This window comes from Halomonas colorata (genome assembly GCF_014897985.1).
Taxonomy (GTDB): domain Bacteria; phylum Pseudomonadota; class Gammaproteobacteria; order Pseudomonadales; family Halomonadaceae; genus Vreelandella; species Vreelandella colorata.
This window is the reverse complement of sequence record NZ_JABUZA010000035.1, coordinates 1-49,397: the sequence shown is the minus strand read 5'-3', so window position 1 is coordinate 49,397 and position 49,397 is coordinate 1. Positions and strand designations below refer to the sequence as shown.

Annotated in this window: 37 protein-coding genes, 4 tRNA genes and 1 pseudogene; 13 read left to right on the top strand and 29 right to left on the bottom strand. The window is 53.8% G+C overall.

Annotated elements, in window-relative coordinates; translation table 11 throughout:
• Positions 1-2: 2 nt before the first annotated feature.
• The 3 genes from INT33_RS15720 to INT33_RS15710 form a co-directional block, all read right to left on the bottom strand.
• Positions 3-76: transfer RNA gene (locus INT33_RS15720), tRNA-Asp, on the bottom strand.
• Between the two features lie 60 nt (positions 77-136).
• Positions 137-212: transfer RNA gene (locus INT33_RS15715), tRNA-Val, on the bottom strand.
• A gap of 88 nt (positions 213-300) precedes the next feature.
• On the bottom strand, positions 301-1,011 hold the full coding sequence (locus tag INT33_RS15710; RefSeq protein WP_193092353.1) for an alpha/beta fold hydrolase: 711 nt from the start codon (positions 1,009-1,011) through the stop codon (positions 301-303).
• A gap of 314 nt (positions 1,012-1,325) precedes the next feature.
• Here INT33_RS15710 and INT33_RS15705 point away from each other — a divergent pair, with 314 nt between their 5' ends.
• The 4 genes from INT33_RS15705 (at position 1,326) to fnr (ending at position 6,204) form a co-directional block, all read left to right on the top strand.
• A complete protein-coding gene (locus INT33_RS15705) occupies positions 1,326-3,131 on the top strand; it encodes a heavy metal translocating P-type ATPase metal-binding domain-containing protein (protein WP_193092351.1) in 1,806 nt (601 codons plus the stop codon).
• Positions 3,128-3,883 carry a sulfite exporter TauE/SafE family protein gene (locus INT33_RS15700; protein ID WP_193092350.1) on the top strand — a complete coding sequence of 252 codons (756 nt, stop codon included), beginning with the start codon at positions 3,128-3,130 and terminating at the stop codon, positions 3,881-3,883. Before INT33_RS15705 ends, INT33_RS15700 begins: the two co-directional genes overlap by 4 nt.
• A 78-nt stretch (positions 3,884-3,961) precedes the next feature.
• Entirely contained in the window at positions 3,962-5,389 is a 1,428-nt protein-coding gene (hemN, locus tag INT33_RS15695; protein ID WP_193092349.1) for an oxygen-independent coproporphyrinogen III oxidase, read from the top strand.
• A gap of 62 nt (positions 5,390-5,451) precedes the next feature.
• Entirely contained in the window at positions 5,452-6,204 is a 753-nt protein-coding gene (gene fnr / locus INT33_RS15690) for a fumarate/nitrate reduction transcriptional regulator Fnr (protein WP_192539155.1), read from the top strand.
• Here fnr and ttcA read toward each other — a convergent pair.
• From ttcA to INT33_RS15675, 3 genes are all read right to left on the bottom strand, one after another.
• Positions 6,191-7,102, bottom strand: a complete 912-nt coding sequence (ttcA, locus tag INT33_RS15685; protein WP_193092348.1) for a tRNA 2-thiocytidine(32) synthetase TtcA — start codon at positions 7,100-7,102, stop codon at positions 6,191-6,193. The two genes, fnr and ttcA, sit on opposite strands and share 14 nt — an antisense overlap.
• 108 nt (positions 7,103-7,210) lie before the next feature.
• Entirely contained in the window at positions 7,211-7,864 is a 654-nt protein-coding gene (locus INT33_RS15680) for a 3'-5' exonuclease family protein (protein ID WP_318782775.1), read from the bottom strand.
• A complete protein-coding gene (locus INT33_RS15675) occupies positions 7,861-9,672 on the bottom strand; it encodes a DUF294 nucleotidyltransferase-like domain-containing protein (RefSeq protein ID WP_193092347.1) in 1,812 nt (603 codons plus the stop codon). Before INT33_RS15675 ends, INT33_RS15680 begins: the two co-directional genes overlap by 4 nt.
• 683 nt (positions 9,673-10,355) lie before the next feature.
• On the opposite strand from INT33_RS15675, the gene INT33_RS15670 reads away from it, so the two are divergent.
• From INT33_RS15670 to INT33_RS15655, 4 genes are all read left to right on the top strand, one after another.
• Positions 10,356-10,616 (top strand): DUF4212 domain-containing protein, encoded by a 261-nt coding sequence (locus INT33_RS15670; protein ID WP_018916307.1) that lies wholly within the window; start codon positions 10,356-10,358, stop codon positions 10,614-10,616.
• Positions 10,617-10,622: 6 nt separating this feature from the next.
• On the top strand, positions 10,623-12,404 hold the full coding sequence (locus tag INT33_RS15665) for a sodium:solute symporter family protein (RefSeq protein WP_193092346.1): 1,782 nt from the start codon (positions 10,623-10,625) through the stop codon (positions 12,402-12,404).
• Between the two features lie 103 nt (positions 12,405-12,507).
• A complete protein-coding gene (locus INT33_RS15660) occupies positions 12,508-13,029 on the top strand; it encodes a hypothetical protein (RefSeq protein ID WP_193092345.1) in 522 nt (173 codons plus the stop codon).
• 89 nt (positions 13,030-13,118) lie between these two features.
• Positions 13,119-17,060, top strand: a complete 3,942-nt coding sequence (locus INT33_RS15655; RefSeq protein ID WP_193092344.1) for a hybrid sensor histidine kinase/response regulator — start codon at positions 13,119-13,121, stop codon at positions 17,058-17,060.
• Between the two features lie 218 nt (positions 17,061-17,278).
• Here the strand turns inward: INT33_RS15655 and INT33_RS15650 are convergent, their stop codons facing one another.
• From INT33_RS15650 to INT33_RS15640, 3 genes are all read right to left on the bottom strand, one after another.
• Complete coding sequence (locus tag INT33_RS15650) at positions 17,279-17,941, bottom strand: LuxR C-terminal-related transcriptional regulator (protein ID WP_193092343.1); 663 nt, start codon at positions 17,939-17,941, stop codon at positions 17,279-17,281.
• Between the two features lie 272 nt (positions 17,942-18,213).
• Entirely contained in the window at positions 18,214-20,163 is a 1,950-nt protein-coding gene (gene acs / locus INT33_RS15645) for an acetate--CoA ligase (RefSeq protein ID WP_192539149.1), read from the bottom strand.
• Positions 20,164-20,332: 169 nt separating this feature from the next.
• Complete coding sequence (locus INT33_RS15640; protein ID WP_193092342.1) at positions 20,333-20,914, bottom strand: SprT family zinc-dependent metalloprotease; 582 nt, start codon at positions 20,912-20,914, stop codon at positions 20,333-20,335.
• Between the two features lie 69 nt (positions 20,915-20,983).
• On the opposite strand from INT33_RS15640, the gene INT33_RS15635 reads away from it, so the two are divergent.
• Positions 20,984-21,652 carry a YecA/YgfB family protein gene (locus INT33_RS15635; RefSeq protein ID WP_192539147.1) on the top strand — a complete coding sequence of 223 codons (669 nt, stop codon included), beginning with the start codon at positions 20,984-20,986 and terminating at the stop codon, positions 21,650-21,652.
• Between the two features lie 25 nt (positions 21,653-21,677).
• Here the strand turns inward: INT33_RS15635 and INT33_RS15630 are convergent, their stop codons facing one another.
• The 7 genes from INT33_RS15630 to ampD form a co-directional block, all read right to left on the bottom strand.
• Positions 21,678-22,805: a phospholipase D-like domain-containing protein gene (locus INT33_RS15630; RefSeq protein WP_193092341.1), complete on the bottom strand. Its 1,128-nt coding sequence runs from the start codon at positions 22,803-22,805 to the stop codon at positions 21,678-21,680.
• Between the two features lie 47 nt (positions 22,806-22,852).
• Positions 22,853-23,560 carry a class I SAM-dependent methyltransferase gene (locus tag INT33_RS15625; RefSeq protein ID WP_192539145.1) on the bottom strand — a complete coding sequence of 236 codons (708 nt, stop codon included), beginning with the start codon at positions 23,558-23,560 and terminating at the stop codon, positions 22,853-22,855.
• The gene (tsaB, locus tag INT33_RS15620; protein ID WP_193092340.1) at positions 23,557-24,255 is read right to left on the bottom strand and encodes a tRNA (adenosine(37)-N6)-threonylcarbamoyltransferase complex dimerization subunit type 1 TsaB; all 699 of its coding nucleotides are present in this window, start codon (positions 24,253-24,255) and stop codon (positions 23,557-23,559) included. The genes INT33_RS15625 and tsaB overlap by 4 nt, the downstream gene beginning before the upstream one ends.
• Positions 24,256-24,379: 124 nt before the next feature.
• Positions 24,380-25,033 carry an adenylate kinase gene (gene adk, locus INT33_RS15615; protein ID WP_018916296.1) on the bottom strand — a complete coding sequence of 218 codons (654 nt, stop codon included), beginning with the start codon at positions 25,031-25,033 and terminating at the stop codon, positions 24,380-24,382.
• Positions 25,034-25,331: 298 nt separating this feature from the next.
• On the bottom strand, positions 25,332-27,395 hold the full coding sequence (gene aceF, locus INT33_RS15610; protein ID WP_193092339.1) for a pyruvate dehydrogenase complex dihydrolipoyllysine-residue acetyltransferase: 2,064 nt from the start codon (positions 27,393-27,395) through the stop codon (positions 25,332-25,334).
• A 59-nt stretch (positions 27,396-27,454) separates the two neighbouring features.
• Positions 27,455-30,130, bottom strand: a complete 2,676-nt coding sequence (aceE, locus tag INT33_RS15605; protein WP_193092338.1) for a pyruvate dehydrogenase (acetyl-transferring), homodimeric type — start codon at positions 30,128-30,130, stop codon at positions 27,455-27,457.
• Positions 30,131-30,512: 382 nt separating this feature from the next.
• Entirely contained in the window at positions 30,513-31,097 is a 585-nt protein-coding gene (ampD, locus tag INT33_RS15600) for a 1,6-anhydro-N-acetylmuramyl-L-alanine amidase AmpD (protein WP_192539160.1), read from the bottom strand.
• 96 nt (positions 31,098-31,193) lie between these two features.
• On the opposite strand from ampD, the gene nadC reads away from it, so the two are divergent.
• On the top strand, positions 31,194-32,048 hold the full coding sequence (gene nadC, locus INT33_RS15595) for a carboxylating nicotinate-nucleotide diphosphorylase (RefSeq protein ID WP_193092337.1): 855 nt from the start codon (positions 31,194-31,196) through the stop codon (positions 32,046-32,048).
• A gap of 6 nt (positions 32,049-32,054) precedes the next feature.
• Here the strand turns inward: nadC and INT33_RS15590 are convergent, their stop codons facing one another.
• Positions 32,055-32,585, bottom strand: a complete 531-nt coding sequence (locus INT33_RS15590; RefSeq protein WP_018916291.1) for a GNAT family N-acetyltransferase — start codon at positions 32,583-32,585, stop codon at positions 32,055-32,057.
• Positions 32,586-32,732: 147 nt separating this feature from the next.
• Here INT33_RS15590 and tsaA point away from each other — a divergent pair, with 147 nt between their 5' ends.
• Positions 32,733-33,452 (top strand): tRNA (N6-threonylcarbamoyladenosine(37)-N6)-methyltransferase TrmO, encoded by a 720-nt coding sequence (gene tsaA, locus INT33_RS15585; RefSeq protein ID WP_193092336.1) that lies wholly within the window; start codon positions 32,733-32,735, stop codon positions 33,450-33,452.
• Positions 33,453-33,473: 21 nt separating this feature from the next.
• On the opposite strand, the gene purC is transcribed toward tsaA, so the two are convergent.
• The 3 genes from purC to dapA all read right to left on the bottom strand — a co-directional run bounded on the left by purC (position 33,474) and on the right by dapA (position 36,182).
• The gene (purC, locus tag INT33_RS15580; protein ID WP_192539573.1) at positions 33,474-34,190 is read right to left on the bottom strand and encodes a phosphoribosylaminoimidazolesuccinocarboxamide synthase; all 717 of its coding nucleotides are present in this window, start codon (positions 34,188-34,190) and stop codon (positions 33,474-33,476) included.
• 30 nt (positions 34,191-34,220) lie between these two features.
• Positions 34,221-35,204: an outer membrane protein assembly factor BamC gene (gene bamC, locus INT33_RS15575; protein WP_193092335.1), complete on the bottom strand. Its 984-nt coding sequence runs from the start codon at positions 35,202-35,204 to the stop codon at positions 34,221-34,223.
• Positions 35,205-35,297: 93 nt separating this feature from the next.
• Complete coding sequence (dapA, locus tag INT33_RS15570; RefSeq protein WP_018916287.1) at positions 35,298-36,182, bottom strand: 4-hydroxy-tetrahydrodipicolinate synthase; 885 nt, start codon at positions 36,180-36,182, stop codon at positions 35,298-35,300.
• A 250-nt stretch (positions 36,183-36,432) separates the two neighbouring features.
• On the opposite strand from dapA, the gene INT33_RS15565 reads away from it, so the two are divergent.
• Entirely contained in the window at positions 36,433-36,912 is a 480-nt protein-coding gene (locus INT33_RS15565; RefSeq protein WP_193092334.1) for a peroxiredoxin, read from the top strand.
• A 128-nt stretch (positions 36,913-37,040) separates the two neighbouring features.
• Here INT33_RS15565 and INT33_RS15560 read toward each other — a convergent pair whose 3' ends face one another.
• Both INT33_RS15560 and INT33_RS15555 read right to left on the bottom strand, forming a co-directional pair.
• Positions 37,041-38,138 (bottom strand): AI-2E family transporter, encoded by a 1,098-nt coding sequence (locus INT33_RS15560; RefSeq protein WP_192539569.1) that lies wholly within the window; start codon positions 38,136-38,138, stop codon positions 37,041-37,043.
• The gene (locus tag INT33_RS15555) at positions 38,135-38,398 is read right to left on the bottom strand and encodes a sulfurtransferase TusA family protein (protein WP_192539568.1); all 264 of its coding nucleotides are present in this window, start codon (positions 38,396-38,398) and stop codon (positions 38,135-38,137) included. Before INT33_RS15555 ends, INT33_RS15560 begins: the two co-directional genes overlap by 4 nt.
• Positions 38,399-38,552: 154 nt before the next feature.
• Here INT33_RS15555 and INT33_RS15550 point away from each other — a divergent pair, with 154 nt between their 5' ends.
• Positions 38,553-40,013, top strand: a complete 1,461-nt coding sequence (locus INT33_RS15550; RefSeq protein WP_193092333.1) for a M48 family metalloprotease — start codon at positions 38,553-38,555, stop codon at positions 40,011-40,013.
• A 94-nt stretch (positions 40,014-40,107) separates the two neighbouring features.
• Here the strand turns inward: INT33_RS15550 and nadA are convergent, their stop codons facing one another.
• The 7 genes and pseudogenes from nadA to INT33_RS15515 all read right to left on the bottom strand — a co-directional run.
• Positions 40,108-41,136 (bottom strand): quinolinate synthase NadA, encoded by a 1,029-nt coding sequence (nadA, locus tag INT33_RS15545; RefSeq protein WP_193092332.1) that lies wholly within the window; start codon positions 41,134-41,136, stop codon positions 40,108-40,110.
• A gap of 355 nt (positions 41,137-41,491) precedes the next feature.
• Positions 41,492-41,567 (bottom strand) — tRNA-Lys (locus INT33_RS15540).
• Between the two features lie 76 nt (positions 41,568-41,643).
• Positions 41,644-41,719: transfer RNA gene (locus tag INT33_RS15535), tRNA-Lys, on the bottom strand.
• A gap of 53 nt (positions 41,720-41,772) precedes the next feature.
• Entirely contained in the window at positions 41,773-43,011 is a 1,239-nt protein-coding gene (locus INT33_RS15530) for an HlyD family type I secretion periplasmic adaptor subunit (RefSeq protein WP_192539565.1), read from the bottom strand.
• 70 nt (positions 43,012-43,081) lie between these two features.
• Positions 43,082-45,322: a type I secretion system permease/ATPase gene (locus tag INT33_RS15525; protein WP_193092331.1), complete on the bottom strand. Its 2,241-nt coding sequence runs from the start codon at positions 45,320-45,322 to the stop codon at positions 43,082-43,084.
• Positions 45,319-46,749 (bottom strand): TolC family outer membrane protein, encoded by a 1,431-nt coding sequence (locus INT33_RS15520; protein ID WP_226940227.1) that lies wholly within the window; start codon positions 46,747-46,749, stop codon positions 45,319-45,321. The genes INT33_RS15525 and INT33_RS15520 overlap by 4 nt, the downstream gene beginning before the upstream one ends.
• Positions 46,750-47,804: 1,055 nt before the next feature.
• Positions 47,805-49,397, bottom strand: a pseudogene (locus INT33_RS15515) (hypothetical protein); the annotation flags it as partial.

The following is a 49,397-nucleotide window of genomic DNA, read 5'->3' as shown; positions in this document are numbered from 1 at the left end:
GGCGGACCGGACGAGACTCGAACTCGCGACCTCCGGCGTGACAGGCCGGCATTCTAACCAACTGAACTACCGGTCCGCTGTTGCATCATGCTGATGTTACTTTGGTACTGCTTTACGTTTCCAGGCCATCTTTCGATGGTGGGTGGTACTGGGTTCGAACCAGTGACCCCCAGCTTGTAAGGCTGGTGCTCTCCCAACTGAGCTAACCACCCGCTGGTCACGTGGCGCTGCATTCTACAGAAGCCTACCTGAATGTCAACACGTTATGTTTAAACTTTGTGATTTAAACCAGCGCGTTGCTCACATTCCCGAAGGCGTTCCATGAGCGCGGACGAAGGATGCCGCAAGTGTGGCCGCTTCGTCAATCAAAAACTCATGTTTTAATCCAGATGCACGGCGCGGCTTGAAATCATGATCGCCATCGGTAAGCCATTCAAGCTGGGTTTGCGCCGTTAACGAGTAGCCTGAGACCTCCTCGCGCGTACCAAAAGGGTCACGCTCGCCCTGCAAAATTAGCAGTGGGCAATGAATATCCGCCCAGTGGCTCAAACGCAGCTTGCCAGGCGCTTTAGGCGGATGAAACGGGTAACCCGCCACAATCACTCCAGGGCAAACTTGCTGGCTTGCGGACTCCGTACTTGTGGACCCTGAACTTGCAAACGCCGTACTTGCAAATGCCGTACTTGCAAACATAGTCGCAATACGTCCGCCCATTGATTTTCCGCCCACCCATAGCGGCTGGTCAGCCAATGGCCCAAGCAGCTTGTACCAGGCCGCAAAATGCTCAAGCGTTTTTGTCACAGGCGGCGGCGGGCGGCGCTTGCCCTGCGCCATCATTTGCTGCATGTACGGAAAATCAATCGCGAAGACCTGAATGCCCTGGGCGGCAAGCGCATTGATCATATGCTGCATAAATCCCGATTGATGCCCTGCGCCAGCACCATGCGCCCATAAAAGCCGCCCGATATGCGCCTGCCCGGTGACGGAAAGTGGCCCAAACCCCTCAACCATAAAACAAGACGCTTCCTCCCGCGCCAGCGCAGCAGGCAACTGGTCAAGTTGAATAGGAACATAGTCTGCGTAAGCGTTCGGCACGACCGCTCTCTCCTTCACGTTAGGGTTGGTGCAAAAAAATCATCAAGCGATAGGCAGGCATGACGACGAAACTCGCGCCCTTCCCATCAATGCTGCTAACCTTTTCACACGTTAGCTATTAGGGCCTGTGGATAGATTGCCCATCGGTTAAGCAGCGCTCATTGTAAGGAAACATAATTGCTGGATAACGCGTTAACGATGCGCTTAGCTCAAGAGCCGTCAGCCAAGTCATGACAGCGCCTGCGGCCCCCTCTTGCTACCATTGCGGCAGCCACGTACCCGCCGATGCGCCTTGGCAAATTGTGCTGGATGAAACGGGGCACCCTTTATGCTGCCCAGGCTGCGAAGCCGTGGCGCACGCCATTGTACAGGGTGGCCTGGAAAGCTATTACCGCCAGCGTACCGACCTGCCCGGCAAACCCGTTAATGAGGCGCTTAACAGCGATGCCTGGGCGCACTTTGATAGCCCTGAACGTCAGGCAACGTTTGTGACGTCAGAAAGTGATACTGAGCAGCTAAGCGCGACCCTCGCGGTCGAAGGCATTACCTGCAACGCCTGTGCCTGGCTTATCGAGCATCGCCTAAATGCCCTTGAGGGTATCACCGCAAGCGCGGTGGATTTATCCCATCATCGCCTGCGCGTTAGTTGGCACGCCAACCAGCTTAAACTCTCTCAACTACTGGCCGAGCTTGCCACTATCGGCTACAGCGCTCTGCCGTTTGAGCCCGACCCCACCCAAGAGCACCTGCGGCATAAAAAGCGTGTAAATGCTTGGCGGCTGGGAATCTCGGGGGCAAACCTTATCGGCATCACTCTGCTAGCGTTTTTTTTAAACGGTGCAGCATTAGAAAACGTTAACCCGCATGCTTATACGCTGTTTCACTGGCTGCCCCTTGGTCTAGCCACCGCCTTGATGCTATTCGCCACACCGCCTTTTTTCAGGCGTGCGCTTGTCGATATACGGCGCGGCCTGCTCGGCCCGGCGGTGCCTATCAGTTTAGCCTTGAGCATCGCTTACCTGGCCAGCGGCTACGCAACGCTGCTTCATACTGGGGAGCACTACGCAGGTTTTATTACCCTGCTGACAACGCTCTTGCTGCTGGGCGGCTACGTTAAATCATCCCTAGGCCTGGGGCATGTTCAAAATACGCTCAAAGACGCCCTTCCTGCGTCGGCCACTCGGCTTTACCACGATGGCTGCGAGAAAATCCTGCCAATAGGGGAACTCGCTCCAGGCGATCACGTTGTAGTTAAACCGGGTCAGCGACTTCCTGCTGACGGCACGATTGAGCAAGGGACATCGAGCCTGGATGAATCGGTATTGAGCGGCGAGCAGCTTCCCATAACGCGCCAAGTAGGCGATCACGTGCTGGCTGGCTGTCGAAACCTGGAAAATTCGCTGGTCATCAAGGCAATCCTGGTAGGCGCTGATACTCGCACCGCGCATATTAGCGCCCAGGTTAAAGCTGCCTGGGGCGAGCAATCCTTGGCGGCGATCAACGCGCAAAACATGCACCGCTGGGTGAGTCGTTTACTCATAGCGAGCTTAAGCGTTACAGCTATTGGCGGATGGCTTGGGAAAGCCGAGGTGCTGGATACCCTGCTCTCTATGCTGGTAGTGAGTAGTTTCTGTGCGTTGGCGATGGCGCATCCTGCGATCTTAGTAGCCAGCTACCAGCAGTTGCGCAAGCGCGGCGTGGTAATACAGACGCCTTCCGCTCTGATGACATTGTCGCAAACAGCGCATGTCTGTGAGTCTTTAGCTTCCCACCCTGACGTGGTCATTTTTAGCCCTCGCAAGGCCTGTGCCGGCGAGACTCTTGCCATTGCCCGCGCCATGCAGCGCTGCATACGCCAAACCAGCGGCTTGGCCGTAGGCATAAGCCTGATATTATTTACCCTGGCAGCGCTGGTGGGCTTTTTATCTCCGCTGGGAGCCGTCTTGGGTGTTGTGATTAGCGTTCTCGCTGTCGTCGCCAATACGCTATGTTTTTCGCGCAGCCTTTCTCTTTCAGCCGCAAAAGGCATGTTATGAACCCGACCGGGCTTGATTTTCCACCGCTTATCGCCGCGTTTGTGTTTGGTTTGATGGGCGGCGCGCACTGCATTGGTATGTGCGGGGGAATCATGAGCGCGTTGACCTTTGCCGTACCGCCCAGCATGCGCCGCCCAGCACGTATGGGCGGCCTGCTGTTGAGCTACAACCTGGGCCGCATTACAAGCTATATGGCTGCAGGCGCCTTAGTGGCCGCTCTCGGCACGCTGATTTCGCTTTCTCCTTTAGCCCGGCAGGTATTGCAGGGGCTGGCGGCGTTAATGCTGATTTTAATGGCGCTTTACATCGCCAACTGGTGGAAGGGACTTTTGCGTGTTGAAGCCGTAGGAAAGCATTTATGGCGCTACCTTGAACCCGTTGGGCGGCGCTTGATGCCGGTAGTCCATTTTCCCCAAGCGTTTGCGCTAGGCGCTATATGGGGTTGGCTGCCGTGTGGGTTAGTTTACTCAATGCTAGCGTGGAGCCTGGCAATCGCCCAGCCACTTCAAGGTGCGCTGTTGATGGGGGCCTTTGGTCTGGGCACCCTGCCCGCGCTACTGGCCACTGGGCTAGCGGCTCACAAACTTAGCCACCTTATCCGCCACCCGGCGACCCGAACCCTAGCAGCGCTGACCATTATTACCTTTGCCTTATGGCAGCTATGGACGCTCAATGCTCACCTAGGTGGTCACGACCACGCGCCCTCACACTCCGACTCCCAACCTCATTCCCACTCGCACACCAATCATTGACGTAGCTCAACACTTTCTGGCAGTAACGACGGTAAGCTATAGGTAGAGTTTTATTTCTAAGCTACCGGAGGCGTTTCCATGTCCGTTCATGCCACTGCGGCCTCCCTGCCCGTTACACCTGCCGGATTGCCTAGCGCCCATTGGGATGAAGCGTTACTACGCCGCTATGATAAAAGCGGCCCTCGATACACGTCCTATCCAACCGCGCTGGCTTTTCATGAAGGTTTTACAGCGGATAACGTGATTCAAGCGCTTGAGCAGAGCAACGCCAGCCGGCGGCCACTTTCACTGTACGTTCATGTGCCGTTTTGTCGCAAAATTTGCTTTTACTGCGCATGCAATAAAATCGCCACTAAAAACACCGCGCTGGCAGAGCCTTACCTTTCGCGCCTGGACCGTGAAATGGTCCTCACCGCGCGCCACCTGGATACTTCACGACCCGTTAAACAGCTGCACTGGGGTGGCGGAACGCCGACGTTTCTTTCGCTGGCACAGATGGGCGATCTGATCGACCGCCTGGATGCCCGGTTCGGGCTTTCAAACGCCCCTGACCGCGATTATGCAATCGAAATTGATCCGCGTGAGGCCGATGTCTTTACCCTGCGCCATTTGCAGTCATTGGGCTTTAACCGCCTAAGCCTGGGCGTGCAGGATCTGGATCCGCGCGTTCAAAAAGCGATCAATCGTCACCAGCCGCGCGTACTTACCGAAACGCTGATGGATGAAGCGCACCGCTTGGGGTTTCGTTCGCTCAATCTCGACTTAATCTATGGCCTGCCCTTTCAGACCGAAAAGAGTTTTGCCGAGACGTTAGCGCAAGTGATTGAGCTGAGTCCGGCGCGCTTATCGGTGTTTAACTACGCGCATCTACCCACGAGGTTTAAGCCCCAGCGGCGCATTAATGTTGACGACCTGCCGGGCGCTGATGAAAAGCTTTCGATCTTGCGTACCACCATCGAGATGCTAACGGCCGCTGGTTACGTGCATATCGGCATGGATCATTTTGCCAAGCCTGAAGACAGCCTGGCGCTTGCCCAGGCCAACGGGACGCTGCAGCGTAATTTCCAAGGCTATTCAAGCCATGCTAAATGCGATTTGATTGGGCTCGGGGTATCGGCTATTTCACATATAGGCGATAGCTACGCGCAAAACCCAGTCGACTTAGCCAGCTATGAAAACGCCTTGGACCAAGGTCGACTAGCGACCGTGAAAGGCCTAAGATTAAGTAAGGATGATCTAATAAGGGCCGATGTTATCGAACGCTTAATGTGCGATATGCGCCTGGATTTAGCCGCCATTAGCCAACGCTGGCAGATTGATGCTGCCGATTATTTTTCACTTGCGTTAGAACAGCTACACCCTGCTGAGCAGGATGGGTTAATCATCCGCCAGGGTGATACGCTTAACGCAACGCCAATGGGTCGTTTGCTGGTTCGTCAATTAGCCATGGCGTTTGATGCCTGTTTGCCAGAGCAGTCAGGCCAGCGCTATTCGAAAATGGTCTAGCGGGCTGAGCGCGCGTAGCCAACACCCTTTGAGCAAAAAAGACGGAACCTGGGAGAGACTCAATGCCACCACCTGCAAGCCAACGACGTGCGCTTCTGCAAGAGGCACGTTGCCAGACCTGCAGCCTAAGCTCGCTGTGTCTGCCGCTCGCGCTTGAGCTTGAAGATATGGGGCAGTTTGACGCCATTATCCGGCGCCGGGCTCCGCTTAAAAAAGGCGAGCCGCTTTTTCGCCAAGGTGACCGCTTTACCAGTGTCTACGCGGTACGCTCGGGCAGCTTGAAGCAGGTGACCAGCGAGGGTAACGGTAACGACCAGCTTACCAATTTCTTTCTGCCAAGCGAGCTGGTAGGCCTGGACGGCATCGATGAAGAGCACTATCCCGGCAGCGTGATTGCGCTGGAAACCACGACCATTTGCGAGATCCCGTTTGATCGTCTGGATTCACTTTCCGAGGAACTCCCTGAGCTGCGCGGCCAGCTGTATCGCAGTATGAGTAAGGAGCTTCGCGATGACCGGCGCATGATGCGGCTTTTATCGCGCAAGACCGCCGACCAACGGCTGGCAAGCTTCTTACTGACGCTGTCGGAACGCTTTCGACGTCGGGGCTACTCGCCTTACAGCTTTCGGCTATCCATGGCCCGGGCCGACATAGGCAACTATCTGGGATTGGCCGTCGAGACAGTCAGCCGTATTTTAAGCCGCTTTCAGCAGCACAAAGTGGTGGCCGTCTCTGGGCGAGAGGTCAATATCCTCGATATGCAGCGCTTGATTACGCTTAGCGAAGAGGATGATCAAACGATCAATTCACATTAAACGTTTGAATGCGGCTAGCCATTAGCGCCTCCTGCTTGGCTTCAAGCCCTTGGAAATCAAATAACTCACGGTCGGCCAGCTGTGAAGGGGCAACGTTGGTGACCGCCTTGAACATGCTTTCCAGGCGGCCGGGGTGCTTCTTGTCCCACTCGGCAAGCATTTCCTTGACGACCTGACGTTGCATATTGGGCTGCGAACCACACAGGTTGCAGGGAATGATGGGAAATGCCATCAGTCGGGAAAACTCCGCAATATCGGCTTCTTTGCAGTAGGCCAACGGACGAATCACGATATTTTTACCGTCATCGGAGAGCAGTTTGGGCGGCATCGACTTCAATGTGCCGCCAAAAAACATATTCAGAAATAACGTTTCCAGAATATCTTCACGGTGATGGCCCAGCGCAATTTTATTCGCCCCAATCTCTTCAGCAAACCCGTAAAGCGATCCGCGCCGTAAGCGTGAACACAGCGCGCAGGTCGTCTTGCCTTCGGGGGTTTTCTCCTTCACCACCGAGTACGTGTCGCGCTCCAATATGTGGTATTCCACGCCGAGCTTATCCAGATAGCGTGGCAACACATGCTCAGGGAAACCGGGCTGCTTTTGGTCCATATTGACCGCCACCAGCGAGAAATTTACCGGCGCATTGCGCTGCAGGCTGCGCAGAATTTCCAGCATGGTGTAGCTGTCTTTACCACCTGACAGGCAGACCATCACGCGGTCACCCTCATTAATCATTTGGTAATCAATGATGGCATTACCCACTTCACGCCGCAGCCGCTTTTGCAACTTATTGAATTCACGCTTTTGTTTGGCGTCATCAGGCTCGGGCTGGCCCGATAGGTCGCACGCCTGCGCAGCGGTCGACGTGGCGGGGTCAAAATGATCGAGGTGTTGCATGATATAAGCACTGCCAATGGTAGAAGGAGCAGCGGCTATTCTAACAAGACTCCCGCCCTTCGCCCAACTGGCAAAATCACGTTATCTGCATACTAGAAGCTGACCAGATTACGTCATATCACGCTGTAAGCGCATATACAGCAGAGCGCTGGCGGTGGCTTTGCCCAATAAACCGCTTGTCGAGGTAGCAGGAACTTGCCAACATGCTAGCGCTTCGGAAAACTGGCTAGGTGACTCGACCAGCGGATGTAGGCGACGCAGCTGACGCTGATGCAGTTTGGCCACATCAATCTGAGCATTGGGCAGCCCAAACCCCAGGTGGATTCTAAATGCGCTGTTAAGGGCGGCCAACTGCTGATCCAGCTGCCAGCCAATCAGCGGCCGATTGCCAATAAATTCGGCCAGCGCGCGTAGCGTATCGGTACTTGGCGATAATGCCGTCTCGGTATTATAAAGCTTTCGATGACGACGCAGCGTCGTCTTGTCAGCGGCCTGCAGGTCGGCAAGCGTTGCCACCCAGGCGCTGCTGGTATGAATTTGTTGTTGATTCAATACCACAGCGGCAAAGCTTAAAACGGGGGTTTCTCCTGGCGTCACCTGACAGGCCAACGCCACCAGCTCTTCACCCATATAGGGTTGGAATAACCAGGCGTAGGGAGAGTTGGCATAGCGGCGACGTTCACGTTCACGCTTGAATAACGCCCGCAACGAGCGCCCCACCAGCGTGAGGTATTTGTCGATTCCCTGCATAGCGCGGCTCATGAGTACTCTAAGTGGTAACGGTGGGAGAGGCGCTGTTTGAAATCTTTAACGATATGCAGCGACTCACGCAACACATCTCTTTCCAGCGATGATAGCTCTTGCACCACAACGCGGTTGGAGTGGCCGCTAACCTTCTGCTCACTAAGCTGCTGCTTGAGACGCAGCTCGGTAAATAGCGCCAGCGCTTCGCCCAGGTCATCGGCCACCCGGTGTTCAAGGCGGCCATCATCAGCCAGCGCCTCCAGCCGCCCCTGGGTCGAGGTCACATTAATACGTCGTTCCAGCGCCATGGTGCGCACACCATGTACAATCGGAAAGATGCCGCCTTTCTTGATATCGATGCCGTGCTGAGGCTTTTTAAGTGAGCCAAACAGAGTCAGGGGCGTTGCAAAGCGCAGCGCCGGCCGAGCAAAGTAGGACAGCAGAATCTCATCTCCCGCACAGCGTTCAAACAAGGTCTCGCGCACGCTTTCCAGCAAGCGTGGATTTCCCGCGACCGAATGGGCATCCAGCATAATGGCAAGCTTCATCAGGCTATCGCCATCGCGCTCGCGCGCCCATTTGGCGATACGTTTTTTCCATTGTGAGACGCTGGCAACCCACTGCGGATTAGATACCATAATATTGCCGGGGCAAGGCGGGTAGCCCAACGTTATCAGGGTATCGGTAAGGCGCTGCATATCACCTGCCACACCGGGCCACTGGGCATCGTCATCTAAAATCAGTCCGTTATCCTGATCCGTTTTAAGAATCTGCTCCCCGCGCCCTTCACTGCCCATCACCATTAGGCAGCTGTCGTGATGGTGCTGCTCATTAATGATAAATTCCCAGGCCTTGCTCATTATCCGGCCATTAAGCGCTGCCAGAAGATCCATCGCAAAACGCAGCTTGACACCTTGCGCCATTAGCGCCCGAACCAGCTCTGGAGTGCGTTGGCTTGCCATCGACAACGACTGTAAATCGTTGGCCTGCTCCACCTGTAGGCTCACCACGTAGCTTCGGCTGGAGAAAAAGCTCAGGACATCGGTGATTTCAACCACGCCCTTGAGCACCGACTGCTCCATCACGACAACCCGGGTAACTTTATGCCGGGTCATTAACACCAATGCTTCAAAGAGATACTGTTCAGGGGTCACCGTCACCAATGAAAAGTGGGCAATCTGATCCAATGACGTTGCCTGCGTGCAGCCTTTTAGCACTAGCGCATTGAGCAAGTCGGTTTTGGTAACCATGCCCAGTTTGTCTTGAGTTTTGACCAGCAGGCTATCGGCATGGCTGTCATTGAGCTTTTTTACCGCCCCGGCGATATCGGTTGAGGCATCCATCAATAGGGGCTCACGCATACACTCACCGACCTTGGCTAACATGAAGCCCGCCATGGTCACGCCTCCGTCGGCGCGCTTTTCGGTTAATAGGCGTGCCTTATGGGCAAGCGACTGCCTAAAGAACTGCTCAAAGGATGGGTACTGCCGACACAGCTGCATAAACAGAGCGCTGGGCATGAGATAACACAAGCATTCATGTTCGGCCTGGAAGCGATAGCGGCTTTTTCCATTTAAAATACTGATGGCGCCGAATAGATCACCTGCCGTGTAGTGCCCAATAACGGTGCTGGCAGCGGGTAAGGTGGGGTCAATCTCAGCGACGTCACCTCTATGTACCAGAAATACGTACTCGCCCGTAGCGCCCATTTCTAAAATAATTTCATCACGATCAAAATAAGCAAGATCCATACCTCGGCGAACGAAGTCACGCCCTTCATCATCGAGTAGCGTAAACGGCAGTTGGGACAGCTCAACATCAACCATCAGGCCTGACCTCACACAACAAAAGCTCATACAGCAAGCTGGCAGAAGTACACCAACGATGATGGCATTGAGATAGCCATTGCAGCAGGCAACCTCAAAACCCGTATGTCGCTTGTTATTATTAGACGGTGAACATAAATACCGTACTCAGCAAACAGCTTTATAAAAACATGCTACTTAGTGGTTAAAACCACCCTTTCGCTATATACCTTTAGCTATTATTCCAACGTCGACTCGACGTTGGTTCTAACGACTAAAGTAGTGCTTTTTTAAGCATATAACTATCAATATCAAACCATCTATTCAAAGTAGCAAACATTATCTTTTAGCCAAACACTAGACCATTGTCCAAGGACAGAGTAGCTTACCGCCAAAGCATCATAAAAATTTTTATTTTCATCGACTTAAAAACTAGGAAACCACCTTAAAAGCAGTAGTGATACCAAAGTCTGGGATTTATTTTTTAGCGATTATTGTCCAGTATTAACCATGTATCATTCAGGGTAATTGCATATGGCTAATTAAAACTTACCCAAACACTAAGAGATCAACTAGCTTAAACAGCAACAGACTAAAAATGACAACTAAGAAGCAAGTGATTTTGGTGTGCCATTACCCTGATGCGCCAAACGCTATTCCTAGTGAACTTTCCAATCCTTAAAAAACAAGTGGAGAGCAACACAATGGCAGACGACAAATCTAATGCTGCTGAATACTGGAAAGCCAACGTCCGCTTAATCTTCGGGTGCCTGATTGTTTGGGCATTCGTTTCTTATGGATGTGCAATTCTGTTTCGTCCTTTGTTGGCGGGCATTCCAGTCGGGGGGACAGACCTGGGCTTCTGGTTTGCTCAGCAAGGCTCCATTCTTACCTTCATTGTGCTTATCTTCTTCTATGCCTGGAGAATGAATAAGCTCGATAAAAAATATGGTCTTGAGGAGTAAGCCAGTATGAGCCAGTTTGCAATTAACTTACTGTTCGTTGGCGCCTCCTTCGCCCTGTATATCGGTATCGCGATTTGGGCGCGTGCGGGATCCACGAAGGACTTCTACGTTGCCGGTGGCGGCGTTCATCCGATTACCAACGGCATGGCAACAGCCGCAGACTGGATGTCGGCAGCCTCGTTTATTTCCATGGCGGGTCTTCTGGCCTCCGGTGGCTATGCTAACTCCACGTTCCTGATGGGCTGGACCGGCGGCTACGTTATTCTAGCCATGTTGCTGGCCCCGTATCTGCGTAAGTTTGGCAAGTTCACCGTGCCTGACTTTATTGGCGACCGCTTCTACAGCAATACCGCCCGTTTAGTCGCCATTGTGTGCTTAATTGTAGCGTCAGTGACTTACGTTATCGGTCAAATGACCGGTGCGGGCGTTGCCTTCTCGCGCTTTTTGGAAGTCAGCAACACCTGGGGCATCTGGCTCGCCGCGCTGATCGTTTTCCTGTATGCCGTTTTCGGCGGCATGAAAGGGATCACTTACACTCAGGTCGCTCAGTACATCGTTCTGATCGTGGCCTACACCATTCCTGCGGTGTTTATTGCCTTCCAGCTTACCGGCAACCCAGTCCCCATGTTCGGCATGTTCAGCACACATACCGAATCGGGTATTCCCCTACTGCAGAAGCTCGATGACGTGGTAAGCGCACTAGGCTTTCAGGACTACACCGCCGATGTAGACAATAAACTGAATATGGTGCTGTTCACGCTTTCACTGATGGTAGGTACCGCAGGCCTTCCTCACGTTATTATCCGCTTCTTCACCGTACCCAAGGTAGCTGATGCACGCTGGTCAGCAGGCTGGGCGCTGGTATTTATCGCCCTGCTCTACCTGACGGCGCCGGCGGTGGGCTCCATGGCACGCCTTAACCTGATGACCACGGTTTACCCTGAAATGGCTGGTCAGGTTGAAAACTATGACGAAGCCGCACAAAATCCCATTCTCTACGAAGAGCGTCCGGAGTGGTTCCGCACCTGGGAAGATACTGGGCTAATCACCTTCAATGATGTTAACAACGATGGTCGTATTCAGTTCTATAACGATGCAACTGATTACACTGATCGTGGCTGGGAAGGCAACGAGCTGACGGTTAACAACGATATTCTGGTACTTGCTAACCCGGAAATCGCTAACCTGCCAGGCTGGGTCATCGGTTTAATCGCGGCTGGCGGTATTGCTGCGGCCCTTTCAACGGCGGCTGGTCTTCTGCTCGCGATCTCCTCGGCAATCAGTCATGACTTGATCAAGACCATGATCAATCCGAAGATTTCCGAAAAAGGAGAGATGCTCGCAGCCCGGATCTCCATGGGTGGCGCCATCCTGCTGGCCACTTACCTGGGCTTGAACCCACCCGGTTTTGCGGCTCAAACGGTAGCATTGGCCTTCGGTATTGCCGGTGCCTCGCTGTTCCCGGCGTTGATGATGGGTATTTTCTCGACCCGCATGAACAACATGGGCGCGATTGCCGGTATGCTGGCAGGCCTGATCTGTACGCTGCTGTATATCTTCACCTATCTGGGCTGGTTCTTTATCCCAGGCACCAACACGTTGGCCAATACTCCGGATAACTGGATTCTGGGGATCTCACCACTCTCCTTCGGTGCGGTAGGTGCGATGATCAACTTCGCAGTTGCCTTTGCAGTCTCCAGCGTGACAGCCGCACCGCCGCGGGAAATTCAGGAGCTGGTGGAAAGCGTTCGCTATCCAAAAGGTGCTGGTGCAGCGGTCGATCATTAAGCCATAATCATTTCCTCGGCTTGTCGCAACAGACTGCTTTGGAATCAAAAGTGACCATCGGGCCTCCTAAGGGAGGCCCGATGACTTTCAGAAAGGATATTTTATGATATGGCACTTGATCGCCGCAGTATTTGCCGGGCTTGCCGCCGCCGGCATTGGGCTGATCCTTAGAACTCTTAGCCGCAAACGGCTACCCAAATGGATTGTGCCGGTATGCGGTGGACTAGGCATGCTGGGCTATCAAATCCAGGTGGAGTATTCATGGTTTGAACACAAGCAGGCACAGCTGCCTGACACCGCCATTGTCATTTCAAGCGATACTTCAAGCGCCGTATGGCGTCCCTGGACGTTTGCTTTTCCCATGACCACCAAGTTTAGCGTTGTCGATAGCGACAATATCGTTGCCCGTGAGATTGATGAAACGCCGGTGGTGGAATTTATTCTGTATCAGTTCGAGCGCCACCATACCGATATCCTCATCACCCAACCCTACATTCTAAACTGCGACAGCCGCGAGCTGATACCACTAAATAACGCCACCGGAGAAGCACAGCTGAGCGAGCTTCGCCGACTGCGCGAAACATCGCCGCTATTAACCACCGTGTGCGGACTCGCTAGCGCCTAAGCGAGACGTAAGTGTTCGTCTTCGCCTAGAATGAGGCTCTTTGTACGCGCTGCTCGCTGGGCGAGATAAACGTTGGTGGGGGAATAGGCATGTTTCACGGTGGGCTACTGGTCGCAGTATCACTGCTTTATATTGCGATTCTATTCGGTATTGCCTGGTACGGTGACCGCCGTGCACGTACCCACGGCGCCAGCCGTCGGCGCCCCCTGATCTATAGCCTGGCGCTGGCAATTTACTGCACCTCCTGGACGTTTTACGGGGCGGTGGGCCAGGCAGCTACAGCAGGCTGGTCTTTTGCGAGTATTTTTGTTGGCCCTATTCTGACGTTTTTGCTCTTTTGGCCAGTGCTGGCCAAGATGATCCGCGTCGCCAAGCACCAAAACGTCACCTCCATTGCGGATTTTATCGCCTCGCGCTACGGCAAAACCCAGTCGCTTGCGGCGTTTGCAAGCTTAGTAGCGCTAGTCGGTACCCTTCCCTACATCGCGCTTCAGCTTAAAGCCGTATCGACCACGTTTAGTGTGCTGACCGAAGCCAATGATGCCGTCGGTGCGCCGCTGTTTGGCGACACAGCGTTTTACGTTGCCATCGTGATGGTGGTTTTTGCGATTTTATTTGGTACTCGCCACACCGATGCGACCGAACACCACGAAGGCCTGATTCATGCCGTCGCGTTTGAATCGATCGTCAAGCTGTTAGCTTTTTTGGTGCTAGGGGCTTATGTTACCTGGGGCATGTTCGGCGGTTTGGGCGAGTTGATGAGCCATGCCGACAGCCAGCTTGAACTTCAGCGCCAGTTGGCGAATCAGGATTTTGGACACGGCTTCTGGGCACAGACACTGCTCGCCATGCTGGCCATTTTATGTCTTCCCCGGCAGTTTCATGTCGCCGTGGTTGAGAACATTCACCCTGACGATGCCACCAAAGCCCGCTGGCTGTTCCCGCTTTATCTGTTTGCCATCGCCTTTTTCGTCGTGCCGCTGGCAGCAGCCGGGCTGTTACTCTTTTCAGAAACCGGCGTGGAACCCGATACCTACGTATTGGCGCTTTCCATGCAGTCCGGCCATCAATGGCTAACCCTGCTGACCTTTATTGGTGGATTTTCGGCTGCGACCGGCATGGTGATCGTGGCGGCGGTCGCCGTATCCATCATGATCTCCAATGAAATCGTGATTCCCGCGCTGTTCCGGCTGCGCTGGTTTGATACCAAAGCGCGCGACTATGGGCGCTTGGTACTGCGCACGCGCCGCATCACGATTGCCGTCGTCTTGGCGATGGCCTACGGCTTCTACCGGCTGATTGCCGAGTTCACCTCGCTTGCCTCTATCGGCATGCTTTCGTTTGCTGCCGCCGCTCAGTTTGCACCCGCGGTTATTGGCGGCCTTTACTGGAAACGCGGTAACCGCCTAGGCGTTATTGTAGGCATGAACGCGGGCTTTGCCATTTGGGCCTATAGCCTGTTGATGCCCGCAATGATCAATGCTGGCGTACTGCCTCAAGAGTGGCTAGCTGGCGGGCCGACAGGTATTCACTGGCTCTCCCCGACGGGGCTTTTTGGCCTGAACCTGGGCGACAGCTTTACCCACGGCGTGATGCTATCGCTGGGCATTAACCTGTTCTGCTATATCTTTATTTCCCAGGTGACCTCGCAGCGTGTAGTGGAGCGTATTCAGGCCTCGCTATTTGTCGACAGCGTTGAAACCCGCCAAACCTCGGTTAACCGCCCTTGGACCGGTGCCACAACGGTGGGCGATCTTAAAGTATTGTGTGAACGCTTTCTGGGCGCCGGGCAAGTCGATCGGGCATTTGAGGATTACGCCCGCCGGACCGGCAAGCCGCTGGACAACAGCACCCGAGCCTCCATTGATATTATTCAGTTTACCGAGCGTTTCCTTGCCTCGGTACTTGGCGCCTCATCGGCGCGTATTGTGGTCAACTCTGCTCTTCAAGGGCGCGGTATCGGCATTTCCGATGTTATCTCGATTGTCGATGAAGCATCCCAGGTACTGGAATTTAACCGTGCCCTGCTGCAGGCCACGATAGAGAACATCAACCAGGGCATCAGCGTTGTCGACCAAAACTTGCGCCTGGTGGTCTGGAACCAGCGCTATCTTGAGCTGTTTCGCTTCCCCGATCACCTTATCCGCGTGGGCGCGCCGATTGATCGTATCTTCCGCTACAACGCGCATAATGGCGAGTATGGCCCCGGCGATCCGGAAGAACATGTTCAGCTGCTGCTGGACAACATTCGCGATGGCCACCCCCATCGCTATGTTCGCTACCGCCAGGATGGCAGCGTACTGGAGGTACAGGGTAACCCTATGCCCGGCGGCGGGTTTGTTTACACTTATCAGGATATTACCCAGCAAAAACGCATTGAAGAAGCGCTAATTCGCTCGGAAAACAATATCCGTATTTACACCGATAACGTCCCTGCGCTGATCGCCTATTTTGATAAAGAGTGCCGCTACCTATTTACCAACCGCGCCTATGAGCAGGCATTCGGCATTGATCGTAATGCGGTCATTGGCCGACGCTTTGAAGACGTGCTCTCGCTAAAACAGGCGGAAGAACGCAGCCCTTGGGTCGAACGTGCGCTGGCCGGGGAGCGGGTGAGTTTTGAGGTCGCCATGCGCGTCAATGATGCCATGCGTTATATGCTGGTGACGTATACGCCTCACTTTGGCGATAGCCAATCGATTCTCGGCTTTTTTGCGCTGTATCAGGATATTACCGAGCGACGCCGGGCGGAAATTGCCCTTAAAGAAACTAACGAAACGCTTGAAGAGCGCGTTCGTGAGCGTACCCAGGCGCTGTCCGAGGCTAACGCCGCGCTGCGTCAGGAGAACCGCGTACGGGCCGAGGCTGAGCAAGCCTTGCGCCAAGCCAAACAGCTAGCCGAAGACGCCAACGCCTCCAAAACCCGCTTTTTGGCTGCCGCGAGCCACGATTTGCTACAGCCGTTAAACGCCGCACGGCTGTTTACCTCGGCTTTGATGCAAAACGTGACCGCCCCCGATACTCAGCGCACCATCGGACATATCGATAATTCGCTGCAGGCCGCTGAAGAGCTTCTCGGCACGCTGCTGGATATCTCCAAACTGGATGCCGGCGCCCTGACACCTCGCCGCAACCACTTTGCCCTGGCGGATATTTTCCGGCCGCTGCGCGCTGAATTTGAGGTGATGGCCGACAACCGCGGCCTTGACCTGGAGGTAGTGCCTACCCACCAGTGGGTCGACTCTGACCCGCAGATGCTTCGCCGGATTGTGCAGAACTTTTTATCCAACGCCATCCGCTACACCCAGGATGGCCGCGTGCTGCTAGGCTGCCGCCGTCAAAGTGACCGGCTGGTGATCGAAGTATGGGACAGCGGCCCGGGTATTCCGGAATCCAAGCTGACGGAAATATTCCAGGAGTTTCGTCGCCTGGATCAGGTATCGCGGCATAAAGAGAGTGAAAAGGGTCTGGGCCTGGGCCTTTCGATTGCCGACCGGATGAGCCGAGTGCTCGACCACCCTATCAAGGTGCGTTCCTGGGAAGGCCGTGGCACCGTATTCTCAGTCAGCGTTCCTATCGTTGCCGCCAGGGAAATTAGCCCAGACGAACAGGAACCATCAAGCCGGCGCAGCGGTAATAAGCTTGCCGGTACCCGGATCGTGTGTATCGATAACGAAACGCTCATTTTGGAAGGCATGACAGCCATGCTGAGCGGCTGGGGATGCGAGGTGTTTACCGCGACCAGCATTGGGGGCGCTAAATCGATACTGCGCAATATGGACGGTGACCCCGACGCGATTCTGGCCGATTATCACTTGGACAATGAAGTCACCGGTTTGATGGCCCTGGAAGCGCTTAGTGAACGTCTATCCGGCGCGGTGCCCGGCATTGTAATTACTGCCGACCGAACGGAAGCCGTAGCCGAAGAGATTAAACGCGATGGGTATCAGCTGCTTTTGAAACCAGTAAAACCGGCCGCCTTGCGGGCGCTCTTGACCCGAACACTGCAAGCCAGCCGGGCAAATGTCTAAGCTTTGCACGAAAACTGCTTGCGCTCGACCATACGGCGTTAAAAATCAGCTCAAAATACTCATTTACACCTGTAAACTCCGTTTTTTTCGCTGATTTTTGCCTTGCCTGGCCTTCGCTCAGCGACTTTTCGTACAAACCCTAAGCCGTAAAGAGCTGTATAAAGAAAAAACCTCGCTTACGGTCAACGTAAGCGAGGTTTTTTCATAAGCGCAGGCGCTTATGACACGACTTTAGGCGGCTCGACTTCCAGCTTCTGGGCGGCAATAACGGCCTGGGTGCGTGAATGCACGCCAAGCTTGCGCAAAATGGCCGTTACGTGGGCCTTGATGGTCGCTTCGGAAACATTAAGCTCGTAGGCGATCTGCTTATTGAGTAGACCTTCGGTCAGCATGTTCAAAACGCGAAACTGCTGTGGGGTTAGCGAGGCAATTGCTTCAGCAAACCGCGACTCTTCCTCGCTGGTTTCTTCCAGTACGTTGGCCAGCGCTTCCGGCAGCCAGACTTCGCCCTGCAGAATTTCGCCTACCGCCTCGGCAATCAGCTGAAGCGAAGATGATTTGGGAATAAACCCCGAGGCACCGTAGTCGATCGCCCGGCGGACAACGTAAGGCACGTCGCTGCCCGATACGACGGCTACCGGGATATCCGGCATCTGGCCACGCAATTGAATCAGCCCGGAAAAACCGTGGGCGCCGGGCATATGTAAATCCAGCAAAATCAAATCGGCATCGGGATGACGATTTACCACTTCCGTTGTGGCTTCCATGGTGTCGGCTTCGACAATCTCAGCCTGGGGGGCTAATTGGCGCAAGGCCTGTGTGAGCGCTGCACGAAACAGCGGATGGTCGTCTGCAACGATAAACTTATGGGCTACTGCCATGGATATTCCTCCGGTTCCTCGTGCAGCGGAATTACTTGCCGCTACGACGCTAGGCTCATACGGTCAACGCATGGTACCCCAGGGCTTCTTGTTGCCCAAGTATACATGCATATTTTGTCATCATTATGTCACCCATTTAAACGCAACAGTGCCGGCTCTGTGGCCGGCACTCCAACGCTTAAGCGCGGTATGCTGCTATCGACGCTCTTGTTGGCTGACGCTTATCAAGTCGGGTAGCGCTCAGTGAGCTTAAACCACTGAGTAGTAAGCTACTATTGATTGGCTCTATGCTCAATCAATTCGTCAACCACCGACGGATCTGCCAGGGTACTGGTGTCACCCAGACCATCACATTCGTTGGCAGCAATTTTGCGCAGAATACGCCGCATGATTTTGCCCGAGCGCGTTTTGGGTAACCCCGGCGCCCACTGAATCACATCGGGAGACGCAATTGGCCCAATATCTTTACGCACCCAAAGCGACAGCTCTTTCTTGAGTTCATCGGTGGGGTCGATGCCGTCATTCAAGGTCACATAGATATAAATACCCTGGCCCTTGATATCGTGAGGGAAGCCTACGACCGCGGCTTCGGCAACGGCTGAGTGCGCGACCAGCGAGGACTCAATTTCAGCGGTGCCCATACGGTGGCCTGATACGTTCAATACGTCATCAACGCGTCCGGTAATCCAGTAGTAGCCGTCTTCATCACGGCGGCAGCCGTCGCCGGTAAAGTACATGCCATCATAGGTCGCAAAATAGGTCTGCACGAAACGCTCATGATCCCCCCAGATTGAGCGTGCCTGCCCCGGCCAGGAATCCAGAATCACCAGATTACCTTCAGTGGCGCCTTCCAATAGATGGCCTTCGTTATCCACCAGTGCCGGCTGTACACCAAAGAAAGGCAGCGTGGCTGAACCGGGTTTTAGGTCGATTGCGCCAGGCAGCGGGGTAATCATGATGCCGCCGGTTTCGGTCTGCCACCAGGTATCCACAATCGGGCATTGGCTATTACCGATCACGCGGTAAAACCACTCCCAGGCTTCCGGGTTGATCGGCTCACCTACCGAGCCGAGCAGACGCAGGCTATCGCGCGAACTGGTATCCATGACGTTATCGCCATGGGCCATCAGGGCACGCACAGCGGTCGGTGCGGTATATAAAATGTTGACCTTGTGCTTATCGACGATCTCACCCATGCGACCGTGGGTCGGATAGCTTGGCACGCCTTCAAACATCAGCGTGGTCGCGCCATTGGCAAGCGGCCCGTAAACGATATAGCTATGTCCGGTGACCCAGCCGACATCCGCGCTGCACCAGTAGACCTCGCCATCCTGGTAGTCGAACACGTACTGGTGGGTCATGGCAGCATATGTCAAGTAGCCACCGGTGGTGTGCTTGAGGCCTTTGGGCGCGCCGGTGGAACCTGAGGTATACAGAATGAACAGCGGGTCTTCGGCGCCCATCGGCTCGGCGGTGCACTCGGGTAGCTGTCGATCGACCAGCTCATCGAACCAGAGATCGCGGCCCTCAACCCAGTCAATATCACCGCCGGTGCGTTTCACCACCAGTACGTTCTTGCAGACATCGGTGCCGTCGCGGGTCAGTGCTGAATCGACGTTCTCCTTGAGCGGCACCTGCTTGCCGCCGCGTACGGACTCGTCGGCGGTAATGATCAACTTGGAATCGGCACCAATAATCCGCTGAGCCACCGCGTCCGGCGAGAAGCCGCCAAACACTACCGAGTGAACCGCGCCAATCCGTGCGCAGGCAAGCATCGCCATGGCCGCTTCCGGAATCATCGGCATGTACAGCGTTACCGTATCGCCTTTCTCGATACCCAGTGATTTCAGGGCATTAGCCAGCTGACAGGTGCGCTCGTACAGCTCGCGATAGCTGATATGCTTGGATTCGTCAGGGTTATCGCCTTCCCAGATAATCGCGGTCTGGTCGCCACGCTTTTCCAGATGACGATCAAGGCAGTTCGCGCTTACGTTGAGCACGCCATCCTCGAACCAGCGGATATCCACGTTATCGCGTTTGAAAGAGGTGTTCTTGATCTTGGTCGGCGCTTTTATCCAGTCAAGACGCTTGGCCTGTTCCGCCCAGAAACCTTCGGGATCATCCTTAGACTGCTGGTACATGGCCGTGAATTTATCTTTATCGGCCCAGGCATTGGCGGCGATAGCATCGCGCACCGGATAGACGTTTTGATGTTCGCTCATAGTTGCCTCTGTCCGTGGAAACGCACTCTCAATAGGAATGTAGTCGGTATTATTATTGGTTGCCCCGACACCACTAAATGTTCCCCTAGCATAAACCTCCCTTAGACACCTTCCTCTTAGACATTGGTATTAGCAATTTTTAATTTAAAAACAGCAACCTAGAAGCAACCTACGGCTTTGAACATGAAGTATAGACCAACATCTGCTGACAATGGCGACAACGATAGCCGCGGCCTTTTTTGACTAAACCATGGCGTCTGGCCGTCAACTGATGGGTACGACAGCCGCACTGGTAACGATAAGGCGCAGGCTGGGCCTTTTGCGTATTAAAGCGATGGGTAACCTGAGGCACCAGACCAAACAGATTGCGCATCACGCTTTGCCATTCGCGCCCGTGCGGCTTTAAGCGCTGCCCATCGCGCAGGTGAAAGACCAGCCAGTGAGCCATCTCATGGGGAATGACTTCATCAAAAAAAGCGCTGCGATTTTCACTGAGCAAGATGAGGTTGAAGCGTAAGCCGCCCCGCCCCAGGTGAGCCTGCCCTGCCGACGCACCTTTTAAATCAAACCAGATGTCTGGACGCGGCAGCTGTGGGTAAACCTCAAGGCAGCGCTCCCAGGCCTGTTCAGCACGCTCAACAGCGGCTTGCTGCAGGGCTTCTAAACACAAAGCTTCCAACTCATCGTTCGGCCAGGGCGGCAGCGGCGATACACCCGTTAGCGATGCGCCTATTAGTGATAAACTTGTCATTAATGAATGCCTAAAAGATCGTTCCCCATTAGTATCATTTTTTAAACGACTCAACCCATGAGGCTTGCTATGGCAGAGCGCCCCGACGATTCAAACGCGCCAGACACCGCCCCTCCTCAGCCACTGCTTACCGATGAGCAGCTCGATAGGCTGGATGACTTCCTCGACTCCGAGCAAGTAGACGAGGACGCGCTGGACCTGATCTCGGCCCACGGTTTTTTGGTGGCGCTAGCGGTCGCGCCCAGCGAAGTATCGCCAGCACAGTGGCTTGCTGAGCTGTTTCAAGGCGAACCGCGCTATGCCGATGATAGCGAGCGCGATGAAATCATTAACCTGTTGACGCTACTGCGCGATAACGCGATGGCGGTACTCGAGCAAGGCGGACTTCCCGAACTGCCCTTTGAGTTAACCCTGGACGGCCTGCCTGCGGAAGAAACGCCTATCGGCGACTGGTGCGCGGGCTTTATGGAAGGCGTCTTCAGCGACGAAAGCGCCTGGTTCCAGGACGATGAAGAAGCCGCGGCGACGCTGCTTTTACCCTTTATGCTGCTTTCCGGGCTATTTGATGACGAGCCCGACATGGCCGAGATGGCAAGCGATAGCGCACGCCAGGAGACGCTGGTAGAGCAATTGCCAGAACTGGTGCTTGATCTGTACTTGCACTACCGCGTCCCGCCGGAAACGCCTAAGCCCAAACCGCGCAAAAAGACGCCCGCCAAGGGCCAAAAGCGCCGCTAGGTAAATGGCCGCGTTATGCGGCCCCTTACTTAAGCCGGGTAATTACTGAGTCCAGGGTACCGAACACCCACTCAAAAACACGCTGGGTCCAGGGGCGCGCAGCCCACTCTTCGGCCAGTACTTCTTTGCTGGCCGAAAAATTACGCTCGAACATCGTCTGCACGTCTTGGGCAAGGCCTTTATCCATGGCTTCCTGATTAGCTTCCAGATTCCAGTGCAAATTCCAATGATCGAAATTGCATGAGCCAATACTCACCCATTCGTCAGCGAGTATGAATTTGGCGTGTATGAACGTGGGCTGGAATTCATAAATGCGCACGCCCGCTTTCAGCATCGCCTGGTAGAAGCGCTGCCCGGCATAACGCACGCTGGGATGGTCATGCTTGGAGCCAGGAAGTAAGAGACGTACATCAACCCCACGCCTGGCTGCACGAGCCAAGCGGCGGCGCAATGCGAAGGTAGGCACAAAGTAAGGCGTACATAACCAGAGACGGTTCTGAGCCCTACCCACCTGTCGATAAAGCGAGTGGCGAATTGCTTGATAACGATAGCCTCTGCCCTGCATTGCGCGCCCCGGGGCGCCATCATCAAACGCCATCGCTTTGCGCTGTTTGGGAAGGGATTCTGGAGAACGCTTGTCGTCGGCACGCGTTAACCGCGAACGCCATAGCCGCCGAAACAGCGCCTCCCAATCGGCAACCACCGGCCCTTCAATACGCACGGCAATTTCGTACCATGCCTTTAAGAATTTATCTACCGCGCCAAAGCCACCGGTAAAGGCAACGTCGCCATCAATGACCACAATCTTACGGTGGTCACGACTCAGGTTGCGAGCCAGCGAGTGTAGCCCCAGCGGATTGAAAAACCGTAGAGCTACACCAGCATCCAGAAGCCGCTCACGGTCTTTTCTGGCAAGCCCCATGGCACCAAAGCCATCAAGCAGCAAGTAAACGCTGATGCCACGCTGGGCGGCTTTACCAAGCGCTGCTATAAGCTGGTCGGCAAGCTCTCCCGACTCCATCAAGTAAAGCTCTACCATTACGTAGTGGCTTGCATTGTCGATGGCGTCGAACATGGCAGGCAAGAAACGCGAAGCCTCGGGCAGTAGGCTAAACCGGTTGCCCTCGTGCCATGTTTGAGGCTGATACTGCATAGTGTCCTGCTCCTTATGGGCGTCCTTGATCAGCAATGCACATCAGTCTAACGATGCAGCGACTGTTTGACATACAAATCGTACCGGCTGGTCTTGCCTTCCAGCACATGCTGAGGCGCAGGCCCCTCGATGGGCGGGGCTTTACGGGGACGCTTTACCACCACTCGATGCGTCGCGACATCGAGTGCGGCTTCCAGCAATCGGGGGGCATCATCATCATCGCCCGCCAGCTCACGAAACAGGCGCATGTCTTTTTTGACCAGCGCGGATTTCTCGCGATGCGGAAACATCGGGTCCAGATGAATCACCTGGGGGTCAAACGCGGCACCCTCAATCAGGGTTTCAAGCGACGCTACGGCATCGCCATGTCGCAGCGTCATGCGCGCCACTATCTCAGCGATTGCCGGCGCTTTGGCGGCCCGTCTCAGGCCGTCTTCCAGCAGCGCGGCAATCGCTTCGACTCGCTCGATCAACAGTACACAAGCACCCAGGCTTGCCAGCACAAAGGCGTCCCGGCCAAGTCCTGCGGTGGCATCGACAATGCTTGGCGTCACGCCTTTCGCTAACCCGCAGGCCTTGGCCACCAGTTGACCTCGGCCGCCCCCGAATTGGCGGCGATGGGCAGCTTTGCCCGCAGCAAAGTCAACGCTTAACGGCTTACCGTAAAGCTTTTCATCCCCCGCCAGCACCAAGCGGCCCTCGTCATACACCAACCTAAGCCCTTCGGGCAGTACGGCCGTTTCAGACAGGCTCATGCCGGCTTTTTCCAGGCAACGTTGTTACGCAGATAGACCGGCTGGGCCAGATGAGCAGGTTGCCCAAGACCTGCCGCTAAATCTTCCGCGCCGAGCCAGGCCATTTCTTCAGCCCGTGGCTCCAGATCAACAAGGTGCTGGGACATGCGTACTTGTACCGTGGCCGCAAAACGCTCCCATAGGGTAAAGCCTGATCCTACCCCAACCCAGTCGGTTTCGTCTTCGGGCAGATAAAACGCTTCGGGCGGCAGTACTGCCTCGGCGCGCTCAAGGCTAACGGTGTCGTTCAGGCAGTGCCAGGTAGCAGCGTAGATTTCTCCCATCCGCGCGTCCAACGCCGTCACAACGTAGCGCAGGTGAAAACGCCGATGTGCCTGCAAGGCCAGAGCTTTCAGTGTAGATACACCTAGTAACGGGCGATCAAGGCCAAAGGCCAGTCCCTGCGCCGTACCTGTGGCGATTCTTAAGCCGGTGAACGACCCAGGCCCCTGCCCAAAGGCAATGGCATCAAGTGCCGCCGGGGTGATCTGCGCTTCTGCCAACAGCTCATCCACCATGGGCATGAGTCGCCGGGTATGCGCGCGTGGCGTCATCTCGTAGCGCGCTAGGCACTCGTGAGTTTCGCCATTCTGGCGTAGCAGCGCTACCGAGCAGGCGCTTGATGAGGCGTCTAGCGCAAGAAGGTGTAACGACATAGCGATTCAGCACTCGTGATAAGTATCCAGGCATTATACCTTTAGTGCACCCATACGACAGTGCACCCATACGACGATGGCCCGCGTTAGGCGGGCCATCGGTAACTGCTTACACAAGGTATAATCAGTTAAGCGCTTCTTTTACCTGACGGGTAATATCAGCAACGCTACCCACACCTTCAACGCGGTGGTATTGAGGCGCCGACTGCGGGTCGCTGCTGGCCCACTGCTGGTAGTAATCTACCAACGGCGCGGTCTGATCGTGATAGACCGACAGACGGTTACGCACAGTGGACTCCTGATCGTCCTCACGCTGAATCAACTGCTCTCCGGTCACATCATCCTTACCCGGTTCTTTAGGGGGATTGTGATCGACGTGATACACACGACCCGAGGCTGGATGAACGCGACGTCCTGCCAAACGGTTCACGATCTCTTCATCCGGCACGGCGATCTCAAGCACGTGATCGATTTTTACGCCACCGTCCTTCATCGCATCGGCTTGCGGGATGGTGCGCGGGAAGCCATCGAACAGGAAACCGTTTTCACAGTCAGGCTGGCTGATGCGCTCTTTCACCAGATCAATGATGATCTCGTCAGACACCAAACCGCCGGTGTTCATGATCTCTTTTACTTTTAGCCCCAGCTCCGTGCCGTCTTTAATCGCCGCGCGCAGCATATCCCCGGTGGAAATCTGGGGAATCTTGAACTGCTCACAAATATATTGAGCTTGAGTCCCCTTCCCCGCGCCGGGGGCACCCAACAGGATTAAACGCATGGCACTGCTCCTTGAATGTAAAAAATGCGACACAATGTATTAACCGACAATAACCGCGCCACTCAGGCGGCACAACTCCCCAAAAGCCTGAGAGGGGCATTTTTCTGAGTTTTTTTTAAATAAAACAGATAAGTGATGTCTGTCTGCTACTTTGGTCACTCTTATTAAGGCATCAGGGGTTGTACGAAACGTCAGCCGATACCGATAATTTTTCGTACAAAGCCTAAACGCAAGCGGCGCCCATCGCTGGGCGCCGCTTGGTAAACCGTATCAATTCCCGCTCACTCCATTAACTACATTACAGGAGCAGACGGCGGATATCGGTCAGTACATCTGCCAGGAACGCGGTGAAGCGTGCTGCATCAGCCCCGTTAATGGCACGGTGGTCATAGGAAAGCGACAGCGGCATCATCAAGCGCGGCTGGAAGGCATTACCATCCCACACGGGCTTCATCTGCGCTTTGGAAACCCCAAGAATGGCCACTTCCGGCGCGTTCACGATCGGCGTAAAGGCGGTACCACCAATCGAGCCCAGGCTCGAAATAGTGAAACAGCCGCCGGTCATTTCTTCACGCTTGAGCTTTTTGGTTTGTGCTTTCTTACCCAGCTCCGCCATATCCTTGGCAATCTCTATCAAGGATTTCTTGTCGGCATCGCGCAGCACCGGCACCATCAAGCCATCGGGCGTATCCACCGCAATACCGATATGGACGTAGTTCTTCCATACCAGCGTTTCGCCATCGCCTTTCAGACTGACATTGAACTGCGGGAATTTACGCAGCGCAAACGCACAGGCCTTAACCAGGAACGGCAGCGGCGTGAGCTTGGCACCCTGGGCTTCGGCTTCCGCCTTCATCGACTTACGGAAGTTCTCAAGCTCAGTGATATCCGCTTCGTCAAACTGAGTAACGTGAGGCACGTTAAGCCAGCTGCGATGCAAATTGGTTGCGCCCATTTTAAGCAGGCGACCCATCGGCTTCTCTTCGACTTCACCGAACTGGCTGAAATCGACTTCCGGAATCGGCGGAATACCCGCACCACCCGTAGCGGTTGCTGCTCCGCCGGAGGCCTGCGCCTTGCCCTGATTAGCAATGACTTGCTTCACATAAGCCTGCACGTCCTCTTTCAGCACGCGCTCTTTAGGCCCACTGGGCTTGACCAGACCGATATCGACGCCAAGCTCACGCGCCAGCATACGCACGGCTGGGCCAGCGTGTACCAACTTGCCATCACGTGGCTTGTGCGCGGCCATCTGCGCTTCAGGGCTAGGCGTACCTGCTGATCCGCTCTGTTTAGAAGAATCTGGCTTTGCAGCGCCCTTTTCAGCTGGCTTTTCGGAAGCTGATTTTTTCGGCGCAGGCTTGGAAGCGGCTTTTTTAGCACCAGCGACTTCGATATAGCCAATCACATCGCCTTCAGAAACGGTGTCACCCTCTTTAACGGTCAGCTCGACGAGCTTACCTTTATAGGGGCTGGGTACGTCCATGGAGGCTTTGTCAGATTCAAGCGTAATCAACGCATCTTCTTCGTTGATTTCATCGCCTACCGCGACACCAATCTCGATAATCGGTACGTCGGTGGAGCCTGAAATATCCGGAACACGAACTTCCTTGCGTTCTGGTTCAGCACTTTCAGATTCAGTGCTGTTGCCTTCTTCCTCGGCGGTCTCGGAAGCTGCTTCAAGGTCGTCGGATACGTTGGAATCCTCGGCACTTTGCGGCGCGTCAGTAGATTCGCTTGCGTCTTCAGCGTCACCGTCGCCTTCACCCTCGATTTCCATCTGGCCGATAACATCGCCTTCGGAAACCGTATCGCCTTCTTTTACCGTAAACGCGACAATTTTACCGGTATGCGGGCTCGGTACATCCATGGAGGCTTTATCGGACTCCAGGGTGATCAGCGTATCTTCAGCGTCGATACTATCGCCTTCACTAACGGCGACTTCAATGATTTCAACGTTATCAGAGCCGCCAAGGTCGGGCACCTTGATATCCACGGTCTGCTTACCGCCGGATTTCTTGGCACTTTTCTGCTCGGTCTTGGGCTTCTCTTCCGCCGCCGGGGCTTCTTTCTGCTCGGGTTCAGACGCTTGCTTGTCGTCCTCTTCCTCGGCATCGCCGCCGCCTTCAGCTTCCAGCTCAACGATATCGTCGCCTTCGGAAACGGTATCGCCTTCCTTCACCAGCACTTTGATGACTTTGCCGCCCTTCGGGGCAGGAATGTCCATGCTGGCTTTATCGGACTCCAGCGTGATCAGGGTGTCTTCCGCTGCAATGACGTCGCCTTCCGACACCGCGATCTCGATGATTTCGACACCTTCGCTACCGCCGATGTCGGGCACTTTGATGATTTCGCTACTCAAGGTCGCGCTCCTTCCAAATCGGATCGAGCCGGCGGGTACTTAACCCGCCGGGCAGCGGTTTAGCTAGTCAGCGGGTTCGGTTTGTTGGCGTCAATACCATATTTCTTCAGGGCTTCGCCAACGTGCTTACGCTCAATTTCGCCACGTTCCGCCAGCGCACGCAGAGCGGCAACGGTGACGAAGTAACGATCTACTTCGAAGAAGTAACGAAGCTTCTCGCGCGTGTCCGAACGTCCAAAGCCATCGGTACCTAAGACAGTATAGTCGCCTGGCACCCATGCACGAACCTGATCCGCGTAGAGCTTCATGTAGTCAGTCGAGGCAATGATCGGGCCATCGCGGCCTTCCAGGCACTTCGTAACGTGAGGCTTGGTAGCCGCCTCAGCATCCGGGTTCAGGAAGGACTCACGCTCAAGCAGCAACGCTTCACGACGTAGTTCGTTAAAGCTGGTGACGCTCCAAATGTCAGCGCCAATGCCCCAATCTTTTTCGAGCAGCTCAGCGGCGGCTTCGACTTCGCGCAAAATGGTACCGGAGCCCATCAACTGAACGCGACCCTTGTCACCTTGGGTCTCGCGCAGCAGGTACATACCCTTGACGATATCGTCGACCGGCACGTTCTCAAGCTCCGGATGCTCGTAGTTCTCGTTCATAACGGTCAGATAGTAGAAGCAGTTCTCTTTATCAGTGAACATGCGCTTCAAGCCATCCTGAACGATGACGGCAACTTCATGACCGTAAGTCGGGTCGTAGCTGCGGCAGTTAGGAATAGTCGACGCCTGGATCAAGCTGTGACCATCCTGGTGTTGCAAACCTTCACCGTTAAGCGTGGTACGCCCAGCGGTGCCGCCTACCATAAAGCCGCGCGCCTGCAGGTCACCTGCCGCCCACGCCAAGTCACCAATACGCTGGAAACCAAACATGGAGTAGTAGATATAGAACGGCAGCAGCGTGACGTCGTTGTTGCTGTAGGAAGTGGCCGCCGCCATCCACGCCGACATCGCGCCCGCTTCCGTAATACCTTCCTCAAGGACCTGGCCTTTCTGGTCCTCGCGGTAGTACATGATCTGGCCTTTATCCATCGGCTCGTACTTCTGGCCTTCGGCGGTATAGATACCCAGCTGACGGAACATGCCTTCCATACCGAAGGTACGTGCCTCATCAGGAATAATCGGCACCACCTGCTTGCCAAGTTTCTTATCTTTCACCAAGCCGTTAAGCACGCGTACAAACGACATGGTGGAAGAAACTTCACGGCCCTTCGAGCCACCCATTTGCGAAGCAAAGACCTTGTCTTCAAGGGTGGGAATTTCCAGCGCTTCGAAGTCACTTTTGCGGCTTGGCAGGTAACCGTTCAAGCGCTCACGCTGCAGGTGCATGTACTTGAGCTCGGGAGAATCATCTTCCGGCTTGTAGTACGGCACTTCCTTGAGCTGCTCGTCAGAAAGCGGAATACCGAAGCGGTCGCGGAATTTCTTCAGCGCTTCGTACTCCATGCTTTTCACCTGGTGCGCCTCGTTGGCTGCTTCGCCATCGCCGCTCCCCATACCGTAACCTTTAACGGTATGCGCAAGGATTACCGTTGGCTTACCATTCGAGGAGTTGACGGCTTCATGATAGGCCGCATATACCTTGAACGGGTCGTGGCCGCCGCGATTGAGTTTCCAGATATCTTCATCGGAAAGCTCTTTAACCATTTCTTCGGTTTCAGGATATTTACCAAAGAAGTGTTCACGGGTGTAAGCACCGCCGTTGGCTTTGTAGTTCTGGTACTCACCATCGACTGCTTCGTCCATACGTTTTTGAAGGAAACCTTTCTTATCCTTCTCAAACAGCGGATCCCAATGGCGGCCCCAAACCACTTTAATCACGTTCCAGCCAGCACCGCGGAAGACGCCTTCAAACTCGTCCATAACGCGGGAGTTACCGCGTACCGGGCCGTCCAGACGCTGCAGGTTGCAGTTGATAACGAAGATCAGGTTATCCAGGTTTTCACGACCAGCAAGCGAAATAGCGCCTAAGGATTCTGGCTCGTCGCACTCGCCATCGCCCAGGAAACACCAGATCTTACGATCGTACATGTTTTTCATTTCGCGATGATGCAGATACTTCATCACGTGGGCCTGATAGATCGCCTGGATCGGACCAAGCCCCATAGAAACCGTCGGGAACTGCCAGTAATCCGGCATCAGCCACGGGTGCGGGTAGGACGACAGACCGTCGCCATCCACTTCCTGACGGAACTTGTCCATCTGTTCTTCAGACAGACGGCCTTCCAGGAAGGAACGCGCATAAATACCTGGCGCGACGTGGCCCTGAATATAGATCAGGTCGCCCGCGAAATCGTCCTTCGCTGCGCGGAAGAAGTGGTTAAAGCCCACATCATAAAGCGTCGCAGAGGACATGAAGCTTGCAATATGGCCGCCAAGCCCGGGGTTTGCCCGGTTATTACGAATGACCTGGGCGATCGCGTTATAGCGGATTAAGGAGCGAATACGCCGCTCCATAAACAGATCACCAGGCATCGGCGCTTCACGATGAAGCGGAATCGTATTGCGGTGCGGGGTTGTCACCGAGAAGGGTACCTTCATCCCGTCACGGCGTAAGCGATCCGCCAAGCGGGTCATCAGGTAACGGGCGCGATCTTCGCCCTCACGATCCAATACCGATTCCAGGGATTCCAGCCACTCCGTGGTTTCGATCGGATCGAGATCTTCTCTTGTCTCCAGACTCATAGAGGTCTCTCCGAATGACGATAAATGACATGAGCCCCGCTAACCCACGTGGGCTTGGGGCAGCTGCGATGATTGGTGGCCACCGCAGAACAGCATTGGCGCGGTAACGCTTAAGTCTTTTTTGCTCTAGATTCAATGAGCTACAGTGAACTCAATGTAGTAAAGCTACACAAATTTCGTAAAAGTTAGTCTTTTGTATATAGGAAGATACCGCAAAGTCGCCACGCTGCCAATTACAGAACAGCGTAAAAGCCCATCGAAAACAAACTATTGCACCGCAACATAAGCAATTTCAAAAATTGTTTCCAGATTCTCCGGCGATCAATAGTGTAGCTAAACTACCGTTTTATTTTCTTATAGTTGAAGGACTTAACATAGGTATTTAAAGTGCATCAAGCCTTCTTGCGGTCAACAATTGGTAAAAATATGCCCAATCAAACGCCGGACCGGGGTCGGTTTTGCGCAGTGGAGCAACATACGCATGGCTGGTAATACGCGAAGCGTTTAGCCTCGGATAGCGGGCGATCAACCATTCAGTCGCCTTCACCAAGGCTTGATATTGGGCCTTGGTAAACGGGGTAATATCATCGCCTTCAAGCTCAATGCCTACTGAAAAATCGTTGAGCGTCCGGCGCTGTTCTTTTAAGCCATTATCCCACCACTGTGAGCGCCCTGCGTGCCAGGCGCGCTGATCTGTATTTACAAACTGAACACACTCGCCATCCCGACGAATCAACAAATGCGCTGAGACACATAGATGAGCGATTTCGGAAAAAAATGGGTGATCCTCCACTGCCAGCCGATTGGTAAACAGTGCCTCAATCGCCGAACCACTAAACTGCCCTGGCGGTAGGCTAATCGCGTGCAGTACCAGCAAAGACACCTCATCGCCGGGGCGCTCATCGCAGTTGGGCGACTCGACCTTTCGCGCGTATTTCCACCAGCCATCCGTCATCTCGTTATTCATCACTCGAAAGGTCTCCTCTACGTTGGCGCTCTCTTTCACTGCGCTCTTTTACTATAATGCCGGTCACACTTGATGTTGCCCAGAGAACTCACCGTTATGAATGATCAAATTGCGCTTGCCGAAGAGATCCGCACCGGCGTGGCTCACCTGCTAGCCGAAGACGTTGGCACTGGCGATATTACCGCACAGCTTATCCCAGAGAATCATTGGGCGACCGCGAAGGTAATTACCCGTGAAGCTTGCGTATTATGTGGCACGGCCTGGGTGGATGAGATTTTCAACCAATTAGATGAGCGAGTCACACTGCGCTGGCTGGCAGCCGATAGCGATTCACTAAATTCTGAACAATGCTTTCTTGAGCTTGAAGGGCCTGCACGCAGCCTGCTGACCGGAGAGCGCGCAGCGTTGAATATGCTGCAAACCCTGTCTGCTACGGCGACCGCTACGCGCGCTAATGTCGATTTAATCGAGGGTAGCGGCGTACGCCTGCTCGATACCCGTAAAACGCTTCCTGGCCTGCGCTTGGCACAGAAGTATGCCGTGACCTGTGGTGGCGGTCACAATCATCGCATCGGTCTGTGGGACGCTTTTCTGATCAAAGAGAACCATATTGCGGCGTGTGGCGGCATTCAGGCGGCGGTGAATCAGGCACGAGCACTGGCCGCTAATCTATCGGTTGAAGTTGAGGTCGAGACCTTCGAAGAGCTTGACCAGGCCCTGGCGGCCGGCGCCGATATCATCATGCTGGATAATTTCGCCATTGAAGATTTGCATGTCGCGGTTGAGCTAAACGGCGGGCGAGCAACGCTTGAGGCCTCGGGCAACGTCGATGCTACAACGCTCAAAGCCATTGCCGACACGGGCGTTGACTGTATTTCCAGCGGTGCGCTGACCAAGGATATTAAATCCATCGACCTTTCCATGCGAATCACCCATACCTATAACGTATAGGCGCACTCAGGTCTCAATAGCGCTCAGGCGTTTTTCCAGACGATAGCGCTTGAGCGACTCGCCGCTTCGCTCGACCCATTGCTCGCCCAGGTTTTCCCATCCTCGGCGCAGCAGTCGGTCAAACAGCATGACGCTGGCCTCAATTTCGACCCTATCAATGCCCTGTTCGAGCAGCATACGTTCGGCGTGAATGAGTAGCGTGGTACCGATACCTCGCCCGGTTAATGAAGGCCAGACATAAAGCGTTTCGATACGTCCTTTTGGAGCATTAAACTCTAAAAAGCCGACGCAGCGCCCATCACAAACGGCTACTAGCGTTGTGTAAAGCGCCTGACGAGCTGCCCAGGCACTCGCTTCGCGGGGCAGCGCATTGGCCCAGGCACGGCGCTGACTCAGCTCATAATGGTTTGCAGCACCTTGCATGACCGCATGATAAAACACCTCAGCCTGATCCGCGGCGTCCCGCGCTAATGCGGCGCGATAGGTTACCCGGGCAGTCGGTGCTTTAGGCGCAGAAAGCTCCTCGGTATTAGGCATGCATCACCTCTCGCTGCTATCGAAAACTAGCTGTTCTCGAAAACCAGCTGTTATTAAAAAATTGGAAGCGTTCAATACTCGGTGTCAGGCTGAATTCTGTTCAGTCTGCTTTATACTAGGGCGCCTATCTCAGCATAAGGCAGTATGATGCACAATGCCCCCGAAAGTGAGTCTTTTACATTGGCTCCTATAGGCTACGTTGAGAGCGACTACCCGGATAAGTTTGGTATTCCCCGTCAGCCGGGCTTAGCCCCTGCGGCGGATGCCCGCCTGATACTGGTGCCCCCTTATAACAACCCGTTAACCGTGCGTGGCCTGGATGATTTTAGTCATCTGTGGGTGACATTTATCTTCCACCAAAGCCCCGAGCGCTGGACACCGCTAGTGCGCCCGCCCCGGCTGGGAGGTAATCGTAAAGTGGGCGTATTTGCCAGCCGTAGCACCCATCGGCCTAATCGGCTAGGGCTTTCACTGGTTAAGCTCGCGGGCATCGACACACGCCACGGAGTTCAGTTAAGGCTCGAAGGGTGTGATCTGGTCAGCGGCACTCCGATAGTCGACATTAAGCCTTACTTACCCTGGGCCGAAGCCCACCCTTCCGCCCAGGCAGGCTTTGCCCCTGAGGCACCTGCGTTACTGCACGTAATTTTCAGCCAATCAGCATTGGATGTGCTAACCACCCGCGCCGATAGCGCCACGCTGCATGCCCTTATCGAGCAGGTGCTAAGCCAGGACCCCCGCCCCGCCTATAAACGAGGCGAAGCGCCAGGACGTACCTATGGCGTGCGCCTGCGCGATGTGGACGTGAAATTTCGCGCCCTCCAAAACGACGAAGCCACCACGTTAGAGGTGGTGGCTATCGACTAAGCTTCGGGCTAATGCGCTACGTTAAGCAGGAAACGTGATGCCCAGACGGCGGCCTACTTCTTCGTAGGCTTCGATCACACCGCCCAAACCTTGGCGGAAACGGTCTTTGTCGAGCTTCTCGCGGGTATTGGCATCCCACAGGCGACAACCATCCGGAGAGAACTCATCGCCCAGCACCACTTCGCCTTTGAACACGCCGAATTCCAGCTTGTAGTCCACCAGCAGCATATCGCCTTCGGCAAACAGCTGTTTTAACACGTGGTTAACCTTGAAGGTCAGCGTTTTCATCTTGCCAAGCTGCTCAGGCGTTGCCCAGCCAAAAGTTTCGGCCAGCGACTCGTTGATCATCGGGTCGCCCTTATCGTCATTCTTCAAGAACAGCTCAAAGGTAGGCGGCGTAAGCGCGATACCTTCTTCAATGCCCAAACGCTTTACCAGTCCGCCGGCGGCGATGTTACGGACCACGCACTCGACCGGAATCATCTGCATTTTTTTAACCAGGCTCTCGTTGGGAGAGAGCTGTTTTTCAAAATGCGTAGGGATACCGGCCTCTTGCAAGCGCTCCATGATAAACGCGTTGAAGATGTTATTGACCATCCCCTTACGGGCCAGAGCTTCTTTCTTCTTGCCATCAAAAGCGCTGGTGTCATCACGAAACTGCAGCACCAGCAGGTCCGGATCATCGGTGGTATATACAGATTTTGCCTTACCGGCATAAAGTTCTTGGCGCTTTTCCATGACAGCTCCGAAAGGGATCAAATAAACAGATTAACGTAAATAGCCAGCAACACGTTCTAACAGCTCACGCTGGTCATCGGGACTAAACTCGCGCTCGCTGGCATTGACCGCACGCAGGATGGTCTGGTTACCATCGGGCTGCAGAACAAGGCGTATCTCTTGAGACATCCGGCGCACATCGGCACTAAAGACTATCTGTAGCGGATTACGATCGCGCTCGGTAGCCGTCATGTACTCGACCAGGAACTCATAGTTTTCAGGATTGGTGGCCAACAGGTTGCGCTGCCCTTCCTGAGTAAAATCCAGGGCCAGATAGTGGTTAAGCTCAGCCCATACGCGCTCCACCGGCTGAGGAATGGCGACTTCCCATTCATCGCCGTCCTGACGGATCTGTAACGTTTGCTGGTGGTTCAAGCGCTGCGCGTTCCACGAGGACGCCACGCTTTGCGATGCACTGCGCGCGCCTAGAAACTCCTCCAGGGCGTCCAGGCAGCTCGTCATGGTCTGGCCACCACGTTCACAGCGCACTTCACTACTGCCGGAACGCATGGCGCTTTGCAGACGCAGGTCCGCCTGGGACGTTACAATCACCCCTTGGGAAACATCGCTTTGCTGTACGCCAAGCTGGCGACTGCGGGCAAAACTTTCCAACTGCGGCCAGACGGCGCCGGTGTCAGCAGCCACTACCAGCCAACTTTGGTTACCCGCTTGGCGCCGCTCAACGTATTCAGGCTCCAAACCGCTACCCATGGCCAGCGACTGAGGCGGGCGAATTTCTGCGGCCTCATCAATGCGTGCGCCCTGCATGGCTGCCTGAGGAACCGGCAACGCATCCTGATAGCGCTGAGCATTACGAGTCTCTGGCAGCACTAAGGGAGGTGCCGGAGCGGCTTTGGTGTAGTCCAGGTTGCGGTCGTGGTAATAACCATCACGCGCGCACCCAGCTAGAGTGACAGCCGTTACGAGTGCCAGCGGTATCCATTTAAGCGCACGTTTTTCAAGCACAGAGCTCATCAAGCCACCTTAACAGTCAACAGAGCAGCTACCCGGCACACCATTGGGTGCGCCAAGTAGCCATAGTATCGCGCCGGGTGTGATAAAAGAGCATTACTCCTCGATCACGCCCGCCAGTTGCATCGCTTCACTCACAGTGGCGTGGTACTTCTCAGACAGCCACGTCAACGGCAAACGAATTCCTGCATCCATATACCCCATGCGATTGAGCGCCCATTTTACCGGGATAGGGTTCGACTCAATGCCCAGATTGGTATGCAGAGGCATCAAGCGGGTATTAATTTGGTGGGCTTTATCCGCATCGCCAGCAACGGCCGCCGCACACAAATCATGCATCGCTTTGGGAGCCACGTTTGCCGTGACTGAAATATCGCCATGCCCGCCCATCAGCATAAAATCACACGCGGTCGCATCGTCGCCGGAGTACAGCATAAAGTCGCTGCCCTTCAAGCGAGAGATTAGATCTTCTGCACGCTCAAGGTTCCCTGTGGCATCTTTTAGGCCAATAATATTGTCAACGGCAGCCAGGCGCACCACGGTCTCGTTGTACAAGTCAGAGCAGGTACGGCCCGGTACGTTGTACATAATGACCGGCAGTTTGCTACCTTCGGCCACGGCCTTGAAGTGCTGGTACAAGCCTTCCTGGGTCGGCTTGTTGTAGTAAGGGCATACCGACAAGCAGTAGTCAGCCCCTACTTCGCTGGCATAGCGGGCAAGCTCAACCGCCTCAGATGTGGCATTGGCGCCCGTACCGGCAATTACCGGGATACGCCCATTAACCTCTTCAACGACGCTGCGGATCACATCAAAGTGTTCAGCAAACGACATCGTCGTAGGTTCGCCCGTGGTACCGGCGGCAACGATGCCATCGGTTCCATTTTCAAGGTGGAAATTTACCAGACGACGAAGCGCCTCCCAGTCGATGTCGCCATTGACTTTCATCGGCGTCGCCAGGGCGACGATACTGCCTGTGATCATCCGTTTATTCCTCACCTGCAAAGTTATGAAATCAAACCCAATATGGACAACAAGACAAAGCGCCGAATGCTATATTGAGCAGCATGACGACCGCCCTTTTGGGCCTACAGGGGTAAATGGTACTCAGGCGACTCGACCCTGTACAGCGCAAACCGTAGTGAGTTTGCGTGACATGCCCCTCCCACCTTTGACATGCTGGCTAAGGTTGCGTGTAATCAGCCTGATAAGTGACTAATGAAGAGGAGTCTGCATGAGCATTGAACTAGGCCAATCTGTCCCCGATTTTTCGGCCAGCGCCACCGGCGATACAACGGTGACACTATCGCAACTACGCGGTAAGCAGGTCGTTATTTATTTCTATCCGAAAGCCAGCACACCGGGCTGCACGACTGAGGGCGGCGACTTCCGGGATAATAAAAATGCGTTTGATACCGCCAACACCGTTATTCTAGGTGTTTCGCGCGATGGCCTGCGCGCCCAGGAAAACTTTAAAACCAAGCAGGACTTTAACTTTGCGCTGATTTCCGACAAAGACGAAACGCTCTGCACCCTGTTTGACGTGATCAAGCTGAAAAAAATGTACGGCAAGGAGCATTTAGGTATCGAGCGCAGCACTTTTCTGATTGATGCAAACGGCAATCTTGCCAACGAATGGCGTGGCGTTAAAGTCCCGGGTCACGTCGCTGAAGTATTGACAGCCGCGCAAGCGCTGCACGCCAGCCGCTCATAAAAACGCCCGCCCGGTTTTATAACTGGGCGGGCGAAAGCGGATGCTCAAAGCAATTCATGCGGCTGAAAACGGCACTGTATCTGTTGACCTAAGAAAGCTTTTAGCCGAAGAAACAGCCGCTCGTTTGCTTAAGAGTCTACCTGAATAACGCTATCGGCCCCCTCCTGCTTATGAATACCGCGCGGCCAGGCATAAATCAGTGCTTTTAATAGCGTCGCCAGCGGAATGGCGAAAAACACTCCCCAAAAGCCCCAGATACCGCCAAAGAAAAGCACGGCGACAATAATTGAAACGGGATGAATGTTGTTGGTTTCAGAGAAAAGCACTGGTGATAGTACGTTTCCATCCAAGGCTTGAATGATCCCATACGCAATCAAAACGTATGCAAATTGATCACTTAACCCAAAATAAAAACCGGCGACCGCCGCGACCGGCAGGGTTGCCACCGCCGCACCGATAAAAGGCACCAATACCGAAAACCCCACCAAAACAGCCAGCAGCGCCGTATAAGGCAGGCCAAAAAAGGTAAAGGTAAAAAACGCCACCGTCCCCACAATCATAATCTCGATGAATTTACCGCGAATATAGTTAGCGATCTGATGGTCCATCTCTTTCCAGATCCGCGTTAATAATGCGCGCTTTTGTGGCAACAGAGAAAGGGTAAACCCGACCAGCACCTCGCGGTCTTTAAGCATAAAGAAGACCAAAATAGGCACCAATACCAGATAAATGATTAACGACATAACGTTGCCCAGCGAGGCTAGCGATAGCGTCAAGGCGCGCTGACCTAACTGACTAATCTCGCGGCTCGCCACGCCTATCCAGCTTTGCATTTGATCCGGGGTAATCAAGTTGGGGTAGCGTGCCTGCATTTCATCCAGCCACACTTGGCCACTTGCGAACATGCGCGGCGTTTCTTGCACAAGCCCCACCAGCTGATTCCAAATGAGCGGCATTAAGATAAACGCCAGCGCCAGCAAGACGCTCACAAAAGCAAGGAAGATGGTAATAACGGCCAATAAATGCGGCACGCCCCGCCGAGTTAATGCACTCACGACACCTTGGAGTAGAAAAGCCACGATCAGTGCGGTAAAGAAGGGAGCCAGCATGCGCCCAAACCAAATAATGGCGGCAAAACCAGCGACCAATATCAATAATAAAACGAGTGCTTCTTCATCGGAAAAATAGCGCTCAACCCAACTTTTAAAAATGGTACGCATGGTCATGAGCGGGCATCTCCCGCTTTGCGTATCCAGAAAAAGTACGTTTCATGGCACTGCTCTCGCGCTTCCATGGCATGATTACTCTGGTCAGCAAAGGAGACCATATCGCGCCAGGAGCCTGCATCAGTGGCGCGCACTTCTAACACTTGTCCGGCAACCATCCCGGCCAGCGCCTGTTTTGTTTTGAGTAACGGTAACGGGCAAGGCAGCCCACACGCATCAAGCACTACGTCTGGTTGACAACGCGTTAATGGTTCAGACATACCAACTCCTCAAAATGCCTGCATGATCACGACATTGTTGCATAAACTGTTTACTTTGCGATGATCATTGACCATTTGATTTAACGGCACTTCACTGCACCATTCAATGTCACAGTGGTAAATGCTGCGCTTTATTATAATGAACGAGGATGCCATGCCGCACCTACGGAACGCTTACCCACGCTGGATTTGCGCGCTTGCTATTGCTTGCAGCATCAGCATGTCGAGCCCGCCAAGCTACGCACTTAATGACTATCATTTGCCAACGCTTGGCGGTGTCGCATCATCGGCAAGCAGTGAAGAGTTTCGCCTGGGGCGGGCATGGTTGCGTCAATTTCGCGCCCAGGCACCGCAATGGCAAGATCCGATCGTCAATGACTATCTGGATAGTCTAGTGGCACGCCTTGTGCCCTATAGCCAGTTAGGCAGCTTACAGACCACAACGGTAATGGTCGATAACCGGTCGCTCAATGCGTTCGCAGTACCCGGAGGCGTGATCGGTATCAATTCGGGGCTTTTTGCCTTCGCCGAAGATGAAGGCGCTTTCGTTTCGGTGATTGCGCACGAATTAGGCCACTTATCGCAGCGCCATTATGCCCGAGGAAGCGCCAGGGCTGAGCAAACACAGCTACCCGCCATGGCCGCCATGCTGGCGGGTATGCTGGTGGCGGCAAGCGGTGGTGGCGATGCGGGTATAGCGGCCGCTATGGGCTCTCAGGCGGCACTGATCCAAGACCAGCTCACCTATTCCCGACGCTATGAACAAGAAGCCGACCATATTGGCTTACAGGCGATGGCAGATGCCGGCTATGACCCTGAAGCGATGGTACGCATGTTCTCCGCCATGCAAAGAATGGCGCGCCTACAGGGCGGCACGCCGCCCGAATTCCTGCTCACACACCCCGTGTCGGATAGCCGTTTAAGTGATGCTCAAGCACGCGCCTCTCAGTTGAGCGTCGCCAATGCCTATACCAGCGACACGCTTTACGACATGATGCGCGCACGCGCCCTGCTGAGCATTTACAGCAACTCGCCACACCAGGCAACCTCGCACCTTACCCAGGCAGGCGCTGAGGAGCCCGCAAGACGCTATCTAGAAGCGTTGATCAGGGGACGAAACGGGCAAACTGACAGCGCCCTGCAAGCGCTTGACCAACTGGCTGCCGAACTACCCGACTACGCCATGCTGCCCGCCTCTGCCGCGAGTATTGCGCTTGAAGCCCAACGCTATGACGAGGCAATTACGCGCAGCCAGCGCTTATTGAGGATAATGCCCGCTTATCTCCCTGCTCAATTAACCCTGGCCGAAGCCCAGTTACAGCGTGATCCTGAGGCGGCTTATCAGCTACTCAACAATATTACCGCGCGGCATCCTGATAGCCCACAAGGGTTTAACCTGCTTGCCGAGGCGGCAGGACGGAGTGGGCATGGTAGCTGGGGGCATTTAGCACGCGCCGAGCAGCTACAGCTGACCGGGCGGGTTGATCAAGGCATACGCCAGCTGTCGATTGCCCGCGACGCTGCCGAACGTGAAAGCAACCAACAGGCACTTGCTCGCATTGAGCAGCGCCGCGAAGCGTTCATTGAGTATCGCCAAGCGTTGGAAGATTTCTAAGACAACATCTACGTAAACGCCTCATGCTAAAAGCGCCCGACTGCGTAGGCCGTCAGGCGCTTTTTTTGAATAGCGCAATGCTAAGTCAGCCTGATCAGGCGTTGAAATTGAGCATCCGTTCTAATGGCTTAAGCGCACGCTGACGCAGCGATGCATCCACATGGATTTCTCCGCTGCCGTGGCGCAAAGCCCCCGCCAGATTGTCCAATTCATTCATCGCCATCCACGGGCAGTGCGCGCAGCTTCGGCACGTAGCGCCATTACCCGCCGTAGGCGCCTCGAACAGTACCTTGTCGGGAACAGCCTGCTGCATCTTGAAAAAAATGCCCCGATCAGTGGCCACAATAAGCTTATTGTTGGGCAACGCTTGCGCAGCCTTAATTAATTGCGACGTCGACCCGGCAACATCGGCCATATTAACGACCGAGTCAGGCGATTCAGGGTGGACCAGCACAGCTGCATCAGGGTAAAGACGCTTTAAGTCTTCAATGCCTTTTGCCTTAAACTCTTCATGCACAATGCAGGCACCGTCCCACATCAGCATGTCAGCACCGGTTTTTTTCTGAATATAGCCGCCCAAGTGCTTATCAGGCGCCCAAAGAATTTTTTCACCCTTAGCCTGCAGATGCTCGATAACCTCAACCGCAATGGATGAAGTCACTACCCAGTCAGCGCGCGCTTTTACCGCCGCCGATGTGTTGGCATACACCACCACGGTTCGATCGGGATTCGCATCGCAAAAGGCGCTGAACTCATCTACCGGACAGCCAATATCCAGCGAGCAAGTTGCCTCAAGCGTGGGCATGAGTACGCGTTTTTCGGGCGAAAGAATTTTGGCTGTTTCCCCCATGAAGCGTACGCCAGCAACGACCAGCGTTGTGGCATCATGCCGGGCGCCAAAGCGCGCCATTTCCAGGGAGTCTGCCACACAGCCGCCCGTTTCCTCGGCCAACTGTTGAATAGCATCATCGGTATAGTAATGCGCGACAAGCACCGCATTATGCGCTTGCAATAGCTGCTTTATTTCAGCAACGCGCGCTTGGTCTTCCGCGGGGATACGAGTGGGGCAATACGGGCTTGGGAGCGGAGCATCTAGCTCAGCTTGAGAAGTCATAATAGTCATCGTGTCTACCACTGTGACGAACAGGGAATCCCCCTGTTAAACACCAGGCGCGGTTTGTGTAATCCACACATCCCGCTCGCGATTGCAACGGGCCGCTGCGTCTCTCGCGGTGGCCCACTGCGCTACTAGCTCTAACTATTTCTGTTGTTAACCAATCCTGAGCCTAACGGACTCTACCGCTAATAAGAGCAGCCTCTAAATATAGCCTATCGTTTAACGACTTTCGATCACCAATGACACTCTCTTAAGCCGGACTTTACGCTGCATTAGCAGTAGCAACCTGAGAGATGGCATAGCGGCAAAATAGACGCATAGCAAAACGCCCCTGGTAGCAAGCTACCAGGGGCGTTGAATTTGGTGGGTCGTGTAGGATTCGAACCTACGACCAATTGATTAAAAGTCAACTGCTCTACCAACTGAGCTAACGACCCAAATTATTGCTTACCTAACTTTTACAACATTCTTTTTGCAACATTGCCGCTTAAAACGGCGGTCTCTTCATTCGAATGGTGGGTCGTGTAGGATTCGAACCTACGACCAATTGATTAAAAGTCAACTGCTCTACCAACTGAGCTAACGACCCCCTCGAACGGATGCATATACTATAGATATGCCTTATCTATAGCAAGGGGTTTTTTATCTTTCTCTCAGCGCTTCACGTGCATGATTGATCGGCTTAATCAGATAATCAAAAATAGATTTATTGCCGGTACGGATATCGACCGTGGCAATCATGCCTGGAACGATAGGGAAGCGGGTTCCCACATCATTCACCAACGCATCGCTTTCGGTAAGAATAAATACGCGGTAGTAATACACTTCCGGCTGAACCTCGTCCTGAATGGTATCAGGTGAGATCAGCACCACTTCCCCATCAAGCCCGCCATAGGTTGTGTAATCATAAGCGGTTATTTTTACACTCGCTGGCTGGCCCGGATGAATGAATGCAATATCCCGAGGAGAAATCCGCGCCTCGATACGCAACTGATCGTCCAGCGGCACAATTTCCATAATCCGTCCATTGGGGGGGATAACCCCGCCGGTGGTGGTGACCTCAATATCTTTTACGATACCTCTGACGGGCGAGCGCAGCGTTAACCGCGTCAGTGTGTCTGAACGGCCCCTAATAACTGATGAAAGCGCCTCCACCTCGGCCTGGGCCTTGGATAGCTCCTCGCGGGCTAAAATCATATATTCGGAGCGAATTTCCGTTGCCTGGAGCTGCAGTTCGGTCGCTTGTCGGCGTAACCGCAATACTTCTACATTACTGGCAGCACCTATTTCAAGCAGTGATTGGGTAAGGTTTAGCTCTTGCTGTACCAAGCGTAATGAGTCGTTAACACCATTCAGCGACATCTCAAGGCCATTACGGCGCGTCTGATAGAGTAACGTCTCCATCGCCGTTAACGCAGGGTAATCTTCAAGGGTGTCGGGGAAACTTAGTGGCGTGTCATTAACTTCGGCCTCAAGCCTTGCCACACTTGCCAAGGCCGCTCGGTAGCGGGCCGCACTTTCGTTAACGTTGGACTCTGTCTGGGTCGGGTCAAGCTGGGCAAGTATCTGTCCTGGCTCGACAATATCGCCTTCTCTTACACGCAATTCGGCTAAGATCCCGCCCTCCAAGGACTGAACAACCTGCTCTCGGGAGGTTGGAATAACCCGCCCGCTGCCGGTAGAAACCTCAACGACGGTAGCAAAATAGGACCATCCAATAAATACAGCTATCACCAGAAAGAAAAACCAGATCACCCGCGTGGAGCGAACAATAGCCGCATCATCAATCTCAGTGTTATAGCGACGGCTATCTTCCTCATAATCCAGCAAAGGCAGATCGTTAGAGGCACTTTTCGAACCACTTAGCGTCTTATTGGCCATAACGACAACTCCCCATACCGGTCATTGCGATTGTCTTAATCATGCCTACCCCTCAGCTATAGTGCTGCGGCTAATTGGTTCGCGCTGCTTGGGCTGGTTTTTTCGATAGTTTGGCAAGGATCTCGCTTTTCGTACCATCCATCACAACCTGGCCGTTATCGACCACAACGATACGCTCAACCAAATTAAGAACACTCATGCGGTGGGTCGCGACGATAAAGGTTTTGCCTGGAAGCCAAGCATTTAGCTGTTGAAGAAAGCGCTTCTCAGTCGTCTCATCCAGGGAGGCCGTTGGCTCATCCAGTAGCACCACGGTCGGCTGACGTACGATGAGACGTGACAGTAATAGGGATTGACGTTGCCCGCCAGAAAGACCAGTTCCACCCTCTAGAATGACGTGTTCAAGGCCATCGGGAAGTTTGCGGATAAACTCATTGGCACCGCTGATGTCGAGCGCGTCCAGCAGCTCCTGATCCGTTGCGTTCGGTGCACCCAGCGCCAGGTTGTCACGGATGGTTCCATGAAATAACCGAGAGTTCTGGCTTAGCAACCCCACATCACGGCGCACATCGGCAGGATCAATATGCACAAGGCTAAGACCATCCAAAAGCACTTCACCCGCCTGTGGCTCTAAGAGCCCGGAGCAAGCCTGAAGTAGCGTGGACTTACCCGCGCCGTTTCGTCCCAAAATGGCAATACGTTCACCAGCAGCAATACTTAGCTTCTTTACTTGCAGCGAAGGCGTCCGATCTTCACTGGCATACTTGAATGCTGCCTGAGTGAATTGATAACTTCCCCGAATGGAAGCCCGGTGAACACGCTTGGTATCTTCAGGGTTATCGACGGGGCGCTCCATAATCTGATTAAGACTCTCGGTCGCCACTTTTGCCTGCTGCCACTTACTCAGCACCTGAGTAATCTGCGTCATCGGGGCCATCATACGCGAGGCTAAAATTGACGCTGCCACCAAGGAACCGGTAGTGAGATCGCCCGCCATCACCATCGGCGCCCCAAAGAAAACCACGGTGGCGAACACTCCGGTCTGCACCGTCTGACTCCAGACGCTCAATGAGTTGGTAACGTAACGAAGCCGCAGGTTCATATCGGCAGTGACCGCATTGTAGTGATTCCACTGGTTTTGGAACCGTGGCTCCGCCTGCAATGTTTTAATATCTTCCATGCCCTGAACGGTTTCTACGAGCATGGCGCTGCGTAATGAGGACTCACGCATGGAGTCGTTCGCCAGGCTGCGTAACTTGCGCTGCACCAGCAGCCCAGGAATGATCATCAGCACAACGGCCCCGATAGGTACTAATACCAACGAGCCCGCGATATACCAGAATACAAAACAGAAAAGGATAAAGAACGGCATATCCGCGAATGCCGTAACCGTTGTGGAAGTAAGCAACTCGCGCACGTACTCCAGCTCACGGATTTGTGAAATAAAGGTACCTGTCGACTTGGGTCTTGCGGTATTACGTATTCTTAGCGCATGACCAAAAACACGATCAGATGCCCGCATATCCGCGCGTTTTCCCAGAAGATCTGTAATTCTTACCCGGGATCGACGCAATATAAAATCGAATAGCAGTGCCAGCAGCACCCCACTAAATAGCACGTAGAGCGTGGGCATCGATTCCGCCGGAATAACCCGGTCATAGACCTGCCGCGAAAAGATAATGCCTGCTAACGCCAGCGTATTGGCAATGAGCGAGGCCAGCATCACATGACCATAAGGTTTTAAATCCCTTAAGATGATCTTGCGCAGCCAGTTCTTTTCATAGGGCTTGATATAGTCATCTACCCTGGCATCAGGGATGGATTTTGCAGGGCGCAGGATGACCGCGACCGTTACATGTTGCACAAGCTCTTCGCGACTCAAAGAGCTTTTCATTCCTTGGTCACTGCTATATACAATGCCCACATTGCCGTCACTATCGACCGTTTCAACGACGGCAATTTGGCCATCACTAAACTGTACGACCAGTGGCAAACGCCAAGGCGTCAATTCTTTCACGTTAAGCTGGCTGGTTTTAAGCGTCATACCAAGTTGGCGCGCAATACTCCTCAGCACTTCGCCAATCGGTTTGTCCTGCCGCCATGAGGCCGTTAAGCGAACATTTTCAGCCGAATATTCCAGCCGATAATGTTTGGCCACTATCAACATGGCCTCAATCCAACTTGCATAATAATGGCTAGCTTCAAACTCAGTGGCTATTTCATCATGAGCGCTACCCTCTTCTAAAGCAGAGGCTTTTGAAGCCGGTTTATTTAGCTCGTTGTTATGCTGGCTATCCTTATCATCACTCATGGCGAAACGCTAACTCCTTGTACCATGGAATCTTCTAAACCAAACGCGTCACGAATATCGGCAGAACTGTAGAGACAGTCGATTTGTAAGCGGTATAAATCGTAACGGGTGTTTTCCTGGTCAAAGCGGGACTGATGAATCTCCTGTTCGGCATTCAGCAGGTCTAGCAAGGAGCGTGTCCCAAGCGATAAGTATTGCTGGCGATATAATTGCTGGGTATCGCGGATACTACGTGCCCGGGCATCCAATGTAACAAGACGCAGACCAAAGCTGGCGGTTTGCTCTTTGGCTTCACGTAAGCTGCGTGAAAGCGACAGATAGGCGGCATCTTTAGCTGCCTGAGAGGCTTGCAAGCTATAGTCGGCCGCCCGACGGCGAGCGCTCGTAGCGCCTCCCTGATATAAGTTGCTGGATAAATTAACCCGCATGATGACCTCGGTATCATCTTCCGCCACATCCCGGTTCAAGAACTGATTAAGGTCAGCGTCAAGCGATACCGTTGGGAAAAATGAGGCCTGAGTTTGGGCAATGATAGCGCGAGCCTCCGCCTGCTCGGCTTCTGCCACCATCAGTTCGGGCACATTATCAAAATCTTCAGAGGCTAAAGCACATGACTGGGTCAGCGGCTCTGGAAAGTTACGATTAATAGTGACGGGGCCGTTAGCACCGACTAACGTGCGTACCGTATTTTGCCATGTCAGTAGCTGGGCTTCTATTTGAAGCTCTGTCGCTTCAGCCGCCTCTACACGTGACTGAGCCTGAATTTCATCGGAGCGCGTACTTGCCCCAAGCTCTGAACGTCTGGCTGCAAGCTTTTGGATATCCGTTAAACCTGCGATTTGCTCACGTGCAATATCCAGCAGTGCCTGATAGCGCTGAACCTCGATGGCCGCCTGAGCGGCGTCTCTTGCCAGTTGATCCATTGCGAGCCAGACCCTCGCTTGATCGCGGTTAACACCAAAGCTGGCGGCATCCACCTGACTAGAAACACGTCCAAAGTCATACAGCATTTGTGAGGCAGATACCGTCACCGCATCTTCAGACCGCCCTGTAGAGCTGCGGCGCTCGGTTGTAATACCGGCACTCACCTGCGGATAGTAGCCAGACCTCGCCACGCTTACCTGCTCGCCCTGTTGGTATAAACGACCTAATGCTTCACCAATAGTCGGATGCCAGGCGATCGTTCTCTGTACCGCTTCAAGAATGCTCATTCCCTCTTGATCGGTCGCGGATGATGGCGTTGAAGAAGCAGCGATGACAGAAGCCGCCGAACTCACAGCAGGCAACTCATTAGCACTTTCCAAAGCGCTATGCACTGGCGGGTTACGCTGAAACTCTATTGCGATAGGTCGAGCCTCTTCAGCTAGCCTGTTATTTTGGCTATCTGTCGCTGACAAAGCCGTTTCTGAAGTCACTGACTCAGGCATTATCGGCTCTGGCGCTATGTCTGAGACTGCGGCCTCGCGTACGGGAGCATTTATCTCCCCAACATCAGCGTCTGGCACTAATGGCCGGCGAGAGCTTGTTTGAATATCCTGCGCTAATCTACTTTCCGATCGCTGAGCGCCTAGGTTTTGTTGCGGTTCGGATAAACGCACGTTGGTGGGTATAGCCGTTCTCGTCGCCGCCCGCAGACCCGCCGCTTCGCTCTCTTGCGGAGCTCCGCCATACCCATTCTGGCTGGCATTCACTGGTTGAGGGGAGGGGGTGACAGCACTACCGCCTGACGAGCGAGTCCCCGATCGAACAATGTTAACTAAACCATCTGATGACGATGAAGGCTGAGAAGTCGCCTGAACAACCGATGGCTGATAGCGAGTTTGACCTTCCACACTTTTATTATCGTCTGACAACCCCGTTATTGGATTAGCACGGCTAGTAGAAATAGGCAGGTTTTCGGAGCGAGCACTATCGCCGGGGACCGAAGAGCTTTGTATTACAGGGCGATGCTGAGAAGTGATCGGAGCATCCGATAGCCCAACAATTCCATGGGCAAGAACATGCGTTGACTGAACGCCTAAAACAATACTCCCTGTCAAAAAAGAAGCGATACATGAACGTAGCATTTTCTTCTTTTTCATGCGTTCCCCAATATACTGTAAAACATAATTTTTTTAGTAAAAACTTCTTATAATTGCAGCATAAATTAATTCATTACGCACTTAAATACATACAACCAAAGTAGAATGCAGAGGGAATAATTTTCATTATTTTTCTTTAAAAAAGCAGTTAAAACCTACTGCTTATAATCTTCATCTTCCGTGTTTTTATTTTCAAATCAAACGTTTTTTGCGTACCCTACAAAATAAGAGAAAGTCTGTAGATTTTATCAGTCTAAAAAGCATACGCCTAACGACAGGAATTTCATAAGCGACATTATGAATAGGCAAATCTAACAAATAACTGATTAGAATATTCATAAAAAAACCGGGCCTTTCGGCCCGGCGCTAGGAGGTAGCAAGCGCTATCTAGATTGATTTCTTTATAACACCTGGTTCTGTTCAAGCTCACTATTAAGTCGGCTAACTTCCAAAGCGCTAGTGTCAGAGAAGTTATCAACTACCTCGACAGGTTCGACTAAAGTCTCCTCGCTATCGCTATTAATGGCATAGATCGTTTCTCCATTGTTTTCCAGCGCAACTTCTTCTATAAGAATATCGAAGTCAGTATCACTAAAGAGATCCTCATTCGGCTCCTGCAACAAGTCACCGATAGTGTTGGCATCGAATACTGACTCTACACCCTCAGACTCATCTGCAACGTTATCCAGATCAAACCCAGCGATACTGAAGCTTTCATCGCCTTCAATGCTAAACGAGGCTAGAGATACTGGATCATCGTCTGAGGCAATAGAGGTTAATGACAATCCACCAAAAAGCCCTCCACCAATGCTGCCAATGAGATCACCAATACCGCCTAAAAGACCGCTTAAACCCAAGCTTCCGATTAAACCATTTTCACCCAGCAGCCCTTCGACCAGATTTCCCACGGTGCTTTCGTCTACAACACCATTCAGGACTCCGTCCTCTTCAAGTAAAGTTCCTACAATACCATTGACTAGGCCGCCATCCCCTGTCAGTCCATCTACTAAAATCTGGTCATCCATATCCCCCAGCGCTCCACCAGATTGCAAGAGACCTTCAAGCAAACCATCAGTTCCTATCAAATCTGCCAGCAAGCCCTCGCCCTGCTCAGGAGTCAGTGTGGCATCGGTCGATGCCAATATACTTGTTAAGAGTCCACCCGGCCCTACGATGGGTGAGAGTACGCTGGAAAGTAGCCCATCATTGCCGAGCCAGTTTTCTTGGTCTGTACTGTCCACTAGGCCGCCCAACAAGCCGTCATCTCCTAATAGGGTGTTAAGCGTTTCAGTGACTAGTCCATTCTCACCCAAGAGGCTATCAAGAAGGCCTTCAGTACCTCCTTCCACCGGGTCGCTCAATGCCACGCCACTATTTACCAGTCCGGCTAAAAGGCCACTTTCGCCTAGAAGTCCATTGACCAATCCGGTCAGTAGTCCTTCATTGTCGGGGATGCTTCCAGGCAGACTACTAAGCAATCCATTCTGACCAAGCAGCGTATCCAGCAGGTTACTGACCTGACCTTCGCTGCCCAGTTCGCTATCGCTGAGTATTCCCTCACCGCCCACTAGTGTACCTAGCAGATTAGCGACTACACCGCTTTCTCCTAGCAGTCCTTCCAGCAACTCACCTTCATTAAGCTGGCCACCCAATGGCCCACCATCACCTAGCAAACCAGCCAGCATTCCATCTGAGCTCAGTAAGTTATTGACAAGGTTTGTTTGTAGCTCCGCATCTACTGATACATCAATGAGCAATCCGCTTATAAGACCAGTCGGTCCTACCAGCGTATCCAGCAGGTTACCCACTAAGCCTTCTTCACCAAGCAGGCCATCCGCACCACCCAGTAGATCTTCACTGGTCAGATCTCCTAAGAGGCCGCCGCCCACCAGGGTACCAACCAGTCCATTCACTAACCCGTCGTTACCCAGCAGTCCATCGAGTAACTGGCTATCTTCCAAGCCTTGGCCGCCAAGCAGCCCAGCCACCAGACC

What these genes read in the sequence shown, in the direction of transcription:
- hemN (WP_193092349.1), top strand. Translation starts at nt 3,962, where the DNA reads ATGTCCGTTCATGCCACTGCGGCCTCCCTGCCCGTTACACCTGCCGGA.
- INT33_RS15640 (WP_193092342.1), bottom strand. Translation starts at nt 20,914, where the DNA reads ATGACAAGTTTATCACTAATAGGCGCATCGCTAACGGGTGTATCGCCG.
- bamC (WP_193092335.1), bottom strand. Translation starts at nt 35,204, where the DNA reads ATGAGCTCTGTGCTTGAAAAACGTGCGCTTAAATGGATACCGCTGGCA.
- INT33_RS15560 (WP_192539569.1), bottom strand. Translation starts at nt 38,138, where the DNA reads ATGACCATGCGTACCATTTTTAAAAGTTGGGTTGAGCGCTATTTTTCC.
- INT33_RS15635 (WP_192539147.1), top strand. Translation starts at nt 20,984, where the DNA reads ATGGCAGAGCGCCCCGACGATTCAAACGCGCCAGACACCGCCCCTCCT.
- INT33_RS15565 (WP_193092334.1), top strand. Translation starts at nt 36,433, where the DNA reads ATGAGCATTGAACTAGGCCAATCTGTCCCCGATTTTTCGGCCAGCGCC.
- nadA (WP_193092332.1), bottom strand. Translation starts at nt 41,136, where the DNA reads ATGACTATTATGACTTCTCAAGCTGAGCTAGATGCTCCGCTCCCAAGC.
- INT33_RS15710 (WP_193092353.1), bottom strand. Translation starts at nt 1,011, where the DNA reads ATGGTTGAGGGGTTTGGGCCACTTTCCGTCACCGGGCAGGCGCATATC.
- tsaB (WP_193092340.1), bottom strand. Translation starts at nt 24,255, where the DNA reads ATGTCGTTACACCTTCTTGCGCTAGACGCCTCATCAAGCGCCTGCTCG.
- INT33_RS15590 (WP_018916291.1), bottom strand. Translation starts at nt 32,585, where the DNA reads ATGCCTAATACCGAGGAGCTTTCTGCGCCTAAAGCACCGACTGCCCGG.
- INT33_RS15670 (WP_018916307.1), top strand. Translation starts at nt 10,356, where the DNA reads ATGGCAGACGACAAATCTAATGCTGCTGAATACTGGAAAGCCAACGTC.
- INT33_RS15655 (WP_193092344.1), top strand. Translation starts at nt 13,119, where the DNA reads ATGTTTCACGGTGGGCTACTGGTCGCAGTATCACTGCTTTATATTGCG.
- adk (WP_018916296.1), bottom strand. Translation starts at nt 25,033, where the DNA reads ATGCGTTTAATCCTGTTGGGTGCCCCCGGCGCGGGGAAGGGGACTCAA.
- tsaA (WP_193092336.1), top strand. Translation starts at nt 32,733, where the DNA reads ATGCACAATGCCCCCGAAAGTGAGTCTTTTACATTGGCTCCTATAGGC.
- INT33_RS15630 (WP_193092341.1), bottom strand. Translation starts at nt 22,805, where the DNA reads ATGCAGTATCAGCCTCAAACATGGCACGAGGGCAACCGGTTTAGCCTA.
- INT33_RS15530 (WP_192539565.1), bottom strand. Translation starts at nt 43,011, where the DNA reads ATGGCCAATAAGACGCTAAGTGGTTCGAAAAGTGCCTCTAACGATCTG.
- INT33_RS15660 (WP_193092345.1), top strand. Translation starts at nt 12,508, where the DNA reads ATGATATGGCACTTGATCGCCGCAGTATTTGCCGGGCTTGCCGCCGCC.
- INT33_RS15680 (WP_318782775.1), bottom strand. Translation starts at nt 7,864, where the DNA reads ATGAGCCGCGCTATGCAGGGAATCGACAAATACCTCACGCTGGTGGGG.
- INT33_RS15625 (WP_192539145.1), bottom strand. Translation starts at nt 23,560, where the DNA reads ATGAGCCTGTCTGAAACGGCCGTACTGCCCGAAGGGCTTAGGTTGGTG.
- INT33_RS15705 (WP_193092351.1), top strand. Translation starts at nt 1,326, where the DNA reads ATGACAGCGCCTGCGGCCCCCTCTTGCTACCATTGCGGCAGCCACGTA.
- dapA (WP_018916287.1), bottom strand. Translation starts at nt 36,182, where the DNA reads ATGATCACAGGCAGTATCGTCGCCCTGGCGACGCCGATGAAAGTCAAT.
- nadC (WP_193092337.1), top strand. Translation starts at nt 31,194, where the DNA reads ATGAATGATCAAATTGCGCTTGCCGAAGAGATCCGCACCGGCGTGGCT.
- ttcA (WP_193092348.1), bottom strand. Translation starts at nt 7,102, where the DNA reads ATGCAACACCTCGATCATTTTGACCCCGCCACGTCGACCGCTGCGCAG.
- INT33_RS15675 (WP_193092347.1), bottom strand. Translation starts at nt 9,672, where the DNA reads ATGGTTGATGTTGAGCTGTCCCAACTGCCGTTTACGCTACTCGATGAT.
- INT33_RS15665 (WP_193092346.1), top strand. Translation starts at nt 10,623, where the DNA reads ATGAGCCAGTTTGCAATTAACTTACTGTTCGTTGGCGCCTCCTTCGCC.
- INT33_RS15550 (WP_193092333.1), top strand. Translation starts at nt 38,553, where the DNA reads ATGCCGCACCTACGGAACGCTTACCCACGCTGGATTTGCGCGCTTGCT.
- acs (WP_192539149.1), bottom strand. Translation starts at nt 20,163, where the DNA reads ATGAGCGAACATCAAAACGTCTATCCGGTGCGCGATGCTATCGCCGCC.
- purC (WP_192539573.1), bottom strand. Translation starts at nt 34,190, where the DNA reads ATGGAAAAGCGCCAAGAACTTTATGCCGGTAAGGCAAAATCTGTATAT.
- INT33_RS15700 (WP_193092350.1), top strand. Translation starts at nt 3,128, where the DNA reads ATGAACCCGACCGGGCTTGATTTTCCACCGCTTATCGCCGCGTTTGTG.
- INT33_RS15555 (WP_192539568.1), bottom strand. Translation starts at nt 38,398, where the DNA reads ATGTCTGAACCATTAACGCGTTGTCAACCAGACGTAGTGCTTGATGCG.
- INT33_RS15520 (WP_226940227.1), bottom strand. Translation starts at nt 46,749, where the DNA reads ATGCCTGAGTCAGTGACTTCAGAAACGGCTTTGTCAGCGACAGATAGC.
- INT33_RS15650 (WP_193092343.1), bottom strand. Translation starts at nt 17,941, where the DNA reads ATGGCAGTAGCCCATAAGTTTATCGTTGCAGACGACCATCCGCTGTTT.
- ampD (WP_192539160.1), bottom strand. Translation starts at nt 31,097, where the DNA reads ATGAATAACGAGATGACGGATGGCTGGTGGAAATACGCGCGAAAGGTC.
- INT33_RS15525 (WP_193092331.1), bottom strand. Translation starts at nt 45,322, where the DNA reads ATGAGTGATGATAAGGATAGCCAGCATAACAACGAGCTAAATAAACCG.
- fnr (WP_192539155.1), top strand. Translation starts at nt 5,452, where the DNA reads ATGCCACCACCTGCAAGCCAACGACGTGCGCTTCTGCAAGAGGCACGT.
- aceE (WP_193092338.1), bottom strand. Translation starts at nt 30,130, where the DNA reads ATGAGTCTGGAGACAAGAGAAGATCTCGATCCGATCGAAACCACGGAG.